46 protein-coding genes (2 of these 46 cut by a window edge) are annotated in these 57,671 nt (G+C 70.1%); 22 read left to right on the top strand and 24 right to left on the bottom strand.

Going from position 1 to position 57,671, the window contains the following annotated elements:
* The 3 genes in view from ACUYTF_RS00730 to ACUYTF_RS00720 are tightly spaced (at most 59 nt apart) and all read right to left on the bottom strand, a layout consistent with a single transcriptional unit that may run on beyond the window.
* Positions 1-474: the beginning of an amino acid permease gene (locus ACUYTF_RS00730; RefSeq protein ID WP_434141517.1), read on the bottom strand. Its footprint begins 963 nt before the window's first position; 474 of the gene's 1,437 nt are visible here — the first part of the coding sequence; the start codon lies at positions 472-474; the stop codon falls past the left edge of the window.
* 59 nt (positions 475-533) lie between these two features.
* Complete coding sequence (gene hutI / locus ACUYTF_RS00725; RefSeq protein WP_449279206.1) at positions 534-1,754, bottom strand: imidazolonepropionase; 1,221 nt, start codon at positions 1,752-1,754, stop codon at positions 534-536.
* Positions 1,755-1,763: 9 nt separating this feature from the next.
* Positions 1,764-3,491: a urocanate hydratase gene (locus ACUYTF_RS00720; protein WP_434141520.1), complete on the bottom strand. Its 1,728-nt coding sequence runs from the start codon at positions 3,489-3,491 to the stop codon at positions 1,764-1,766.
* A 196-nt stretch (positions 3,492-3,687) separates the two neighbouring features.
* Between ACUYTF_RS00720 and ACUYTF_RS00715 the strand changes: the two genes are divergently transcribed.
* The gene (locus ACUYTF_RS00715) at positions 3,688-5,979 is read left to right on the top strand and encodes a DEAD/DEAH box helicase (RefSeq protein WP_434141521.1); all 2,292 of its coding nucleotides are present in this window, start codon (positions 3,688-3,690) and stop codon (positions 5,977-5,979) included.
* A 178-nt stretch (positions 5,980-6,157) separates the two neighbouring features.
* Here the strand turns inward: ACUYTF_RS00715 and ACUYTF_RS00710 are convergent, their stop codons facing one another.
* The 4 genes from ACUYTF_RS00710 to ACUYTF_RS00695 all read right to left on the bottom strand — a co-directional run bounded on the left by ACUYTF_RS00710 (position 6,158) and on the right by ACUYTF_RS00695 (position 10,361).
* The gene (locus ACUYTF_RS00710; RefSeq protein WP_434141522.1) at positions 6,158-6,541 is read right to left on the bottom strand and encodes a DoxX family protein; all 384 of its coding nucleotides are present in this window, start codon (positions 6,539-6,541) and stop codon (positions 6,158-6,160) included.
* On the bottom strand, positions 6,538-7,236 hold the full coding sequence (locus ACUYTF_RS00705; protein ID WP_434141523.1) for a TetR family transcriptional regulator: 699 nt from the start codon (positions 7,234-7,236) through the stop codon (positions 6,538-6,540). Before ACUYTF_RS00705 ends, ACUYTF_RS00710 begins: the two co-directional genes overlap by 4 nt.
* 181 nt (positions 7,237-7,417) lie before the next feature.
* On the bottom strand, positions 7,418-8,746 hold the full coding sequence (gene chrA / locus ACUYTF_RS00700) for a chromate efflux transporter (protein WP_434141524.1): 1,329 nt from the start codon (positions 8,744-8,746) through the stop codon (positions 7,418-7,420).
* A 205-nt stretch (positions 8,747-8,951) separates the two neighbouring features.
* Positions 8,952-10,361, bottom strand: a complete 1,410-nt coding sequence (locus tag ACUYTF_RS00695) for an NAD-dependent succinate-semialdehyde dehydrogenase (protein ID WP_449279205.1) — start codon at positions 10,359-10,361, stop codon at positions 8,952-8,954.
* 168 nt (positions 10,362-10,529) lie between these two features.
* Between ACUYTF_RS00695 and ACUYTF_RS00690 the strand changes: the two genes are divergently transcribed.
* The gene (locus ACUYTF_RS00690) at positions 10,530-12,050 is read left to right on the top strand and encodes an amino acid permease (protein WP_434141526.1); all 1,521 of its coding nucleotides are present in this window, start codon (positions 10,530-10,532) and stop codon (positions 12,048-12,050) included.
* Between the two features lie 74 nt (positions 12,051-12,124).
* A complete protein-coding gene (locus tag ACUYTF_RS00685) occupies positions 12,125-13,471 on the top strand; it encodes an FAD-dependent oxidoreductase (protein WP_434141527.1) in 1,347 nt (448 codons plus the stop codon).
* On the opposite strand, the gene ACUYTF_RS00680 is transcribed toward ACUYTF_RS00685, so the two are convergent.
* From ACUYTF_RS00680 to ACUYTF_RS00670, 3 genes are all read right to left on the bottom strand, one after another.
* A complete protein-coding gene (locus tag ACUYTF_RS00680; protein WP_449279204.1) occupies positions 13,438-14,400 on the bottom strand; it encodes a DUF4349 domain-containing protein in 963 nt (320 codons plus the stop codon). The genes ACUYTF_RS00685 and ACUYTF_RS00680 overlap by 34 nt on opposite strands.
* Positions 14,401-14,500: 100 nt before the next feature.
* On the bottom strand, positions 14,501-15,724 hold the full coding sequence (locus tag ACUYTF_RS00675; RefSeq protein ID WP_434141529.1) for an MFS transporter: 1,224 nt from the start codon (positions 15,722-15,724) through the stop codon (positions 14,501-14,503).
* Between the two features lie 170 nt (positions 15,725-15,894).
* On the bottom strand, positions 15,895-17,448 hold the full coding sequence (locus ACUYTF_RS00670) for a DEAD/DEAH box helicase (protein ID WP_434141530.1): 1,554 nt from the start codon (positions 17,446-17,448) through the stop codon (positions 15,895-15,897).
* Between the two features lie 333 nt (positions 17,449-17,781).
* On the opposite strand from ACUYTF_RS00670, the gene ACUYTF_RS00665 reads away from it, so the two are divergent.
* The 5 genes from ACUYTF_RS00665 to ACUYTF_RS00645 all read left to right on the top strand — a co-directional run bounded on the left by ACUYTF_RS00665 (position 17,782) and on the right by ACUYTF_RS00645 (position 25,065).
* Complete coding sequence (locus tag ACUYTF_RS00665) at positions 17,782-19,107, top strand: AAA family ATPase (RefSeq protein WP_434141531.1); 1,326 nt, start codon at positions 17,782-17,784, stop codon at positions 19,105-19,107.
* A gap of 120 nt (positions 19,108-19,227) precedes the next feature.
* Positions 19,228-19,662, top strand: a complete 435-nt coding sequence (locus tag ACUYTF_RS00660) for a hypothetical protein (protein WP_434141532.1) — start codon at positions 19,228-19,230, stop codon at positions 19,660-19,662.
* A complete protein-coding gene (locus tag ACUYTF_RS00655) occupies positions 19,659-19,952 on the top strand; it encodes a transcriptional regulator (protein WP_434141533.1) in 294 nt (97 codons plus the stop codon). Before ACUYTF_RS00660 ends, ACUYTF_RS00655 begins: the two co-directional genes overlap by 4 nt.
* A gap of 100 nt (positions 19,953-20,052) precedes the next feature.
* Entirely contained in the window at positions 20,053-23,802 is a 3,750-nt protein-coding gene (locus tag ACUYTF_RS00650; protein WP_434141534.1) for a TM0106 family RecB-like putative nuclease, read from the top strand.
* 9 nt (positions 23,803-23,811) lie between these two features.
* Entirely contained in the window at positions 23,812-25,065 is a 1,254-nt protein-coding gene (locus ACUYTF_RS00645) for an aminotransferase class I/II-fold pyridoxal phosphate-dependent enzyme (protein WP_434141535.1), read from the top strand.
* A gap of 102 nt (positions 25,066-25,167) precedes the next feature.
* Here ACUYTF_RS00645 and ACUYTF_RS00640 read toward each other — a convergent pair whose 3' ends face one another.
* The 6 genes from ACUYTF_RS00640 to ACUYTF_RS00615 all read right to left on the bottom strand — a co-directional run bounded on the left by ACUYTF_RS00640 (position 25,168) and on the right by ACUYTF_RS00615 (position 30,433).
* Positions 25,168-26,409 (bottom strand): HEAT repeat domain-containing protein, encoded by a 1,242-nt coding sequence (locus tag ACUYTF_RS00640; RefSeq protein ID WP_434141536.1) that lies wholly within the window; start codon positions 26,407-26,409, stop codon positions 25,168-25,170.
* Between the two features lie 4 nt (positions 26,410-26,413).
* Positions 26,414-26,890 carry a hypothetical protein gene (locus ACUYTF_RS00635; protein ID WP_434141537.1) on the bottom strand — a complete coding sequence of 159 codons (477 nt, stop codon included), beginning with the start codon at positions 26,888-26,890 and terminating at the stop codon, positions 26,414-26,416.
* Positions 26,887-27,957, bottom strand: coding sequence for an FAD-dependent oxidoreductase (locus ACUYTF_RS00630; RefSeq protein WP_434141538.1), 1,071 nt, complete (start codon positions 27,955-27,957; stop codon positions 26,887-26,889). Before ACUYTF_RS00630 ends, ACUYTF_RS00635 begins: the two co-directional genes overlap by 4 nt.
* Positions 27,954-28,838: a hypothetical protein gene (locus ACUYTF_RS00625; protein ID WP_449279203.1), complete on the bottom strand. Its 885-nt coding sequence runs from the start codon at positions 28,836-28,838 to the stop codon at positions 27,954-27,956. The genes ACUYTF_RS00630 and ACUYTF_RS00625 overlap by 4 nt, the downstream gene beginning before the upstream one ends.
* Positions 28,839-28,951: 113 nt before the next feature.
* Positions 28,952-29,431, bottom strand: coding sequence for a hypothetical protein (locus ACUYTF_RS00620; RefSeq protein WP_434141540.1), 480 nt, complete (start codon positions 29,429-29,431; stop codon positions 28,952-28,954).
* A 6-nt stretch (positions 29,432-29,437) separates the two neighbouring features.
* On the bottom strand, positions 29,438-30,433 hold the full coding sequence (locus tag ACUYTF_RS00615; protein WP_449279202.1) for an alpha/beta fold hydrolase: 996 nt from the start codon (positions 30,431-30,433) through the stop codon (positions 29,438-29,440).
* Between ACUYTF_RS00615 and ACUYTF_RS00610 the strand changes: the two genes are divergently transcribed.
* Positions 30,393-30,992 carry a TetR/AcrR family transcriptional regulator gene (locus ACUYTF_RS00610; RefSeq protein WP_449279201.1) on the top strand — a complete coding sequence of 200 codons (600 nt, stop codon included), beginning with the start codon at positions 30,393-30,395 and terminating at the stop codon, positions 30,990-30,992. The genes ACUYTF_RS00615 and ACUYTF_RS00610 overlap by 41 nt on opposite strands.
* Positions 30,993-31,225: 233 nt before the next feature.
* Here the strand turns inward: ACUYTF_RS00610 and ACUYTF_RS00605 are convergent, their stop codons facing one another.
* From ACUYTF_RS00605 to ald, 6 genes are all read right to left on the bottom strand, one after another.
* Positions 31,226-32,335: a Zn-dependent alcohol dehydrogenase gene (locus ACUYTF_RS00605; RefSeq protein WP_434141543.1), complete on the bottom strand. Its 1,110-nt coding sequence runs from the start codon at positions 32,333-32,335 to the stop codon at positions 31,226-31,228.
* A 74-nt stretch (positions 32,336-32,409) separates the two neighbouring features.
* Entirely contained in the window at positions 32,410-32,988 is a 579-nt protein-coding gene (locus ACUYTF_RS00600) for a hypothetical protein (RefSeq protein ID WP_434141544.1), read from the bottom strand.
* Positions 32,985-34,433, bottom strand: a complete 1,449-nt coding sequence (locus ACUYTF_RS00595) for an amino acid permease (RefSeq protein ID WP_434141545.1) — start codon at positions 34,431-34,433, stop codon at positions 32,985-32,987. The genes ACUYTF_RS00600 and ACUYTF_RS00595 overlap by 4 nt, the downstream gene beginning before the upstream one ends.
* Before the next feature lie 170 nt (positions 34,434-34,603).
* Positions 34,604-36,214, bottom strand: coding sequence for a helix-turn-helix domain-containing protein (locus ACUYTF_RS00590; RefSeq protein WP_434141546.1), 1,611 nt, complete (start codon positions 36,212-36,214; stop codon positions 34,604-34,606).
* 12 nt (positions 36,215-36,226) lie between these two features.
* Positions 36,227-36,724, bottom strand: a complete 498-nt coding sequence (locus tag ACUYTF_RS00585; protein ID WP_434141547.1) for a hypothetical protein — start codon at positions 36,722-36,724, stop codon at positions 36,227-36,229.
* A 51-nt stretch (positions 36,725-36,775) separates the two neighbouring features.
* Positions 36,776-37,900, bottom strand: a complete 1,125-nt coding sequence (gene ald / locus ACUYTF_RS00580; protein WP_434141548.1) for an alanine dehydrogenase — start codon at positions 37,898-37,900, stop codon at positions 36,776-36,778.
* A gap of 199 nt (positions 37,901-38,099) precedes the next feature.
* On the opposite strand from ald, the gene ACUYTF_RS00575 reads away from it, so the two are divergent.
* From ACUYTF_RS00575 to alr, 3 genes are all read left to right on the top strand, one after another.
* The gene (locus ACUYTF_RS00575) at positions 38,100-38,591 is read left to right on the top strand and encodes an AsnC family transcriptional regulator (protein WP_434141549.1); all 492 of its coding nucleotides are present in this window, start codon (positions 38,100-38,102) and stop codon (positions 38,589-38,591) included.
* Between the two features lie 201 nt (positions 38,592-38,792).
* Complete coding sequence (locus ACUYTF_RS00570) at positions 38,793-40,292, top strand: amino acid carrier protein (RefSeq protein WP_434141550.1); 1,500 nt, start codon at positions 38,793-38,795, stop codon at positions 40,290-40,292.
* Between the two features lie 157 nt (positions 40,293-40,449).
* Positions 40,450-41,550: an alanine racemase gene (gene alr, locus ACUYTF_RS00565; protein WP_434141551.1), complete on the top strand. Its 1,101-nt coding sequence runs from the start codon at positions 40,450-40,452 to the stop codon at positions 41,548-41,550.
* A 34-nt stretch (positions 41,551-41,584) separates the two neighbouring features.
* Here the strand turns inward: alr and ACUYTF_RS00560 are convergent, their stop codons facing one another.
* Positions 41,585-43,315, bottom strand: a complete 1,731-nt coding sequence (locus ACUYTF_RS00560; RefSeq protein WP_434141552.1) for a cation:proton antiporter domain-containing protein — start codon at positions 43,313-43,315, stop codon at positions 41,585-41,587.
* A gap of 38 nt (positions 43,316-43,353) precedes the next feature.
* Positions 43,354-44,613: a DNA glycosylase AlkZ-like family protein gene (locus ACUYTF_RS00555; protein ID WP_434141553.1), complete on the bottom strand. Its 1,260-nt coding sequence runs from the start codon at positions 44,611-44,613 to the stop codon at positions 43,354-43,356.
* Between the two features lie 197 nt (positions 44,614-44,810).
* Here ACUYTF_RS00555 and ACUYTF_RS00550 point away from each other — a divergent pair, with 197 nt between their 5' ends.
* The 10 genes from ACUYTF_RS00550 to ACUYTF_RS00505 form a co-directional block, all read left to right on the top strand.
* Positions 44,811-46,682, top strand: coding sequence for an ABC transporter transmembrane domain-containing protein (locus ACUYTF_RS00550; protein WP_434141554.1), 1,872 nt, complete (start codon positions 44,811-44,813; stop codon positions 46,680-46,682).
* A gap of 87 nt (positions 46,683-46,769) precedes the next feature.
* On the top strand, positions 46,770-48,191 hold the full coding sequence (locus tag ACUYTF_RS00545; RefSeq protein WP_434141555.1) for a DUF2130 domain-containing protein: 1,422 nt from the start codon (positions 46,770-46,772) through the stop codon (positions 48,189-48,191).
* A 16-nt stretch (positions 48,192-48,207) separates the two neighbouring features.
* Positions 48,208-50,877 (top strand): DUF3516 domain-containing protein, encoded by a 2,670-nt coding sequence (locus ACUYTF_RS00540; protein WP_434141556.1) that lies wholly within the window; start codon positions 48,208-48,210, stop codon positions 50,875-50,877.
* Between the two features lie 45 nt (positions 50,878-50,922).
* Positions 50,923-51,054: a hypothetical protein gene (locus tag ACUYTF_RS00535; protein WP_434141557.1), complete on the top strand. Its 132-nt coding sequence runs from the start codon at positions 50,923-50,925 to the stop codon at positions 51,052-51,054.
* 76 nt (positions 51,055-51,130) lie between these two features.
* The gene (gene nhaA, locus ACUYTF_RS00530) at positions 51,131-52,489 is read left to right on the top strand and encodes a Na+/H+ antiporter NhaA (protein WP_434141558.1); all 1,359 of its coding nucleotides are present in this window, start codon (positions 51,131-51,133) and stop codon (positions 52,487-52,489) included.
* 9 nt (positions 52,490-52,498) lie between these two features.
* Positions 52,499-53,470, top strand: coding sequence for a Ppx/GppA phosphatase family protein (locus ACUYTF_RS00525; protein ID WP_434141559.1), 972 nt, complete (start codon positions 52,499-52,501; stop codon positions 53,468-53,470).
* Positions 53,471-53,686: 216 nt separating this feature from the next.
* The gene (locus ACUYTF_RS00520; RefSeq protein ID WP_434141560.1) at positions 53,687-54,757 is read left to right on the top strand and encodes a BMP family ABC transporter substrate-binding protein; all 1,071 of its coding nucleotides are present in this window, start codon (positions 53,687-53,689) and stop codon (positions 54,755-54,757) included.
* 81 nt (positions 54,758-54,838) lie between these two features.
* On the top strand, positions 54,839-56,353 hold the full coding sequence (locus tag ACUYTF_RS00515) for an ABC transporter ATP-binding protein (protein WP_449279200.1): 1,515 nt from the start codon (positions 54,839-54,841) through the stop codon (positions 56,351-56,353).
* Positions 56,350-57,642 (top strand): ABC transporter permease subunit, encoded by a 1,293-nt coding sequence (locus ACUYTF_RS00510; RefSeq protein ID WP_434141562.1) that lies wholly within the window; start codon positions 56,350-56,352, stop codon positions 57,640-57,642. Before ACUYTF_RS00515 ends, ACUYTF_RS00510 begins: the two co-directional genes overlap by 4 nt.
* A 2-nt stretch (positions 57,643-57,644) precedes the next feature.
* Positions 57,645-57,671, top strand: the beginning of a protein-coding gene (locus ACUYTF_RS00505; protein WP_434141563.1) for an ABC transporter permease subunit. Its footprint extends 1,275 nt past the window's final position; 27 of the gene's 1,302 nt are visible here — the first part of the coding sequence; it begins with the start codon at positions 57,645-57,647; the stop codon falls past the right edge of the window.

Raw genomic sequence — 57,671 nt, 5'->3', positions numbered from 1 at the left:
GAGCGCGAACCAGAACTCGAGCTCGCCGAACACCTTCACGCCGATCATGTTGATGGCGGCGATGAAGAACACGACCGCGAGCACCCACACCCACTGCGAGACCTCCGGGTACCAGAACCGCATGTAGACGCCGATCGCAGTCGCATCGAAGACCGCGACGAGAAACATCTCGAAGGCGAAGCTCCACCCGACGAGGAAGCCGGCGAAGGGATGGATGTAGCGCGATGCGTACTGCCCGAACGAGCCCGAGACGGGGTGGCGCACGACCATCTCGCCGAGTGCGCGCATGACCATGAAGACCGCGGCACCGCCGATGATGTAGGCGAGCAGCACGGCGGGGCCGGCGCTCTGGATGGCGCTCGACGAGCCCATGAAGAGGCCGGTGCCGATCGCGGATCCGAGGGCCATGAAGCGGATGTGCCGAGCGTTCAGCCCGCGCTTGAGCCCAGTCCCGGTGCGCTGCGACGACTCCATGTGCTCTCCTTGCTCGGTGCGGCGCGCCGCCCGGGGTGAGGCGAGATGGTGCGCCGCGCTCAGGCGACCCGTTCGCCCGCGCGCCAGACCGCCGCGGTGAGCGGCACGCCGGGGCGGTAGGCGAGGTGGGTGGCCGACGGGGCCTGCAACAGCTGCAGGTCGGCACGCGCGCCGGGGCGGATCGCACCGACCGCCGGCTGCGGGGCGCCGTGCGGGTCTCGCCAGCCGTCCTCGTGCATGCCGAGGGCGATGGCCCCTCCGAGCGTAGCGGCCCGTACCGCTTCTTGCACGCTGAGCCCCATCTGCAGCACGGCGGTCGCGACGCAGAAGCCCATCGAGCTCGTGTACGACGTGCCGGGGTTGCAGTTCGAGGCGATCGCCACGATGGCGCCCGCGTCGGTGAGGCGGCGGGCCGGCGCGAGCGGCATGCGGGTCGAGAGGTCGCAGGCCGGCAACACGGTTGCCACGGTGCCGCGCGCACCGCCCGCCCACGACGCGGCCAGCGCCTCGATGTCGGCGTCGTCGAGGAAGCCGACGTGGTCGACGCTCAGCGACCCGTGCTCGACCGCCAGCCGGGCGCCCGGCCCGTGCCCGAGCTGATTGCCGTGCACGCGGGTGGCGAGTCCCTTCGCGGCGGCGGCCTCGAGCACCCGAGTCGAGGCGGCGCCGTCGAAGGCGCCCGTCTCGCAGAACACGTCGACCGCGCTCACGTGCGGCGCGACCGCGTCGAGCATGGGGCCGCAGACCAGGTCGAGGTACGCGTCGGCGTCGGCCCCGGCGGGCACGAGATGCGCGCCGAGGAATGTGACGGCGTCGACTCGGCCCGCGGCGATGCGCGCGCTGCGCAGCTCGTGCTCGACGTCGAGGCCGTACCCCGTCTTCGTCTCCATCGTGGTCGTGCCGCCGCGCCGGGCCTCGTCGACGAGCCGAGCGAGGTTCGCGTCGAGTTCGTGGTCGCTCGCAGCGCGCGTCGCGTTCACGGTGACGTTGATGCCGCCCGCCGCATACGACTCGCCCGCAATGCGCGCCTCGAACTCGGCCGTGCGGTCTCCGGCGAACACCATGTGGGTGTGCGAATCGACCCACCCCGGCAGCAGCGCGCGCCCCGCGGCGTCGAAGCGCTCATCCGCCGCGGGTGCCTGCGCCGCCGGGCCCGCCCACGCGACGCGACCGTCCTCGACCACGACGGCGGCATCGGCGATGCGGCCGCCGATCCCTGCGCCGAGCGCCTCGTCGTTCGTGGTCAACTCGCCGATGCCGTCGATGAGAAGCGTTGCCATGCCGGGAACCTACCAGGCGCGCTCGGTGTTGCGGATGGTCGGCTCGAGGGGAACGCGCACGTTCCGCTCGCTCGCGACCTCGGCGGCGCGTTCGTAGCCCGCGTCGACGTGGCGGATGACGCCCATGCCGGGGTCGTTGGTGAGCAGGCGCTCGAGCTTCTGCGCGGCGAGCTCGGTGCCGTCGGCCACGGAGACCTGGCCGGCATGGATCGAGCGGCCGATGCCGACGCCGCCGCCGTGATGCAGCGACACCCAGGTCGCCCCCGACGAGGTCGCGGTGAGCGCGTTGAGCAGCGGCCAGTCCGCGATCGCGTCGGAACCGTCGGCCATGGCCTCGGTCTCGCGGTAGGGCGACGCGACGGAGCCCGAATCGAGGTGGTCGCGGCCGATCACGATCGGCGCGGAGACCTTGCCCTCGGCGACCAGCCGGTTGAAGAGCAGGCCGGCCCGGTGCCGTTCGCCGTAGCCGAGCCAGCAGATGCGCGCGGGCAGGCCCTCGTACTCGACGCGCTCCTCGGCCGCATCGAGCCATTTGTGCAGGTGGACGTTCTCGGGGAACAGCTCCTTGAGCGCCTCGTCGGTGACGCGGATGTCTTCGGGGTCGCCCGAGAGCGCGGCCCAGCGGAACGGGCCGAGCCCCTCGCAGAAGAGCGGGCGGATGTAGGCCGGCACGAAGCCTGGGAATGCGAAGGCGCGGTCGTAGCCGCCCGTGCGGGCCTCGTCGCGGATCGAGTTGCCGTAGTCGAACACCTCGGCGCCCGCGTCCTGGAACTCGACCATGGCCTTCACATGCGCGGCCATCGACGCCTGCGCATCCTTCGTGAACTGCTCGGGGTCGGCCTCGGCGCGGGCGAGGTGCTCATCGACCGAATAGCCGATCGGCAGGTACGACAGCGGGTCGTGCGCCGAGGTCTGGTCGGTCACGAGGTCGATCGCGATCTCGCCGGCGCGGTGGCGGCGCAGGATCTCGGGGAACACCTCGGCGGCGTTGCCGACGAGCCCGACCGACCAGCCCCGCTGCTCGTCCTTCGCCTGCCGCACCCGGGCGAGCGCGGCATCGAGGTCGTCGACGACCTCGTCGAGGTAGCGCTTGCCGGCGCGGCGCTCGAGGCGCGTGCGGTCGACGTCGACGATGAGGCAGGCGCCGTCGTTGAGGGTCACGGCGAGCGGCTGGGCGCCGCCCATGCCGCCGCAGCCGCCGGTGAGGGTGAGCGTGCCGGCGAGCGATCCCTTGCCCTCGACCGCCGCGATGCGGCCCTGACCGATGAGCTTGCGGCCGGCGGCAGCGAAGGTCTCGTAGGTGCCCTGGAGAATGCCCTGGGTGCCGATGTAGATCCACGAACCGGCCGTCATCTGGCCGTACATCATGAGCCCCTCGGCCTCGAGCCTGCGGAACTCGGGCCACGTCGCCCAGTCGCCCACGAGGTTCGAATTGGCGATGAGCACGCGAGGCGCCCACACGTTCGTGCGGAAGACGCCGACCGGCTTGCCCGACTGCACGAGCAGCGTCTCGTCGTCTTCGAGGTCGCGCAGCGTGTCGACGATCGCGTCGAACGCCTGCCACGAGCGCGCGGCGCGGCCGGTGCCGCCGTAGACGACGAGGTCGTCGGGGCGCTCGGCGACCTCGGGGTCGAGGTTGTTCATGAGCATGCGCAGCGGGGCTTCGGTCTGCCAGCTCTTCGCGGAGATCTCGGTGCCGCGCGGGGCGCGGACGGGGCGGGCGCCGGGGAGTGACATCGGGTGCCTTTCGGTCGGTGCCGCTCGAAACTCGAGCGGGCGGCGGATGCTGCTTCGACCATCTCATCGCGGGTCGGGGGAGCGGACAACGAAGTTCGGCCGGTCATTGTCCGGAATCCCGGACCGCGGGCGCGGGGCCAGTGAACAATCGGGGTGAGCCGGTCGTGGGGGCGGTAAAGCGGTGTAAGATGGTACGATGCCCTCTTCCGAGAACCTGGACCAGCCCGACGCCGAACACAATTCGGTCGTCGAGGACGCCGCCGCACCCGCCGAGACCCCCGCGCCCGCAGAAGCAGAGGTGACCGAAGAGGCCGCCGCCACCGACGCCGCGTCGCACGACACCGCCACCGGGGCCGCCGACCCCGCTGCGGCCCCCGAGGCCCCCGAGGCCGCCGCTCCCGCCGCTCCCGCCGCTCCCGCCGAGAAGGAGCGCGCGACCTTCGCCGACCTCGGCCTCGCCCCGAAGGTGCTGCGCGCCATCACCGACGTCGGGTACGAGCACCCGTCGGCGATCCAGGAGGCGACCATCCCCGTGCTGCTCGAGGGGCGCGACGTCGTCGGCCTCGCACAGACCGGCACCGGCAAGACCGCCGCGTTCGCGCTGCCGATCCTGTCGCGCATCGAGCCCGGCGCCGGCGTGCCCCAGGCCCTTGTGCTCGCGCCGACCCGCGAGCTCGCGCTGCAGGTCTGCGAGGCCTTCGAGAGCTACGCCGCGCACCTGCCGAGCGTGCACCTGCTGCCCGTCTACGGCGGCCAGGCCTACGGTCAGCAGCTCTCGGCGCTGCGCCGCGGCGTCGATATCGTCGTCGGCACCCCCGGTCGCATCATGGACCACCTGAACCGCGGCTCGCTCGACCTCAGCCAGATCAAGTACCTGGTGCTCGACGAGGCCGACGAGATGCTGAAGATGGGCTTCGCGGAGGATGTCGAGACCATCCTCGCCGACACCCCCGCCGAGAAGCAGGTCGCTCTGTTCTCCGCGACGATGCCGGCGCAGATCCGCCGCATCTCGCAGCAGCACCTGAACGACCCGCGCGAGATCAAGATCGCCGGCAAGACGCAGACCTCGTCGAACATCACCCAGCGCTACGTGGTGCTGTCGTACACGCAGAAGCTCGACGGCCTCACCCGCATTCTCGAGGTCGAGGACTTCGACGGCCTCATCGTCTTCACGCGCACCCGCGGCGACTCCGAGCAGGTCGCCGAGAAGCTGCGCGCCCGCGGCTATTCGGCCGCCGCGATCAACGGCGACATCCAGCAGGCGCAGCGCGAGCGCACCGTGCAGGCGCTGAAGGACGGCAAGCTCGACATCCTCGTCGCGACCGACGTGGCAGCGCGCGGCCTCGACGTCGAGCGCATCAGCCACGTCGTCAACTACGACCTGCCGATCGACACCGAGTCGTACGTGCACCGCATCGGCCGCACCGGCCGCGCCGGCCGCTCGGGCGACGCGATCAGCTTCGTCACGCCCCGCGAGCGCCGCCTGCTGAAGGCGATCGAGAAGGCCACGAAGCAGCCGCTCACCCAGATGCCGCTGCCCATGGTCGACGAGGTCAACGCGACACGCCTGTCGCGCTTCGACGACGCCATCACCGCCGCGCTCGCCGAGACCGCGCGCGTCGACCGCTTCCGCGACATCATCGACCACTACGTGCGCCACCACGACGTGCCCGAGGCCGACGTGGCCGCGGCGCTCGCCGTCGTCGCGCAGGGCGACACGCCGCTGCTGCTGTCCGAGGACGACGACCGCAAGTTCGAGCGCGACCGCAAGCAGGCCGCGAAGTTCCTCGAAGAGGCCCAGGGCGGCCGAGACCGCTCCGACAGGGATCGCCCGCGCGAGGATCGCGGCCCCCGCGAGCGCCGCGACGACCTGAAGATGTTCCGCATCGAGGTCGGCCGCCGCCACAACGTGAACCCGGGCCAGATCGTCGGCGCCATCGCGAACGAGGGCAACCTCAGCCGCGGCGACTTCGGCCGCATCCAGGTGCGCGACGACTTCTCGCTCGTCGAACTGCCCGCGAACCTGTCGGCCGAGACGCTCGCGGCGCTCTCCGATACCCGGATCAAGGGCAAGCCGATCGAGATCAGCGAGGACAACGGCCCCGCTCCGCGCGGCAAGGGCTGGGAGGATCGCCGCGGCGGCCGCGATCGCGATGATCGCGGCGGCTACCGCGGGGGCGACCGCGGTGACCGTGGCGGGTATGACCGCGGGAACCGTGGCGGCTACGACCGCGGGGGTCGAGGCGACCGGAACGATCGCGGGGACCGTGGCGGGTACGACCGCGGCGGGCGCGGCGGGTACGACCGGAACGACCGTGGCGGCTACGACCGGAACGACCGTGGCGACCGCGGCGGGTACGACCGCGGGGGACGCGGCGGCTACGACCGGAACGATCGGGGCGGCGATCGCGGCGGCCGCGGCTGGGAGGATCGCGGGCGCGATTCGGGCTCCGGTCGCGCTGATGGCAAGCGCAAGCCCCGCTGGTAGGTTCTCGCGGGCGGATCGAGCGAAGATCCGCCGCAGCGCCTGACAAAGGGTCGGGGGGGGGGGGGGGGGGGGGGAGCGATCTGGGGTCGGTGCGGCCACCGGACCCCAGATCGCGACCCTTTGTTCGCCGTGAGCGCCTGGGCGCACGAGGAATCGTGCGCCCAGGCGCTTCGCGCGTTCAGGCGGGGAGCACCGACCCGAGCAGCACCGCGACCGAGAGCGCGAGCATGCCGAGGCAGTTGACCCAGAACGCCTGGCCGAAGAAGCGGGCGCGGATGTGCGCGACCGCGGCGCACACGAAGTAGACGATCACGCCGACGTTCGCGGCGAAGGCGACGCCCGGAAGCCAGATGCCGACGATCAGCCCGGCCGCCGCCAGGGCCTTGATGACGATGAGCGCCCACCACCAGCCGCGCGGGAAGCGCACGCCGTCGAGGCAGTCGCGGATGAAGCGGGGAGGCCGCACCGACATCGCCGCATCGGCGAGCAGCGCGATCGCGAGTGCGACCGGCAACCACCAGATCGCGGGCAGCGGCGGCAGCGTGAGCACGGTCGGCGTCATCGTGCCTCCACCGCGCTTGCAGTCGCACCTCGAGCGCCGCCGTCGCGCCCAGCGCCCGAGCACCGGCAACAGGCGGCGAACGCGCGCCGCAGCTCCTGCTCGATCTCACGGACATCGACGGCTCCGGTCGCCGAGGCACTGAAGAGCACCCCGACGTAGGCGTAGTACAGGGACGCTGCTCGAGACGGTGCGTCCGCGCTCGCGGCGCAGCCGCGCGGCGACGCGATGGCCGCGGCGAAATCCTGCCGCAGCCGGTCGGCGAGCTCGGTGAAGAGCGTCGAGCGGTGCGTGCCCGATACGAGGATCGCCGCGTAGCGCCGTGCGAGGTCGGCATGCACGGCGAAGAGCTCGACGAACGGTCGTGCGAGGGCCGCGAGTCGGTCGACGCAGGTCCCGGTCGCGGCGCTGCGCTCGGTTGCAGTGCTGCGGTCTGCCGCCGCTGCGTCGGTCGTCGTCGGAGCCGCGCCCTCGTACCATGATCCCGCGTGCAGCGCCGCGATCTGCGCGTCGAAGACCTCGATGAGCAGCGCGTTCTTGTCGCCCACCGCCATGACGGTACCAGTGCTGACCCCTGCCGCTTCGGCGATGCCGCGCACCGTGGTCGCGGCGTAGCCTCGCTCGACGAAGCGCTGCCGCGCCGCCGCGATGACGCGCCGCCGGGTGGCGAGTCTGTGCTGCTCGCGAGTGGTGATCATGGGCGACCCCTTTCGTCCGGTCCCTGCCGCGCCCGGAACAGCGCAGTCAGTTCGCTGAACGTGTTCAATGAACGCGTTCAGCATATCATGTGAGCGGTTCGGGGCGCGGCGCGGCGGGGCTACCGACGTCGAGGGGTTCGGCGGGTTCGGCGGACCGACGGGCTGCGCGACGCCGACCGGCCTAGCAGAAGCCCCGCAGGGCGGCGAGCAGCACGCCGCCCGCGGCACCGGCGAGCACTGCGACCCAGGGCGGCAGCTTCCAGACGACGAGCAGCGCGAAGCAGACGAGGGCGAGCGCGAAAGCGCCGGTGCTCCCTCCGATGCCTGCCGGGCCTGTCGGGCCGGCCGCGCCGCCGTGGTCCGTTGAGCCCAGCACGGCGGTCGTGAACACCGGAGAGTAGAGCGCCGCGGCGAGCACGCCCACCACAGCGGCATTCGCCCCGCGCATGAACCCCCGCACCGCATGTCGCTCGCGCAGCGCCTCCCAGAACGGTAGCACCCCGATGAGCAGCAGGAGCCCGGGCAGGAAGATCGCGGTGAGCGCGATCGCGGCACCGGAGTGGCCTCCCGGGCCGACCGTCGAGTCCGCGCCCAGAAATGCAGCGAACGAGAACAACGGGCCGGGCATCGCCTGCGCGGCGCCGTATCCGGCGATGAAGTCGGCGGCCGGCACCCAGCCGGGTGCGACGACCGAGGCCTCGAGGAGCGGCAGCACGACGTGGCCGCCGCCGAACACCAGTGCGCCAGCAGTGGCGAAGGCATCGAACAGTGCGAGGCCGCCGGCGGCGTCGGAACGCGCCCCGCCGGTCGCGTGCACGACGACCGGGAGCAGAGCCAGCAGGCATGCGAAGAGCACCAGGCAGACGATGCCCGTCGCCCTGCGCGGTGCGGCCGGACGCACCGGCCCCGACGGCCGCGCGGGCGCCTCGGCCGGAAGCCCCCTGCGGCCGAGTGCGAGCCCGGTGACCCCGCCGAACGCGATCGCCGCGACCTGGCCGAGCGACCCGGGCAGCAGCAGCACCAGCACCGCGGCGCAGACCGCGATCGATGCGCGGGACCGGTCGGGGGCCAGCGTGCGAGCCATGCCGATCACGGCCTGCGCCACGACCGCGACGGCGACGATCTGCAGCCCCGAGATGAGGCCGGCGCCGATCGGGCCGTCGATGCGGGCGGCGCCGAACGCGAACACCACCATGAGCGCCGCCGACGGCAGAGTGAACGCCGCGAACGCCGCGAGGGCGCCGAGTAGCCCGGCCCGGCGCAGCCCGATCGCGAACCCGACCTGACTCGATGCGGGCCCGGGCAGGAACTGGCAGAGCGCGACGAGATCGGCGTACTCCTCGTCGCTCATCCAAGCGCGCCGCTCGACGAACTCGGTGCGGAAGTAGCCGAGGTGCGCGATCGGGCCGCCGAACGAGGTCGCCCCGAGCTTCAGGAAGACGCGGAGCACCTCCCGCGCCGAATGCCGCGCAGACGGTGCGCCGTCAGGGGGCGTCGCGGGCTCGGGCATGCCGGGAGCATACCGGGGCCGGGTGAACGCCCGGTGGCGCAGGCGGCCTCGCGCCCGGGCCGGGTGCCGCGCAACCGGGCTCGGGCGCCGCGCGGGTCACCGGGCTCGGGCGCCGTGCCGGGACGACAATGGGTCGCAAATCGGGGTGGAATCGACCAGAGAACCCCGATTTGCGACCCATTGTCAGCGCATCAGCGCGAGAAGATCAGCCCGCGAAGCGGAACAGCTTCTTGTTCGCGAACTCGAGCATGCCGACGCGGCCGAGCTCGCGGCCGTAGCCCGACTTCTTGACGCCGCCGAAGGGCACGTCGGCGCCCTCGAGGCCCGCGGCGCCGATGAAGACCATACCCACCTCGAGCTGATCGCCGACGCGCTCGGCGCGCTCCAGGTCGTCGCAGATGATGACCGAGCCGAGGCCGTAGGGCGACGAGTTCGCGAGTTCGACGGCCTCCTCATCGCTCGACACGCGGTAGAGCTGGGCGACGGGGCCGAAGAGTTCCTGGCTGTAGGCCTCCATCGCGGGCGTGATGTTCGCGAGCACGGTCGGGGTGAAGACGTTGCCCTCGGGCTCGGCGCTGCCGACGAGCACCTCGGCGCCCTGGTCGATGGCGCCGCGCACCTGGCCGGTGAGCGTCTTCGTAGCGGCGGCCGACGAGAGCGGGCCGAAGTCGCTGCCGTAGCTCTGGCCGCCGATAGCGGCGACGAACTTCTCGCGGAAGGCGTCGAAGAGCGAGTCGATGACGACGATGCGCTTCGAACCGTTGCAGGCCTGGCCCGAGTTCTCCATGCGGCCGCCCACGGCGTGCGCGACCGCATGGTCGAGGTCGGCGGTGTCGAGCACGAGGAAGACGTCAGAGCCGCCGAGCTCGAGCACGCACTTCTTGAGCGCGCGGCCGGCCTGCTCGGCGACGATCGCTCCGGCGCGCTCCGAGCCGGTGAGCGAGACGCCCTGGATGCGGTCATCGGCGATGATGCCGGAGATCTGCTCGTGGGTCGCGAACACGTTGACGTAGGCGCCCTCGGGGAAGCCGGCGTCCTTGAACAGCTGCTCGAGCGCGAGCGCCGACTCGGGGCACTGCGCCGCGTGCTTCAGCACGATCGTGTTGCCGAGGATGAGGTTCGGCACGGCGAAGCGGGCGACCTGGTAGTAGGGGTAGTTCCACGGCATGATGCCGAGGATCACGCCGGTGCCCTGGAAGCGGAAGAAGGTCTTCAGGCCGTCTTCGACCTCGAGCACCTCGTCGGCGAGCCACTCCTCGGCGTTGTCGGCGAAGGCCGCGGCGATCGCGCCCGAGAACTCGGCCTCGCCGACGGACTGGTCGAGCGGCTTGCCCATCTCGCGGTTGATGATGGCGCCGAGTTCGTCCTTGCGCTCGTCGAAGAGTTCGGCCGCGCGCTTCGCGAGCGCCGCGCGCTCGGCGACGGTCGTCTTCCGTGACCAATCGCGGTAGGCGCTCTGCGCCGACGTCAGCGCGTTCTCGATATCCGCCGCGGTCGCGTCGGGGTATTCGGCGACGGTCTGCCCGGTGGCGGGGTCGATGACTGCGAATGTACCCATGTTCGGATCACTCCTCCATAAGGATGCTGGTGGGCTCGGGTGCCGCAAGTCTCGCACATTTGCTCGAGGCGCGCTACGCGGTCGAAAATGAGGATCCCGGAGGATCGATGATCCCTGCAGAACTGTTTTCGAAGAATCTTGTGCCGTATGCTTCGGAATGAGTCGAATCGATGGAAAACTCTTCTCAGCTTTCGCCCCGGCGCGAATTGCTGCACAATTGGCGCTATGTCGAAGAAGACCCTCAGTAACGCCACTGAAACAGGGCACATCCACGTCGGCAAGGGCCTGAGCGCAGGCACCCTCGGCGTCGTCGGCTCCACCGTCATCGGCCTCGCGTCGACTGCTCCGCTCTATTCGCTCGCGGCGACGCTCGGCTACGTCATCCTCGCGGTGGGCTCCCAGGCACCGCTCGTATTCGTGGTCGCCTGCGTGCCCATGATCTTCGCGGCCTTCGCCTATCAGGAGCTGAACCGCGATATGCCCGACTGCGGCACCACCTTCGTGTGGGGCGCGAAAGCGTTCGGCCCCGTCACGGGCTGGATCGGCGGCTGGGCCGTGGCGGTATCGGCCATCATGGTGCTGTCGAACGTCGGCGAGATCACCGGCAAGTACTTCTGGCTGCTGCTCGGCAACCAGGAGTTCGCCGACAATCGCGTCATCGTCGTGAGCACTTCGGTCGTGTTCATGGCCATCATGACCGTCATCAGCACGATCGGCGTGCAGATGGGCGAGCGGCTGCAGATGGTGCTCATGACCGTGCAGATCGTCGCCATGGTGCTGTTCGCGGGGCTCGCGATCGGGCATGCCGTGAACGGCACCTCCGAGGGCTCGATCGCCTTCGACTGGCAGTGGTTCAACCCGGCGGGGCTCACCTCGTGGTCGGGGTTCATCGAGGCCGTGCTGCTCGCCCTCTTCATCTACTGGGGCTGGGACACCTGCCTCGCGCTGAACGAGGAGACGAAGAACCCGCGTAAGACTCCGGGTCGCGCGGCGCTGTCGAGCATCGTCGTGCTCATCGTGCTCTACGTCGGCACCTCGATCGCGGTCATGATGTTCTCGGGCTTCGGCGACACCGGCTTCGGGCTCACGAACCCCGAGAGCATCGACGATGTGTTCTCGGTGCTGAGCGGGGCGCTGTTCGGGCCGTGGGGCTGGTTCCTCATCCTCGGCGTGATGATCTCGGCGGCCTCGTCGACGCAGACGACGATTCTGCCGACCGCGCGCGGCACCCTCTCCATGGCGGTCTACCGCGCGCTGCCTGCGAAGTTCGCCGAGCTGCACCCCCGCTTCAAGACCCCGTGGTTCTCGACCACGCTCATGGGCGTCGCTGCCATCGTCTACTACGTCGGCATGTCGATCATCTCGGAGGACGTGCTCGCCGATTCGCTCACCTCGATGGGGCTCGCGGTCGCGCTGTACTACGCGATCACCTCCTTCGCCTGCGTCTGGTATTTCAAGGACACGCTGCGCGAGAACGCCCGCAACCTGTGGATGCGCGGCATCCTCCCCGCGCTCGGCGGCCTCATGCTGAGCTACGCCTTCGTGCAGTCGGCGATCGATATGATCAGCGTCGACTACAGCTACACGGTGCTGCTCGGCATCGGCGGCGCCTTCGTCATCGGCGTCGGCGCGATCCTGCTCGGCTTCGTGCTCATGGGCATCTGGTGGCTGCGGCCGAACTCGAAGCCGTTCTTCCGCCGCGAGAGCCTGAACCGCGACACGCCGGTGCTCGTTCCCGACGAGTGAGCCGGCCAGGGATCGCCGAGCGCGATGAGCAGCCGCCCCGAACGGCGGCATGACGAGTGAAGAGCGGAGAGACGATGGAACACTTCGATTCGATAGTGGTGGGAGCCGGCATCGCGGGGCTCACCGCGGCCGGGCTCCTGGCGCGCGCCGGGCAGCGCGTGCTCGTGCTCGAGGCGCGCGACCGCGTGGGCGGCCGCGTGCACACCGAGCGCGAGGGCGGTCGCGTCACCGACATGGGCGCGTCGTGGATCCACGGCATCGACGACTGCCCCCTCTTCGACGTCGCGGCCGGTTTCGGTCTGCCGATGACGGAGTTCACGATGGGCAGCTACCAGCCCGACGGGCGCCCGCTCGCGTACTACCGGCCCGACGGCGCGCGCCTGACCGACGAGGCGGCGGAGGCCTTCGCGGCGGATATCCATGAGACCGATGCCCGCCTCGAGGCGATCATCGCCGCGGCGGAGCCCGGCGCCTCGTACGGCGACGTCGTCGATGCGGTGCTCGACGAGCTGCGCGCGGGCGGCTGGGAGGCCGAACGCGCCGCGCGCGTGCGCGAGTACCTGCGGCACCGCAGCGAGGAGCAGGTCGGCGCCGATGCGACGATTCTCGGGGCGCACGGCCTCGACGACGACGTCATCGACGGCGACGAGGTCGTCTTCCCGCGCGGCTACGACGAGCTCGCGACCCGCCTCGCCGCGGGCCTCGACGTGCGGCTCGAGCACGAGGTGTCGCGCATCGTTTGGTCGGAGGCCGGAGCGGTCGTGGCCGCCTCGGGCGACGAGTTCGCGGCCGACCGCGTCATCGTCACCGTGCCCGTCGGCGTGCTCAAGAGCGGAGCGCTGGCCTTCGAGCCCGAGCTGCCGCAGCCCGTCGCGGGCGCGCTCGCGGGCTTCGAGATGAACGCCTTCGAGAAGGTCTTCCTGCGGTTCCCGCGCAAGTTCTGGGACGACGGCGTCTACGGCGTGCGCCGGCAGGGCGCTGCGGGCGACTGGTGGCACTCGTGGTACGACCTCAGCGGGCCGAGCGGGGAACCCACGCTGCTCACCTTCGCCGCGGGGGAGTGCGCCCGCACCATCCGCGACTGGAGCGACGAGCGCATCGTCGCCTCGGTCATGGAGGGGCTGCGCGGCATCTACGGCGATGCCGTCGTCGAGCCCGTGCACGCGCGCATCACGCGCTGGCAGCACGACCCCTACACGCGCGGCTCGTACTCGTACATGACCGTCGACGCGGTCGGCGCCGACCACGAACTGCTCGCGACGCCCCTCGGCGGCGGCGTGCTGCACATCGCGGGCGAGGCGACCTCGGGCGACGACTCGGCGACGGTCACCGGCGCGATGCACACGGGGCATCGTGCCGCCGAGCGCGTCGCCGGCCGCCCGCTCGCCTACGCGTCGCTGCTCGAGCCGCTCGCCGGCTGACCGGGCTCGGCCTGCCTCGGAGCAGCCCGGCCGGGTGCCGCCTGCTCGGGTGATGCCTGCGCCGCGCGCCGCGCGCGGCCGCGTCGGCGGGTGCGGCGTACGATCAGCACGACGACGAGCGCGATGATGCCGCCCACGACGAGCCACGGCAGCAGTACGCCGAGCAGCACGAGGGCGCCCGAGCCGGCGGCGCCGAGCGACGAGAAGCCGGCGAGGAGGCCTTCCCAGAAGTTCGCGGGGCCGCCGCCGGGCAGCGTGCTCGGGCTCGTGAGCGACACCGTGATCGTCGATTCGGCGACCTGGCCCTCGAGTGCCTGCAGCTGGGCCTTGAGCCCGTCGAGCTCCTGCTGGCGCTGGGACAGCATCGATTCGGCCTCGAGCAGTTCGGTCGTCGAGGCGGCGTTCGCCATGAGGCCCTGCAGTCGCTCGACCGACGTCTCGAGGGCGCCGACGCGAGCGTCGAGATCGGCGTGCTCGGCCGTGACGTCGACGGCCGACCGGTTCTCGGATTCGACGGTGCCGATCTCGCCGAGCGCTGCGAAGGCAGCGTCGAGCTCGTCGGCCGGGACGCGCAGCGTGAGGTTCGCGGTGGAGCGGTCGCCCGTGCCCGACACCGACATCGATTCGACCGATCCGCCGAACTTCGCGGCGACCCGAGCGGCCTCGTCTGCCGCGGCGGTGGGGTCTTTGACCGAGAGCCTGATGTCGCCGGTCTGAATGATCGACTTCTCGGCGCCCGGCGTCTCCGCCGAACCGCCCGGCGCCGAATCCTCCATGGACCGAGCCGCGTCCGAGCTGACGAAGTCGCTCGAGGCCGCGAGATCGGGGACGCTGCCGCCGGTGCCGCCGGAGCATGCTGCGAGCGGCAGGAGCAGCAGACCGCCGGCGGTCAGGGCGGTCAGGGCACGGGTTCTCGTAATGGAGGCCATGCACCCCACCATAGGGTGGCCGTGCTCAGCGGCACGGGGAGGCGCCTGCCGAAACCCTGGACGCGACCGGATCGTTACGATGCCTGTCGAACGCACCGCCCTACGGCAGCGGGAGGGTGACGGTGCCCGTCTCGGGAGGCGCCTCGATGCTGCGGCCGCGCAGATCGGGGATCCAGCGGAGCGTCGCCACCGAGCAGATGAGGCCTGCGAGCAGCAGCCCGCTCGACACGAGCAGCGCGCCGTGCGCACCCGAGGCGTCGATGGCGATACCCGCGAGCGCCGAACCGGAGGCGACGCCGACGAGCTGGCCGGTGCCGATCCAGCCGAACGCCTCGGCCGTCTCCGAGAACTTGATGGAGACCGCGATGATGCTCGAGATCGCGGCGAATGCGGGCGCCGTGCCGAGGCCGCCGATGAACAGCATGACGCTCAGCCACCACATGTCGAGCATGACGAGGCAGGCGGCGATGCCGACGAGCACGACGAAGAGGCGCAGCGCGAGCGACCAGGGGCGCATCTCGCGGTGCCCGAAAAGCAGACCGCCGACGAGCGAACCGCCCGCGAAGAGAGCGAGCACGATGCCCGAACGGATATCGCCGTGCCCCTGGCCGGGGCCCGCGAAGGCCGCGACGACGCCGGCCTCGAGCGACGCGAACGACGCGACCATGAAGAAGCCGACGACGGTGGTGATGACGACGGTCGGGTGGCGCAGTACCGCGCCGAAGCCGCGCTTCGGGCGGGCGAGCCGCACGGCGCCCAGGGCAGGGCTCACGATGAACCAGGCGCCGCCGACCAGCATGAAGCCGGCCGCGACGCACAGTCCGACGGTCGTGCCGAACTGCGACGACACGAAGACCGCGATGACGGGGCCGGCGACCCAGATGATCTCCTGCGCCGCCGCGTCGAGCGAGTACAGAGCCGACAGCTGCGTGGCGGGCACGAGCTTCGGGTAGATCGTGCGCACTGCCGGCGTGACCGGGGGAGTGGCGAGGCCGACGAACACCGCGATGACGGCGACGACGGGGAGCGGCAGGTGTACGACGGCGACCGTGATGAGCAGCGCCGCGCACACGATCGAGGTGACGGTGAGCACCGGGCGCATGCCCCAGCGGCCCATGAACCTGCTGCTCAGCGGGCCCGATACCGCCTGGCCCGCGCTCTGCGCCGCGAGCACGATACCGGCCGAGGTGTAGTCGCCGTAGGCGTTCTGGATGTGCAGCAGCAGAATGATCGAGAGCATGCCGAACGGGAACCTCGCGAAGACCTGCGAGAGAACGATACGGAAGACGCCGGGGTTGCGCCCCAGATCACGATAGATGCCCACCGATCGAGTATAGGTGCGAAATGCGCGCGAAAACAGTGGTTCGAGCACTCATTCCGTCACAAGATTTCGGCCGAGGGGGTGGAGATACGACGAATGGAGACGCGACGAGCGGAAACAGGACGAGCCCCGCACCCCGAGGCGATCGGGGTGCGGGGCTCGTCGAGGACGTGTCAGCTGTTGGTGGAGTAGACCGTGCCGCCGCCCGTGGCGCGGCCGCGACCGCCCGTGCGACGGCGGCCGCTGCCCGGCTGACCCTGCGTGCGGGGCTGCTGGGATCCCTGTCGATTCTGCTCCTGCCGGCCCTGGCCGGCGTTCTGGCCGCCCTGCGAACCGCCCTGACCGCTGATGCTCTGGCCGGCGCCGCCACCGCTGCGCCCGCGCCCGCCGCGCGAGCGCTTGCGCTTGGCGTTGGCGCCCTGCGACTTGCCCTCGCCCGCGGGGGCGTGCCCGGCGGCGCGCTGCTGCGCGACCTGGGCCGCGGCACGCTTGCGCTCGGTCTCCCGGGGGTCGACGCGCGGCGCGACTTCGCCGATGAGCGCGAGCACCTCGGGGGCGATCTGCGCGGCCATCGGGTTGACCTGCTGCGGGGTCACGCGGATCTTCGCGGCGCGCATGATCTGGCGCATCTCGCCGCGCTGCTCGGGCAGCACGAGCGTGACCACGTCGCCCTCGTTGCCGGCGCGGGCGGTGCGGCCCGAACGGTGCAGGTAGGCCTTGTGCTCGACCGGCGGGTCGATGTGCACGACGAGCTCGACGCCGTCGACGTGCACGCCGCGGGCGGCGACGTCGGTTGCGACGAGCACCTTCGCCTCGCCCGAGACGAACTCGGCGAGGTTGCGGTCGCGTGCGTTCTGCGACAGGTTGCCCTGCAGCTCGACCGCGGGGATGCCGCGGGCGGTGAGCTGCTTCGCGAGCTTCTTCGCCTGGTGCTTCATGCGGGTGAAGAAGATGCGGCGAGCCGTGCCCGAGGCGAGGGCCTCGATGAGGGCGTCCTTCTGATCTTTGCCCGCGATCTCGAAGACGTGGTGCGTGAGCTGCGGCACGGGCGACTCGGCGGCGTCGACCGAGTGCAGGATCGGATCGTGCAGGTACTTCTTCACGATGTTGTCGACCCCGTTGTCGAGGGTCGCCGAGAAGAGCAGGCGCTGGCCGTGCTTCGGGGTCTTGTTCATGATGCGCGTGACGACGGGCAGGAAGCCCATATCGGCCATGTGGTCGGCCTCGTCGAGCACCGTGATCTCGACACCGTCGAGGCTGACGACGCCCTGGCGCATGAGATCGTCGAGCCGACCGGGAGCGGCGACGACGATGTCGACTCCGGCTTCGAGGGCGGCCTCCTGGCGGCGCTGCGGGATGCCGCCGAAAATGGTGGTGACCTTGACGCCGATCGGGTCGGCGAGCATTTTCACGGTCTCGGCGATCTGGGTGACGAGCTCGCGGGTGGGGGCGAGCACGATGGCGCGCGGGCGGTTCGGTCGGCGCTTCCTCGCCGCGTCCTGCGCGTCGCTCGCGAGGTTCGCGACGAGGGGGATGCCGAAGGCGATGGTCTTGCCCGAGCCGGTGCGGCCGCGGCCGAGCACGTCGCGGCCGGCGAGGGTGTCGGCGAGGGTGTCGCGCTGGATCGGGAAGGCGGTCTCCTTGCCGTTCTTCTCGAGGGCGTGCGCGATGGCTTCGGGTACGCCGAGGTCGCGGAACGACGGGGCGGGAGTGGTCTGTTCGGTCACGGGGACCTTTCTGGCTGAGCAGCGCGGCGCGCGCGGGCCCGTGCTCCCGGCAGGGATCGGGCGGCGCGGTCGTGCGTCGCTGCGGTTCGGCGGGTGCAGCGCGGGGCCGCGCGCACCGTTCGCCGCGGAAAGTCTCGGGGCCTGGGGCCTCGGCTCGGGCCTGTCGAACGGCCCGGTATGCATGAAGATCAGCGACGATGGGGCCGATATCGGATCGGCCCGTGCGCACCAGTCTACCGTGCGATTTCACCAGTGCGGAAGAAGTGCCGAACTTCGCGGAAGGATCTGCACGATTCCGCCCGGTACGGGGCGGTCGCCTGGCATGATCGAGCCATGGCACGCATCACGATCCGAGAATTCCATGACGACGACCTCGACGCCGTCGTCCGGCTGTGGTGGGAGGCGCAGGCCTCCGACGAGCAGCCCGTGTACTCGCTCGCCGAGGTGACCGCCTCGTGCCGCGAGGATCACGCCGTCGTCGCCGTGCGCGACGAGATCGTGGTCGCCGCCGCGGTCGGTCGAGCGGCGCACGCCCAGGGGTGGGTCGTGTTCTTCCGGGCATCGGAGGATGCGCGCTCCGAGAACGTATCGGGCGCGCTGCTCGACGCGCTCGAGCGCAAGATGGCGCCCCTCGGGCTGTCGACGCTGTCGGTGCTGATGCCCGAGGGCAGTCGCCTCGACATGCTGACGTCGAACGGGTTCCGCGTGCGCTCGGATCTGCGCTTCCTCGAACGGCAGATGCCCGTGCAGCGGCGCGAGCTCGAACTGCTCAAGGAGGTCGGCGGCCGCATTCTGCCGCGCCACCTCTGGGGCAATGTCGCGGGTATGCGGCACGAGAAGCAGCTGCTCGAGGAGCGTCTGGTGGCTCCCCTCGCGCAGCCCGATCTCGCCGATCGCTACGGTGTCGTGCCGCCCCGGGCGGTGATGCTCTTCGGCCCGCCCGGTACCGGTAAGACGACGTTCGCGAAGGCGGTCGCCTCGCGGCTCGAATGGCCGTTCGTCGAGGTGTTCCCGTCGCGCCTGGGCGACGGCATGAGCAGTATGGCGTCGTCGCTGCGCAGCACTTTCGAGCAGATCGACGAGCTCGAGCACGGCGTCGTGTTCATCGACGAGGTGGAGGAGATCGCGTCGCGCCGCAGCGACCCGCCGACGCCGACGCAGGGCGTCACGAACGAGCTGCTGAAGATCGTCGCCGACTTCCGCAGCCGCGAGGGCATGCTGCTGATCTGCGCGACCAACTTCGTGCGCGCGCTCGACGCCGCGTTCCTGCGGCACGGCCGCTTCGACTACGTGCTGCCGATCGGCCTGCCCGACGACGAGGCGCGCGGCGCGATCTGGCGCCGGTACGTGCCGCAGGCGATCGCGGGCGAGATCGACTTCGCGGCGCTCGTCGAGCGCAGCGCGGGGCTCACCCCGGCCGATATCGAGTACGCCGCTCGACGGGCGTCGCAGGAGGCGCTGGCGCGGGCGCTGCGCTCGGGCGGCGGCACGGGCAGCGACGACGGCGAGGGGGCGGCCGCGGGCCCGGGCGCCGGCGAGCCCGGGGCCGACCTCACGACGGGTGACTACCTCGCCGCGCTCTCGGTCACCCGTGCGACGGTATCGGACGAGCAGCAGTCCCTGTTCCTCGAAGACATCGAGGAGCTCGCGCGGCTCTGAGCGCGGGGCGATCCCTGGCGGCCATGGGCCCAGAGCGGAAAGTTCGTGCAACCACTTGCACACTTGCCAAGTGGTAACTATTCTTGCAACTACTATCCGAACTGCGAAAGGGATTGCATCATGAACACCGAGATCACCCGCGAGGAAGCGGCCGCCGCGCTCGCGAAGACCGACCTGCTCGCCGCGAACATGCGCCGCGACCTCACGGCGATGCGCGTCGCGATGGCGGCCTTCGGCATCGGCAGTGCGGGAGCGATGCTCATCATGGGGCTCGTCGGCATGGGCGGGCAGCCCGGCGCCCTCGTCGCCGGCGTCGTGCTGCTCATCGCGGCGATGATCCCGGTGCAGATCGTCGGCGTGCGCGCCAAGGCCCGCGTCTCGAAGTTCGCCCGCCGCTACCTCATCGCCATCCTCGTCTGGGGCGTCGTCTACGCGGCCGGCATGATCGTCGGCGGCTTCGTCTTCCCGCTCGTGCCCGCGTTCTGGATTCCGGCGGCCGTCGTCAGCGCCCTGCCCGGCCTCTGGTTCGCCGCGACCGCCCGGGACGCGCGATGAACCACCCGCGCAGCGCGCTCGACAAGGAGCTGCTCGCGCCGCTCAGGCTCTCGATCGCGGCTGCGCTCTCGCGGGTCGGCGAAGCCGACTTCGGCAGCGTGCGCGATGCGATCGAGACGAACGACGCCGAGCTGTCGCGCCAGATCACCCGGCTGCAGGCCGCCGGCTACCTGACGATCGACAAGCGCAGCAGCGGCCGCTACGGCAAGACCTGGCTGGCGCTCACCGATGCGGGGCGCGAAGCGCTCGCGGGGCATGTCGACGCCCTGCGCAGGATCACCGGCGAGTGAGCCGCGCTTTCGGGAGGGCACGGCCCCGGCCCGTTGTCGGCGGCATCCGATAGCTTCATGAGCGACGCCGGGGTCGGCCCGGCAGGCGGAAGGAGACGGCATGTTCGTGCAGCAGCGCAGCGAGGGCGGCCAGCGCCTGGTCACCAGCGCGAGCGACCTGACGGCGGCGAGCGCCTGCGAGTTCGCGTTTCTGCGCCGCGTCGACGCGAGGCTCGGCCGCGACATCGAAGTGCCGCCCGACGACGACCCGATGCTCGCCCGTGCGGGCCGGCTGGGCGACGCGCACGAAGAGCGCACGCTCCAGGACTACCGGCGGCGCTTCGGCCAGGGATCGGCGGGGGAGCCGGGCGGGGTCGTCGAGATCCCGCGGCCCGACTCCATGCACGAGGCCGACCTCGTCGCCGTCGCCGAATCGACCGTGCGGGCGCTCGCCGGGCGGGCCGATCTCGTCTTCCAGGCGACCTTCTTCGACCCCGCGCAGCGCGCTGCGGGCGACCCGGGCTCGGAAGGCGCAGGCGGTGCGGGCGAGCTCGAGATCGGCTTCATCGGTTTCGCCGACTTCCTCGCGCACACGGGCGACGGCGCCTACGAGGTGCAGGATACGAAGCTCGCGCGCCGCGCGAAGGTGACCGCGCTGATGCAGCTCGCCGCCTACGCCGAGCAGCTCGAGCGCATCGGCATCCCCGTGCGCGACGAGGCCGTGCTCATCCTCGGCGACGGCGCGCACTCCCGGCACCGCATCGCCGACATCGCTCCCGTCTTCCGCGCCCGCCGCGAACGGCTCCACCGCATCCTGCTCGACCGCGCCGCCGCCACCGGCCCCGACGGGGCGCGCGAGACGGCCGCGGCGATCGCGTGGGGCGCGCCCGGCATCGCCGCCTGCGGCCGCTGCGAGGTCTGCGAACCCGAGATCGTGCGCACCCGAGACCCGCTGCTCATCGCCGGCATCCGCGCCGCGCAGCGCGACGCGCTCGTCGCGGCCGGCGTCGGCACGATCGACCGCGTCGCCGAACTCGCACGGCTCGTACCGGGCGACGGCGGCCCGGAGATCGCCGGCATCACCGCGCAGGCGCTCGCACGCCTTGCCCGGCAGGCCGCGGCCCAGATCGGCGCGGTACCGGGGGAGGCGCCGCCCTTCCGCGTCACCGACCCGGCACCGCTCGCGGCGATCCCTGCCCCCGATGACGGCGACATCTTCTTCGACTTCGAAGGAGACCCCATGTACCGCGAGCCCGGCCCCGACGGGTCGGCGCGGTGGGGCATCGACTACCTCTTCGGCTGGGTCGACCGTGCCGGCGAGTTCTCGGCGCTCTGGGCGCACGATCTCGTCGCCGAGCGCGAGGCCCTCATCGCGTTCATCGCGTACGTCGCGGCGCGCCGCCGCGCGCACCCCGGCATGCGCATCTACCACTACGCCGCCTACGAGCGCACCCACCTGCTGAGCCTCGCCGCCCGCCACGGGGTCTGCGAGGCCGAAGTCGACGAGCTGCTGCGCGAGCACGTGCTGGTCGACCTCTACCCGATCGCGCGCCGCGCGCTCACCGTCGGCTCGCGCTCGTACTCCATCAAGAAGCTCGAACCGCTCTACATGGGCGCGGAGCTGCGCGACGAGGCGGGCGTCACCAACGCCGCGCAATCGGTGACCGAGTACGCCGAGGCCGTCGAGCAGCTGGCCTCGGACGACCCCGCCGCGCGTGCCGCGGGGCAGCGGCGCCTCGACGACATCGCCGACTACAACCGCTACGACTGCGTCTCGACGCTCAGGCTGCGCGACTGGCTGCTCGGCCTCGCCGACGAGCACGGCATCGCACCGTTCCCGGCGGCGTCCGCGGACGACGCCGCGCAGCCTCCCCTCGAACTCAGCCCCGTCGCCGCACGCCTCGCCGTGCACGCCGACGCCTGGGGCCCCGGCCCCGAGCGCTCCGCGATCGCGCTCGCCGGCAGCGCCATCGACTACCACCAGCGCGAGCAGAAGTCGTTCTGGTGGGAGCACTTCGCGAGACTCGTCGACCCCATCGACGACTGGGCCGACACCCGAGACGTGCTCGTCGTCGACTCCGCCCGCAGCCGGGTGGGCGAGGACTGGTTCGTGCCGCCGCGCGCCCGGGCCGAGCGACGCCGCCTCGAGCTCCGCGGGGCGCTCGCCCCCGGCAGCGGCCTGCGCGCGGGCAGCGACGCGTTCCTGCTCTACGAGCACCCGGCGCCCTTCCCGCAACCGGGCGCCGCCCCCGGAGCCCGCGGAGCGAAACAGGTGAAGATCATCGACGGGGCCCCGGCCCCGTCAGACGCAGGCTCCGGTGACGATGCCCGCGAGACGCTCGTCATCGTCGAGGAGATGATCGGAGGCGCAGCGCAGTACCGCGAGCTGCCGGTCGCGCTGGTGCCCGGCCCGCCGCCGCGGGCCGGCGCGCAGAAGGGCGCGATCGAGGAGTGGGGCGCCCATCTCTCGGAGGCGCTCGACCGCGGCGAGTTCCCCCGCGACCCCGTCGTCGACCTCGTGCTGCGCGAGACGCCGCGGGTGCGGGCCGGCGCCGGGGCCGGGCTCGTGCGCCCCGAATCGGAGGAGGCGCTCGCCGCCGGGGGCGGCGACCCCGAGGCGCGCACCATCGGAGCCGTCGTCGAGAGCCTGCGCCGACTCGACCGCAGCACGCTCGCGGTGCAGGGCCCGCCCGGCACCGGCAAGACCTATCTCGCCGCGCACGTGATCGCGCGGCTCGTCGCCGACCACGGCTGGCGCATCGGCGTCGTCGCCCAGTCGCACCGCGTCGTCGAGAACGTGCTCGACGCCGTGGTCGGCACGGGCCTCGCGCCCGGCCTCGTCGGCAAGGTGCCGCAGGGCGGCAGGCTCTCCGATGACGACCCGAGGCCGCCGTACACGGTGCTGCAGCCGAACCGGCACCGCGCCTTCGCCGAGGGGCACCGCGACGCCGGGCGCGGCTGCGTGATCGGCGGTACGGCCTGGGACTTCAGCAACGAGACCCGCTTCGGGCGCCGCAGCCTCGACCTCCTCGTCGTCGACGAGGCCGGGCAGTTCTCGCTCGCCCCGACCATCGCCGCATCCGTCGCGGCCGAGCGGCTGCTGCTGCTCGGCGACCCGCAGCAGCTGCCCCAGGTGTCGCAGGGGTCGCACCCCGAGCCCGTCGACTCCTCGGCGCTCGGCTGGCTGCTCGGTGCGCACGAGACCATGCCCGCCGAGCTCGGCTACTTCCTCGCCGAGACCCGGCGCATGCGGCCCGAGCTCGCCGGCATCGTCTCCGAGCTCGCCTACGACGGGCGCCTGCACGCCCACCCTGCGGCGTCGCAGCGCGAGGCGGTCGGCGTGGGTGCCGCGGGGCTGCACTGGCATCCGGTGCGGCATTCGGGCAATGCGACGGCCTCGAACGAGGAGGCCAGCGCCGTCGCGCGCATCGCGCACGACATGCTGCGGGGAGCACTGCGCGCGAGGGGTGCGCCCGAACGCCGGCTCGACGAACGCGACGTCATCGTCGTCGCGGCCTACAACGCGCAGGTCGGGCTGATCGCGGAGGCGCTCGCCGAGGCAGGCCTGCCCGGCGTGCGCGTCGGCACCGTCGATAAATTCCAGGGCCAGGAGGCCGTCATCGCGATCGTCAGCCTCGCCGCGTCGAGCGCCGACGATATTCCGCGGGGCGTCGAGTTCCTGCTCATGCGCAACCGCTTGAACGTCGCGATCAGCCGCGCGCAGTGGGCGGCGCACCTCGTCTCGTCGACCCGGCTGGGCGACGGCCTGCCGAGCTCGGCCGAGGGCGTCGCGGCGCTCTCGGGGTACCTCCGCCTGCTCGAACGGGCCGAACGGGCCGAACCGGCCGAGCAGGCCGTGTCGGCGGGATAGCCTGGAGGCATGGTGACACCCCGAGGCCCGTTCAAGACTCCGCCGTCCAGACGGCTCCCGCCGCGCGAGGCACCCGCGACCGCGCACGCGCCGCTGGCGCTGCCCGCGTCGGAGCGTTCGCGCATCCCCGCGTTCGAGGTCATGCGCATCACCGATGAGATCGCGAAACGCCGAGCCGCGGGCCACGATGTGGTCTCGCTCTGCGCCGGCGAACCGAGCGCCCGCCCCGTCCCGGGCACCATCCGCCCCGCCGGATACACGGGCCCGCTCGGTACGACGCCGCTGCGCGAAGCCATCGCCGGGCACTACCGCGCCTGGTACGGCATCGAGGTCGACCCTGCCCGCGTCGCCATCACCACCGGCTCATCGGGCGCCTTCCAGCTCGTCTTCCTCGCCGCCTTCGACCCGGGCGACCGGGTCGCGCTCGCGAGCCCCGGGTACCCCGCCTACCGCAACATCCTCACGGCGCTCGGCGTCGACGTCGTCGAGATCCAGACCGGTCCCGAGACCCGCTACCAGCCGACACCCGAGCTGCTCGACGCGGCCGTCGCCGCGGGCGGACCGCTCGCCGGTCTCATCATCGCGTCGCCCGCGAACCCGACCGGCACCATGCTCAGCCGCACTGAGCTGCAGGCGCTCGACGCGTGGTGCCGCCGCGGCCGCACGCGCCTCATCAGCGACGAGATCTACCACGGCATCACGTTCCCCGAGACGGGCGATGCCGATAGGCGTGGCATCTCGGCGCTCGAGCTCGACCCCGACGCCATCGTCATCAACTCGTTCTCGAAGTACTGGGGCATGACCGGGTGGCGACTCGGTTGGGCCATCCTGCCGGAAGACCTCATCGCCCCGTTCGAAGCGCTCGCTTCGAATTTCGCGCTCTCGCCGCCGGCCCCGGCGCAGGAGCTCGCCCTCACCGCCTTCAGCGACGAGAGCTACGCCGAACGCGACGCGATCGTCGCCGGTTTCGCCCGGGCCCGCGCCCTCATCCTCGAGGCCGAACCGCAGCTCGAGTGGGGCGTCGCCGCGCCATCGGACGGCGCGTTCTACTACTACTCCGAGCTCGGCGAGGCGCTGCTCGAACGCTACGGCGACTCGGTGTCGTACGCCCGGGCACTGCTCGAAGCCGCCGACGTCGCCCTCGTGCCCGGCGTCGACTTCGACCCCGCGCAGGGGCATCGGGCCGTGCGCCTGTCGTACGCGGCGGGGGAGCCGGCGGTCGCCGAGGCGCTCGACCGCATCATCCGCTTCCAGCGCAGTTGACGCTGAGCGGGCCGCGGCGCATTCGCCGACCGGACCGCTCAGCGATTCAGCGGGCTGCATGCTGGAGTTCCTTACCGAAGGTGGGGACCGACCGGTCTCAGCTCATGCTTCCGGCTCCGACTCGGTCTCCGGCACCGCGAGCAGCGCGAGGGTCCGCTGCGCTTCGTAGACGGCCGCGTCGAACCCGATCTCCGGGTCGGTCATGATGCGCTCGGTGGCGATGGCGTGCGTACGCACCTGCAGATCTGCGTGAGTCTGCAGACGGCCGACGACCGGCAGCGCGGCTTCTCCGAGGGCCGCGAATGCGCGACTCAGGCTCAGCTGCACCTCGCGGTCGCCCCGGGCGAACTGCGATGACAGCTCCTCGGCCAACGCCGCTTCGCGTCCGTCGGGTACGAGCCCTGCGGCGGTGCGCCACGCCGTGCGCGCCACCTCGTCGTCGCTGTCGCGCAGCAGCTCCGAGGTGATCGCGGGCCAGGTGCTCGGCGCTCCGATCTTCGACAGCGTGTGGAGCGCCTGGCTCCGCGCCTGCGCGGCCTCGGAGTGCAGTTCCGGGAGCACCCGATCGAGCACCGCCGCCTGATCGTGGCGGATCAACGCCCAGGTGAGCATGTCGCGCACGTAGAAGTCCGGTTCGACTGCGCAGCGCTCGACGAGGACGTCGATGTAGTCGGGCGACGGTTTCGTGCCGGCAGTGAGCGCGGCCTGCAGACGCCCCGAAGACGTCGGTGCGTCGAGCGCGGCCCGAAGCCGTGCTGCCGGGTCATCGTTCTGTTTCATCTGGGTCATGGTAACAACCTGTGTTCCCTTCCTACAGGCTGGTCGCGGTGAGGAGTCTACGAGACGGGGCGCCGAGGCTCTCCGCCGGGAATAGCTGCGAGCCACGACGAGGAGCAAGGGCCCCCAGGCGAGCATCGGGGCGTAGGCTGCAGTGATCTGGGCGGCCTGCGGGCGTTCGCGGATCGGGCGCAGGTCGCCTCCGGGTTCACCGACGATCTGCAGATCCGGTCTGGCAGAGGCCGCTGTGAAGTAGTTGTAGATGTAGATGGCGGCGATGGTCATGACGATCACCGCTCCTGCGACAGCGAACCTCGTGACGATCCGTGAGGAGAGCTCGCGCCCGCCGACGATCGGGACGCGAGACGGAATTCGCTCGCCCCATGGGCGCACGAGTCCTACGGAGAGGAATGCGACTGCCAAAGGACCCGCGGAGAGGATGACGAAGTACCACCAGTTCTCCGGCTCTTCGCCGATGACTCGCAGCCGCCAGATGGCGGAAGGCAGCACGGTCAGCGGGATCAGCCAGGCCATGCCGACGATCCAACGATTCGGCTGGGCATACATGGTTCTACGCTCCCTGCTCTTCGCGTGATCGCTCTGCTCCACAGTGCGGGCTGCGAGATCTCCAGATCGCGACGGCCAGGAGGAGCACGGAGAGACCCCATAGCAAGCAGAAGGTGCCGAAGGGCCACCCTCCGCGATCCTCGAGAATGCTTCCGGCGACCGTGAAGACGCCCAACGCGGCCAGTGCTGCTCCGAGCACGGCGAGGGGAGGAGCGAACGCGACCGGGTGCCACCGCTGGGTCACCGGGAGGAACGGCAGGAGGACAGCGCACAACATGAGAGCGCCGACGCCTGCGTTCGCCCATTGCGCGAGCGAGATCTGCGCCGCGTTCGCGTATTGGAGCGTCTCTGCAGCGGTGACATGCGGGCCGCCGTGGATGCCGAGCTTCCCGGCGAAGGCGAAGTCCGCCTTCGCCACGATGTAGAGGGCGGTGAAGCCGGCCGACACCAGTGCCGGGATGCGAATCGTCATCGGAGTCATGGATTCTCCCTTCTGCGGTCTCGGCCTCGGTGGAGCACCCCGCGCGCAGCGCGCATCGTGGTGATGGTTCCGCGGATGACCAGTTCCTTTCCGAGGCCCCCGAGCCATGATGCGAGCGCGAATCGCCGCAGGCGATCGCGGCCGGTGACGAGCTGGACCCGGCCCGTGAACCGTCCGAGGTCGATGCAACGGATGATGTAGTCGTGCTGGAAGGGCGGCGGCGTTCGCAGGCCTTCGACTGCAGTGATGACGTCTGCGGCGTGCGCGCCCATCGGCAGCGCGGTCGCGCACGACATGCGCAGGTGACTCGCATCAGGGCCGGCGACGCATATCGCATCCCCGGCACCGATGATGCGCGGATGATTCGCGACCTGCAGCGTCGGTGTGACGACCAAACGTCCTCGGTCATCGGTCGGAAGCCCCGAAGATGCGGCGAGAGGCGGAGTCTGCAGACCGGTGCAGTCGACGAGAAGCTCGTCCGGGGGGTTCGGCGCGTCCCGCTCGGAGAAGACGAGAGGGATCCCGAGCCTGTCGAGGCGTCGTTGCTGCGCCCGGTGATAGGCGTCCTCAGGCCAGGCGGTGCGAGAGGCCAGCGTCACGTCGCGGCCTGCCGTTGCCAGGGCGGCCGCGGTCTCCACTCCCGTGAGCCCGGCTCCGAGCACCCGGACAGGGGCGTAGGGGCGCCGGGCGAGCGTGTCGGAGAGCCGGGCCGCGGCGTGTTCGTTGGCGACACTGTGCCGCTGCCTATGGTCTCTTCGGTGACCCGAGCCGACGGTTACGATGAGCCAGTCGAAGTCGATCTCTTCTCCTGATGCCAGAACGACGAGGTTGTCGTCCGCGTCGATCCGATCCGCGGTCGAGGTGATCGTCTTGATCTCATGGTGCAGCACTCGGTCCATGGGGATCCGGGCATGCGGCCGGTGGTTCGCCGCGACACGATGGAGTCTCACCCGTTCGACGAAATGCGGAACGGGGTTGACGATGGTGACGTCGAACCCTCTGCGGGCGAGCTTGTTCGCAGCGACGACTCCTGCGTATCCTGCTCCGAGTACGAGTGCTCGGGTCATGTTGATACCTCCTGAGTATGGTCGTGCTGAGTGCGATCGGGCGATGGCCGGCGACGGGGATTCTGCGTACTTCTCGACCAGAACGCCCAGGCGGCGACAGTCAGGGCGGCGCCGAATCCGGCGAAGGCCGTCACTCCGATCCATGCCACCAGCAGCGCGTCTTGCGGTGCGGGGAAGTCTCCGGCGGGGATGGCGAGAACACCGGCGGAGACGAGGGCGGTGTAGCCGATGCCGATGAGGCCGTAGGGCAGGAGCGTCCCTGCCCCGACGGCCGACGGGACCAGCAGCAGCCACCGAGGAATGACTCGGCTCCACGGCAGGACGAGCATCCACAAGAGCAGGGCGCCGGCGCACGAGAAGAGCACTGTCGGATCCAGCCCGAGGTGTTGCAAACGGAGCCAGACATCCGAGGCTCCATTGCTCGCAGAAATGCGCGCGACATCTTCCCCGGACCGTCCGGCGAATGAGCCGCCAGTCGCCCAGAGCGTCTTCATCCACGCATACGGAAGAAGTGCGATCGTTCCGAAGACAGCTGCGATCCGGGCGGTGTACGGGTTCGCTGCCGACAGTGAGAGGCCTCGAGCTGGGAATCGCCTTGCCGTGAACATCGTGAGCAGGACGGCGCCGACCGCGGAGAATGCACGCGCAACGAGCGTCCACAGATCTTCTGGAAGCTGCCCGGAGACGATCATCAGCAGATCCTGCAGCAACCCCCACGTCGACAAGACCGCGACCCCTGTCAGGATCCACAGCCAGCTTCTCTTGCCGAATCTGCGGCGCGATATCACCGTCCCGGCAGCCGTGATGCCGAGCACCGGCCCGATGATGGTCTGCAGCCAGGAGACCGCGTCCGGCTTCGTGTCATCCTGCGCGATGAGCACGGCGGTGAAACGGGCGAGCTGGAGGGTTGCATACACCGACCCCCAGACCGCTACTCCGACAGCCGCGCCCCGGTACGGGTGAGTCGGGGGAGCGCTGTTCGCATGCTGGTCCCTCATGATGGAATCACTCCTCGGGCGATTGTTCTGAGCAGTCGCTTCAGCAGGATCCGGTGCATGCCGGTACCGAAGACGGCCAGCCGGTATAGCGCGCCCTGAAGCCCGGCGAACGTTGCATGCGAGCGGATCCGCACTGTCACCCGGTCGTCGACGTCCGCGTCGACCAGGATCACCATGGCGTATTCCGAGAGCAGATGGCGGCCCGACAGCACCAGGGCTCGTGGGCGGTCGATGTGCGAGACGGCGAAGCCCGGCACTGCCGACCCTTGTTCTGGGAATCGACCATCGGCGAAACGGGGGCGAGCTCGGACGGCGCTCGCATAGGCCCGTGCGGCGCCGTTGTCGAACCCGCCCACACAGGCGAGCAGGCTCGCCCAGACGGCGGCCGGCGGTGCCGCCGCACCGGTTCGGTGTTCATCCAACAGCGGCAGCTCCGTGTGCGCCGAGCTGTTCCGGGATCCGCGCATCGCCGTCATCGTCGTTCACCTGTTCGCGCCGATCAGTGCGGCGATGTCGTTCGCGATCCGCTCCGGCTGTTCACCGTTCACCGCGTGCGAGGCTCCCTCGTAGACGTGCACGATGGCATTCGGGAAGCTCCGTCGCGCAGTCGCCGCAGCCTGCCGAGCGTCATGGATCGCCGAGTCGCCGCCGATGATCACCAGCGTCGGTACGGTGATCCTGCGCAGCTCCGCTTCGGGGATCAGCTTCAGCTGCGGCAGCCGTAGGATGAAGTGCTTCATGCCCGCCTCGATCATCTCGGCCACGGGAAGATCTGCCACGGGTGCACCGCCCGCCATGTAGGAGTTGAACCCGTCGCGCCACGACTTCGGGAACCAGCGCACCGTGGCAGGTAACGAATGCATGATCATCCGAACCGGGAGGTTCGCGAGTGTGAGCGCTGCATCGATGAGGGTGAGCGTGGCGACCTTGCCCGCGTCATGCAGCACGAGGTTCGCCGCGCTCCATCCGCCGAAGGAGATGCCGGCGAGGTGGAAGGCTTCCTCGGGAAGCGCCTGCATCGTCTGGGCGAGCCACGTCGCCTGGTCCGCGGCGTCGGTGATCGGACGATCTTGAACGCTCATGCCCGGTTCGCCCAGCAGATCCACGGCGTAGACGTCTCCCAGCTCGAGCAGCGAGGGCATGTTGTCCGCCCAGATGGGAGTGCCGGATGATTTTCCGGGCAATAGGAGCAGAGGATGCGGGCCGGAGCCCGCGCCGGCGAAGCGGTAGCAGCGGACCGAGCCGAAATCGGTGCGGATATCGAGTGTTTCAGCGGGCTGGGGCAGGCTCGCGAATGCACGTGCATACGCGTCCATGTATCGTGCCCGCCCCTGGGGGGAGTCCCAGCGACCGAGGAGTTTCGCTGCGTCGTCGATTGTTCTCATCTTGAGCCCTAACCATTGGTAAGTGTTCTCACCATAGGTTAGGATCGGAGGCATGGCAACCCAGAAGATCGCAGGGCGCGGTGAATCCTTCACCGAGCAGGCTCGGCGCGCGCAGCTCATCGGCATCACCCGGAACCTGATCGCCGAACGCGGCCACCGGGGCACTTCTCTGCAGAGCATCGCCGATGCCGCCGGTATCACCAAGGCAGCCGTGCTTTACTACTTCCCCACGAAGGCCGCCGTGATCGAGGCCGCGTACGGCGAAGTCGTCGCCGCCCTCGCGCGCGACGTCGGAGCGGCCGTCGAGGCAGCGGCTCTGGGGCATGAGCCCGCGGCGTACATCCGCGCCATGGTGCATCATCTGCACGAGCACCCGCAGCACACCCGCATCTTCGCCGAGGCCGTATTGCACGACGAGCGGCCTCACAGCAGAAAAGAACGTTGGCAGCCGCTGGCGGCACTCATCGAGACGGCTGCGGGCCAAGACGCGGTAGACGCTCGTGATGCCCGCGCGACCGCGATCATCATCGGCGGCGCCATCGACGGCATCATCGCCGAGCAGCTCGACGACCCCGATTTCGATTCCGGGCATGCGGCAGAAGTGCTCATAGCGATGCTGCCGGGGGCGTCGAACGCGGCGACCGAATCCTAGGAGTCACCGCCCGTCGGTATGCGATCCTCCGTGGATCTGGGATTTCGCCCGGGTTACGGGCATTCCTTCGGCAGAAGACATTTGGAAGAGGAACCCTGGCGCGGTGGGGAGACACCTGCGGGGGACAGATCCAGGGGAGAATCCGAAGCGAGGCGAGCCCGCCCCGATGAACGGCGAAGGCCGTGCGGAGGACGATGATCTCTTCCTCCGCACGGCCTGCACTCGGGGGAGCGTCAGTACTCGATGACGCTGCGGATGCCGCGACCCTGGCGCATCTCGGCGAACGCCTCGTTCACCTCGTCGAGCGCGATGCGATCGGTGACCATCGAGTCGAGGTCGACGAGGCCCTCCATGTAGAGATCGACGATCTTCGGGAAGTCGATCGACTGGCGGCTCGAGCCGTAGTTCGAACCGATGAGCTTCTTCTCCTGGTCGCTCATCACGAACGGGTCGATCGAGATCTTCACGCCGTCGGCGACCTGGCCGACGACGACCGCGGTGCCGCCGCGGCGCACGGCCTCGTAGCAGGCCTCGATCGTGAAGGGCAGTCCGATCGCCTCGAAGGCGTAGTCGACGCCGCGACCGTCGGTGAGCTGCTGCACGGTCTCGAGCAGGTCGACCTCGCGGCTGTTGATCGTGTGTGTCGCGCCGAACTTGCGGCCGAGCTCGAGCTTGTCCTCGCTGACATCGGCGAGAATGATCTGCTTCGCACCCGCGAGGCGTGCGCCCTGCACGACGTTCAGGCCGACGCCGCCGCCGCCGACGACGAGCACGGTCGAGCCGGGCTCGACCTTCGCCGTGTTGACGACCGCTCCGATGCCGGTGGTCACGGCGCAGCCGACGAGGGCGGCCTGCGCGAGCGGGGCGTCCTTGCGGATCTTGATGGCGGCCGAGGCCGGCACCATGGCGTGGTCGCCGAAGGAGCCGACGGCGAGGAAGCTCTTGACGTCGTCATCGCCGTCGCGCAGACGGGTCTTGCCGTCGAAGAACACGTGGTTGTACGCGGTCTCGTTGGCGAGCTGGCAGAGCACGGGGTTGCCCGAGACGCAGAACTCGCACCTCTGGCACGACGGGGTCCACGAGAGGATCACGTGGTCGTCGACCTCGAGATCGTCGACCTCGCTGCCGACGGCGATCACGACTCCGGCGCCCTCGTGCCCGAGCACGAGCGGTGCCGGGGTGGCCCAGTCGCCGTCGAGCGCGTGCAGATCCGAGTGGCAGACGCCCGAGGCGGCCATCTTGACGAGCACCTCGCGGGGGCCGGGCTGGTCGGAGATCTGGAGATCGCGGAGCTCGAGGGGCTGTTCGGCGCCGACGAAGACGGCGGCTTTCACGTTGACCATGGAGTGTCCTTTCAGAGGGTGGATGGCAGGCGGGGGAGCAGGCCCGGGGGATCCGAGCCCGATCGGTTCGCGCGTCAGGCGGCGACGGCCGCCTCGGCGATGCGGGGGCTGCGGAAGCTGCGGATGAGCGCGAGGATGCGCTCGACCTCCCCTGCGGGGAAGGCAGTGGCCTTGAAGACGGGCGGGATGAGCACCCAGACGAACGAGCCGCCCATCGGCACGATGCTCAGTGTGCGGCCGTCGACGGCGGAGGCGATCAGATCGATCTCGCGCAGTTGCCCGCCGACTTCGCGGTTGACCGCGTTCAGGCGCGGGCCGGGAGCGGGGCGGGTCGCCTGGCCGACCTTCTTCGGTACGTACCGTACCGCGCCCTTCTCGCGGAATGAGAGTTCGATGCCGCTGGGCACCCGAGTGTCCGCAGGCAGCGTCGCCATGATCCGCAGGTTGTACACCCGCGAGAAGATGTAGTTGCCGGGGTCGTACGACAGCGTCAGGGTGATGCCGTCGGCTGTGCGCACCGTGGCGGTGGTCTGGTCGGCGGCCGTCACCTCGCCGAACTGGGCCGCGGTGTGCTGCAGCGCGGCCCGGGCGCGGTTGACGATCGGGCCCTCGCCCGCGAGTGCGTCGCGGCGGGGCCGTTTCCCGGACTTCACTTCGTCTCCTCCGTCTCGAGTGCGCCCTCCGCTTCGAGCGCGTCGTCGTACTCGTGCTCGAGACCCTCCGAACGCACGACGATGTTCGTCTGCGTCTCGGTGAGATCGGTCGGGGCGAAGAGCGGCAGGCGGTTCATCTTCAGCCAGATGATCGCGAAGATCGCGATGGCGGCGATGACGATGCCGGCGCTGCCCCAGATCACGAGGCGCTGCGACATCTCGGGCACGATGAAGACGATGAGGTAGGTGCACGAGGCGATGCCGAGAATCTGCGGCAGCGGGTAGAGCGGCGTCTTGAAGGGGCGATGCGCCTGCGGGTAGCGGCGACGCAGCACGACGACGTCGACCTGGGCGATGATGTAGCTCAGCAGCCAGGTGGTGCAGGCGATGCTGATGAGGTTCAGGATCATCTCGATGCCGCCGTCGGAGAAGGTCGAGTACAGCAGCACCGAGGCCATGCAGCCGGCGGTGACGAGCATGCCGGTCCAGGGGACGCGGCTGCGGGGGCTCACCTTCGAGAGCCACTTCGGCAGCAGGCCCTCGTTCGACAGGCCGTACAGCATTCGCGGGATGGCGGCGAGGTACGAGTTGCCGGTCGAGAACGAGGCGAGGATGGTGACGACGGTCATGATGAGGCCGCCGGTGGCGCCGAAGATCGCGGTCGCGCCGACGACGTGCGGGATCGACGAGGTCGCCATCTCGGCGAGGTCGGCGTAACGGGTGGCGCCCCAGCCGAAGAGCACGTCGACGAGGAAGATGGTGCAGACGCCGATGACCATGGCGAGGGGGATGTTCTTCCAGGGCTTCTTGACCTCTTCGGCGAGGGGAGCGACGAACTCCATGCCGATGTAGAGCCAGATGGCGACGGCGCCCATCGAGGCGAGCGTGCCCCAATCGGTCGCGAGGAAGTCGTTCTCGACAGGGGTGCCGGTCGCGAAGCCGGTGATGCCCGCGAGGCCCATCACGGCGAGGATGCCCATCATGCCGAACACGACAGGGATCTGGAAGCGCGCGAAGATGTCGACGCCCGAGATGTTCAGGGTCAGCAGGATGGCGAGCAGGATGAAGGAGAAGAGCGGCGCTGGGAAGCCGGTGAGCGATTCGAAGGAGTCGCCGGCCACGAGCAGCTGCGTGCCGCCGTCGGCGGAGACGAGCACGAGGTAGCCGCCGAGCACTGCGATGATCGCCATGAGGCGGCCGAGCGCGGGCAGCGTGTACTCTCCGACCATGCCGCCGCCCGGCAGCATCGATGCGAGCTCGCCGTACGAGATGGCCACCATGACGATGATGATGAGGCCGATGAATGCCGGGATAGCGAAGGCGAGCCCGCCCGTGCCGAAGCCGTTGCCGAGAGAGACCATGGCGGTCCCGGAAACGACGAGTCCGGTGGAGGCCGCGTAGGCGGCGCCGAACCCGAGGCTCCTCTTGAGCTTGGTTCTGGACATGTCTCAGCTCCTTTGCTGTGTGCTGTGTCGTGAACGAACGTCCAGCAGACAGCTTGCTCCCTCCGTGCACGTTCCGCATTCGACACAGTGGTGATCTGGAGGAGAATGCTGGCCGGTCTGCCATTGGATCGTGCGAGGTTTCGACATCAGTCTGTCGAAATCAAATTCGACTACTGGACGTTCTGCTCCGAAGGCTGGAAATAGCGCAGGGCGAGCGTGAGCTCGGCGCGCACCTGGTAGTCGTCGAGATCGCTCGAGGTGATGTTCGCGATCTGCTCGAGCCGGTTCGCGAGCGTGTGCCGGTGGATGCCGAGTTCGCGGGCGGCCGGTTGCTGTCGGCCGTGCTGCTCGAGCCAGACGCGGAGGGTGCGCAGCAGCTCCGCGCCGCCTGCGGCGTCGGTGGCCTCGAGCGGGCCGAGCAGGCGCCGGGCGACGTGCGAGGCGTCCGACGCGTCGATCAGGTCGGTCACGCCCTCCCGCCAGATGTCGGGGAAGCCCGTGACGCCCGCATCGCCGCGTCGCAACCCGAACTCGGCAGCCTTCTTGGCTTCCTCGAGCGCGAGCGGCAGCCCCTCCCACACGTCGCAGTGCGAGCGTCCGATGACGAGCCCGAACGGAGCGAGCCGGTCGATGAACGCGTCGGCGTCGGCCTCGTTCACGAGGATGGCGGTGTCGCTGCGGTACTGCGCGAAGAAGAACGGCTCTTCACCCTCGAGGCGCAGCTTGTCGAGCGCGGGCAGCAGGCGCGAAGCGTCGAAGTGCTGGGGGATGCCGATCAGCGCGACGAGCGGCGGCTGCGGGAGCGGCCCCCACACGCTCTGCACGATGTGCCGGGTGACGTCGATGCTGCCCGAGAGCAGCAGCTGCAGCAGCGCCTCGCGCAGTGTGCGCTGCAGCGCCTCGAGGGTCTGGTTCTGCGCGAGCGAGACGCTCACGAGGGCGAGCACGCTCGAGAGCACGTTGCGCGACACGTCGTCGAAGCCGCGGCTGAGGGTGAGCGCCAGTACGCCGGTCGGGTAGTCGGCGCCGCCGAGGGTCTGCAGCACGACCTCGATCTCGGGGGTGGCCTGCAACGATACGAAGCGCTGCCCGTTCTCGAGGGTCTGCTGCACGATCGGGGTGAGCTCGGCCTCGGGCAGGAGGCGCCCGTCGGGCGACTCGATCAGCGTGAGGGGGCGGCCGAGCGGGTCGTAGAGCGCGACGCCGCAGCCGAGCTGGCGGGCGGTCTCGCGCAGCGTCGCCGTGAGGCCGTCCTTGCGCGTGGCGGCGTTCGCGATGGCCTTCTGGGCCCGCAGCGATCGGGTGTACCGCTCGGTCTGGTCGCGCTGCAGCACGCGTGCCGCCTCCTGCAGCAGATCCATGAACGAGATCTCGTACGGCACGTCGAAGAGGATGAGCCCGTGGCGGTGGCAGGCGAGCGCGAGCTCGTGCGGAATGCCTCGGTGCACGACATCGCTGCCGAAGCCGATGCCCTTGACGCCGTAGGCGGCGACGAGGGCCGCGTAGTCGTCGTAGATGCGCGCGAGGCGCTCGGGGTCGATGCGTACCTCGGGGATGGAGGCATCGGCCGATTCGGTGATGGGGAACTGCCAGCCGAGCGTCAGGATGACCTCGGCCGGGCCGAGGAACGGGGTCGGGTCGATGAGGTCGGTGGCGTGCAGCCACTCGAACTCCTCGTCGAACGCTCCCTCGCCGCCCGCGCCGTCGCTCTCGTCGCCCGCGACGACGAGGCGCAGATGCAGCGAGGGGTTCTGGAGCAGTCTGCGCAGGCTGAGCGACATCGCGGGGAGGGGTCAGGCGCCGAGGCGGATGGGGGTGCTCTCGGCGACGCCGATGCGCTGCTGCAGGGCGGCCGGCACGACGAGCACGGGCAGTTCGGTATCGACGCCGAGCTCTGCGAGCGCCTCGAGCTCGGCCCCGCCGAGATCGACGACGAGCGCGGTGATGGAGTCGACGAGCGGGCCCTCGAGGCCGGCGACCGCGCGGCTGAGCGCCGACCGCAGGGCGCGGGCGAGGTCAGCGGTCTCCGCGCCCGTGAGCGCCACCGCTGCCGTGGAGTAGGCGACGCCGTCGCCCGAGAGCGCCTCGGCGATGATGCGGGTCCCGGATGACTGCGCAGTCTCCGCCGCTTCGGACGCGTCGCGCGCTGCGTCCTCGAGTCGCGCCCGCACTTCGAGGACGCTGCTCGACCCTCCCGACGAGGTCGTGAAGGGGAGCGGAACGGCCGAAGGAGCGCCACCGTGATCGTGATGATCGGGTGACGCTCCTCCGAAAGTGAACTTCAAATCCATGAGGTTCAGCCTACTCCCCGCATCGGCCTCGCCGGGCGGGGAGGGACGGGGTTACGCGCTGGCGAGCACGTCCTCCAGCGACTTCGAGGCGAGGTCGGGGAACGCGACGGCGACGCCGTGGTTCGCGATGACGCCGTCGTGCGCGTTCAGGCCCTTGGCGAGCGACGCGTCGTCGTTCAGCGCCTTCTCCCAGCCCTTGTCGGCCAGTGCGACCGCGTAGGGGAGGGTGGCGTTGGTGAGCGCAGCGGTCGAGGTCTCGGGGACCGCGCCGGGCATGTTCGCCACGCAGTAGTAGATCGAGTTGTGCACCGGGAAGGTGGGGTCGTCGTGCGTGGTTGCGTGCGAGTTCTCGAAGCAGCCGCCCTGGTCGATCGCGATATCGACCAGCACCGAGCCGGTCTTCATCTGGGCGACCATCTCGTCGGTGACCAGCTTCGGCGCCTTCTCGCCCGGGATCAGGACCGAGCCGATGACGAGATCGGCTTCCTTGAGCGCCTCGGTGATGTTGTGGGCGTTCGAGGTGCGGGTCTGGATCCGACCGTTGAACTCGTCCTCGAGCTGCTTCAGGCGGGGGAGAGCGATGTCGATGACGGTGACCTCTGCGCCCATGCCGTAGGCGATGCGTGCGGCCTGCTCGCCGGCAGCGCCGCCGCCGATGACGACGACCTTGCCGCGACGGGTCGCGGTGACGCCGCCGAGCAGGATGCCGCGGCCGCCGTTGGCCTTCATGAGCGAGTAGGCGCCGACCTGCACCGAGAGGCGGCCCGCGACCTCGGACATGGGGGCGAGCAGCGGCAGCGCGCGGTTGGGCAGCTGCACGGTCTCGTAGGCGATGGCGGTGGTGCCCGACTCGAGCACGGCCTCGGTGAGCTGCTTGTCGGCGGCGAGGTGCAGGTAGGTGAAGAGGACCTGGCCCTTGCGCAGCTTCGCGTACTCCGAGGGGATGGGCTCCTTGACCTTGAGGATCATGTCGGCCTCGGCCCAGACGCCGTCGGCGCCGTCGACGATCCGGGCGCCGGCAGCGGCGTACTCCTCATCGGTGATGGCCGAGCCCAGGCCCGCGCCCGACTGCACGAGCACCTCGTGGCCGCGGCGGGTCAGCTCGAAGACGCCGGCTTCGGTGATGGCGACACGGTTCTCGTTGTTCTTGATCTCGGTAGGAATGCCGACGCGCATGTTTGCTCCTCTTGTGGCGGTGGAGTGATTCGGGGAGGATCACTGTGATAGCCCGTATCGCGCGGTGACACGAGGGCCGCGACCTCGACAAGGGCAATGCACTGATTGTGCAGTATATTCGTCGGTTTTCAATAAGTCATGAATGCTATTCGGAAAATTGGCGCTATTCTTGTCCGAAATACCGCAATAAAGGATAAGAGTGACTGAAACTTCGAAGAATCTGCGCGCCGATTCCGACCTGGACGCGATCGATCGGAAGATCGTCGAGGAGCTGCAGGCGAACGGCCGCATCACGAACGCCGAGCTCGCCGATCGCGTCGGCGTCGCCGCATCGACCTGCATCGCGCGCGTGCGCAGCCTCGTCAGCCGCCGCATCATCACCGGCTTCACCGCCAGTGTCGATCCGCGGGCGATGGGGCTCGAGCTGCAGGTGCTCGTCAGCGTCACCGTGCGTTCGGGCGCGCGCCAGCGCATCTCCGAGCTGAGCGAAGAGCTGCGATCCCTGCCCGAAGTGATGCAGCTCTTCTTCCTCGGCGGAGTCGAGGATTTCATCATTCACCTGGGCGCCCGCGACTCCGACCACGTGCGCGAGTTCGTGACCGAGCACCTGTCGGCGCACCCCGCGGTCTCGTCGACGCGCACCAGTCTCGTCTTCAGCCATCATCAGAATCCTGTGCGGTCATTCGCCTGATTTCGGGCACCGGATGCGTTTGGGTCCGGTCCAGAGTCGTTCTCTCCAGTATTTCCTGCTGAATTTTGTCTGAGAGTCTCACCGTTGCACAGCCGTTACCAAGCTGCGCATATACTTCCTCAGTGTGGTGCGCGAGCGCCTAAGTAATTTTCATGTCCAGCACGTCGCAAAGTGGCGAAAGCAGAATAGGAAACCTTCTCCATGGACTTCCAGGGATTTCTCGACTGGTTGAGCGGAATTATTTGGGGGCCCTTCGTCCTCATCCCGCTCCTCTTCCTGACCGGTCTCTACCTGACCATCCGCCTCGGCGGGCTTCAGTTCTTCCGCCTCGGCGCGGCGATCAACCTCGGCATCATCCGCCGTCGTGACCCGGGCTCCAAGGGCGATATCTCGCAGTTCCAGGCGCTGACCACCGCCCTCGCCGCGACGGTCGGCACCGGCAACATCGTCGGCGTCGCGACCGCGATCGGCATCGGCGGCCCCGGCGCGCTGTTCTGGATGTGGGTCACCGGCGTGCTCGGCATGGCCTCGAAGTACTCCGAGGCGTTCCTCGCGGTGCGCTACCGCACCGTCGACGCCAAGGGCGAGCGCAACGGCGGCCCCCAGTACTACCTGGAGAAGGGCATCAAGGGCCCGGTCGGCAAGATCCTCGGCTGGTCGTTCACCATCTTCACCGTGTTCGCCTGCTTCGGCATCGGCAACATGACCCAGTCGAACGCCATCGCGGCGAACGTCGAGAACAGCTTCAACGTGCCGATGTGGATCACCGGCGCCGTCGTCGCCGTGCTCACCGCGATCGTGCTCATCGGCGGCATCAAGTCGATCGGTAAGGTCACCTCGGCGTTCGTGCCGATCATGATCGTCTTCTACGTCGGCGCAGCGCTCTACATCCTGTTCGCGAACATCGTCGACGTGCCCGCCGCCTTCGCGCTGATCTTCACCGACGCGTTCACCGGCACCGCCGCCACCGGCGGCTTCCTCGGCTCGGTCTTCATCATCGCCGTGCAGTACGGCTTCGCCCGTGGCATCTTCTCGAACGAGTCGGGCATGGGCTCGGCCGCGATCGCCGCCGCCGCAGCGCAGACCAGCCACCCCGTGCGCCAGGGCCTCGTCTCGATGACGCAGACCTTCATCGACACCATCATCGTCGTCACCATGACCGGCCTCGTGATCATCACGACCGGCACCTGGAACAGCATCGATGCCGAAACCGGCGAACAGGTGTCGCCGGCGCTGATGACGAGCGAGGCGTTCTCGCACGGCCTCCCGGGGCAGTGGGGCCATTGGGTCGTGACGCTCGGCCTCATCTTCTTCGCCTACTCGACGCTGCTCGGCTGGTCGTACTACGGCGAGCGCGCGCTCGAGCGCATCTTCGGCCGCCCCTCGGTCATCCCGTTCCGCGTCGTGTGGGCCATCGTCGCCTTCGTCGGCGCGACCACGCAGCTCAGCCTCGTGTGGTCGTTCTCGGACGTGATGAACGGCCTGATGGCGCTGCCGAACCTCATCGGCCTGCTCATCCTCTCGGGCCTCATCGCCCGCGAGACCAAGGCGTACCTCAAGTTCGACCCGAAGCTGCGCGCTACCGAGCCCGAGATCCGCGCCGCCCTCAAGGACGAGCCCGGCTACCAGGAGTGGCTGACGCAGGAGGACGACATCGACGTCCAGATCGACGAGCACCAGAAGAAGAAGCAGGCCCGCTAGACCGTCGGCTTCATCGCGACTGAGGGTCGGGGCGGCATCGCCGCTCCGGCCCTCCGCCGTTTCCGCGCGCTGATCGCTGCATCGACAGGGATCGGCGTAACCTGAACCTTGCCCCGCGCCGCAGCGCGCACTCGACCTTTCGGAGGTACTCCGCACCATGACCGCTCTCTTCCGCGAAGCGCGCATCGACCCCGTCGCGATCTCGCAGAACATCGCGCATGCCGTGCAGCTCACCGGCACCGAGGTGATCGGCGTGGTGAAGGCGAACGGCTACGGGCACGGTGCCGCGACGGTCGCGCGGGCGGCGCTCGAAGGCGGGGCGCGGCGCATCGGCGTCGCCGACCTCGGCGAGGCGTTCGCGCTGCGCGAGGCCGGCATCGAGGCGCCGCTCATCGCCTGGCTGCACGGGCCGGGCACCGACTTCTCGCAGGCGGTGGAGCAGGGCATCGAGCTCGGCGTCTCGTCGGCCGCGCAGCTCGCCGCCGCGGCCGCTGCATCGCGCCCGGGGGCGCCCGCCCGTGTGCACCTGAAGCTCGACACGGGGCTTTCGCGGGGCGGTCTCGCCCCCGAGGAGTGGGACTTCGTCTTCGCCGAGGCCGCCCGCCTCGAGGCCGCGGGAGAGGTGCGCGTCGCGGGCATGTTCAGTCATCTCGCGAACACGACACCCGCATCGAATCGCGAGGCGCTCGACGTCTACCTCGGGGCCGTCGACCTCGCAGCATCCCTCGGCGTCGTGCCCGAGACGCGCCACCTCGCCGCGACGCACGGCACCTTCGAACTGCCGGAGGCGCGCCTCGACGCCGTGCGCTTCGGCATCGGAACGTACGGGCTCTCGCCGTTCGACGGGGTGACGTCGGCCGAACTCGGGCTGCGCCCGGCGATGACGCTGCGCGCCGCCGTGGTGAAGACGCGCAGGGTCGCCGCGGGCGCAGGCGTCTCGTACGACCACACCTACCGCGCCGAGCGCGAGACGACTCTCGCCCTGGTGCCGCTCGGTTACGCCGACGGTATTCCGCGCCAGGCCTCGGGCGCCGGCCCGGTGCTGCTGAACGGCCGCCGCTACCGCGTCGCGGGCCGCATCGCCATGGATCAGTTCGTGCTCGACGTCGGCGACGACCGGGTCGCCGAGGGCGACGTCGCGACGCTCTTCGGCGACCCCGCGAGCGGTGCGCCCTCGGCGACCGACTGGGCCGACGCCGCGGGCACCATCAACTACGAGATCGTGACGCGCATCGGCGCCCGCGTGCCGCGCACCTGAGCGCGGGTTCGGGGGCGGCCCCGGTGCGCGGCGCTCAGTGGATGCCCGAGAGGCGCGTCTCGTGCACGTCGAGCGCGAGCTCGGCCTGGCGCAGCGCGCTCGAACTGTAGCGCCCGATCGCGCGCTCCTCGAGCAGGGCGTCGCGCTGGGCGTCGAGCACGTAGCGGGCGACGCGCAGATACGCCTGCGCCGGCGTCTCCTCCTCGAGCCCCGCGATCGCGCCCGTCTCGGGCAGCGACACCGCGAGCGGTGCGAGCGCACCCCGCGAGCTCGCCCGCACCCGTTCGATCACACGGTCGGAGGGCACGGCGAAATCGGCCTCGTCGTGCGGCGGGTTCGTGAGGAGGTCGTCGAGGGCGATGTTGCCCGCTTCGATGAGGTCGCTGCTGAGCGACGCGAGCTCGAGGCCGTCGTCGTCGGTGCCCGCGCCGCCCGGCCACAGCTTCTTGATGACCGTCGGCAGTGTGAGGCCGTGCAGCAGCAGGGTGATGACGGCGACGAAGAACGCGATGAGGATGAGCTGGGGGCGCAGCGGCACTTCGGTCGGGATCGACTGCGCGGCCGCCAGCGTGACGACGCCCCGCATGCCGCTCCACGAGAGCACGGCACCGTCGCGCCAGCCGAGCCGCTGGTCGCGCTCGTGGGCGAGGTCGGCGCGCGAGCGCTGGGCGAGGCGGTCGAGGCGCTCGACCCGCGCCGGGTCGGCATCGTCAGCGTCGCGCAGTCGGCGCGAGATCTTCATGAAGCCGGCGCTGCGCAGCTGGTAGCGGCCGAGGTTGCGGCGCATCGAGAAGAGCAGCGGCACGAGGAAGAGGGCGCGGATGGCGATCAGCATCACGACGACGCCGATCGCGATGAGCGGCAGATGCCCGAGCTGCAGGTCGTTACCGCTGACGGCGTCGACGAGAGTGTGCAGTTCGAGGCCCATGATCAGGAAGACGCCGTTCTCGATGACGAACTGCAGAGTGCGCCAGTTGAGGCGCTCGTTCATGCGCGCGGTCGCGCTGAAGCGGCTCGCCGAGTGGTGGCCCGTGTAGAGGCCGGTGACGACGACGGCGAGCACGCCCGAGGCGCCGATCTCTTCGGCGGGGAGGAAGGCCACGAACGGCACCACGAACGAGATGACGGTGTCGTGCACGGGGTTCGTGAGCTTCGAACGCACCCACACCGTTGCGATGCCGATGAGGTAGCCGATGATGATGGCGGCGGTGACCGAGAATGCGAAGGTGCCGGCCGCGCTCCAGAATGCGAATCCGCCGGCGACGGCGGCGAGGGCGGTCTTCAGCAGCACGAGCGAGGTCGCGTCGTTGACGAGGCTCTCGCCCTCCAGGATGGCGACGAGCCGTTCGGGCATGCCGAGGCGCTTGCCGATGGAGGTCGCGGCGACCGCGTCGGTCGGGCTGACGACGGCGCCGAGCGCGACCGCGACGGGGAAGGGGATGGTCGGCACGGCGAGGTGCAGCAGGCCGCCGATCGCGAGGGCCGAGAGCAGCACCAGCACGACCGAGAGGCCCGCGATCGGCTGGATGTTGCGGCGGAAGTCGACGAGCGGCGTGTTGACGGAGGCGGCGTAGAGCAGCGGCGGCAGCACCCCGAGCAGGATGATCTCGGGGTCGACGCGGATGTCGGGCACGATCGGGATGTAACCGATGCCGATGCCGATGACGACGAGCAGCAACGGTGCGGCGATGCCGATGCGGGCACCGAAGATCGAGGTGCCGACGAGCAGCACGATCGCGATGACGGCGAGCAGTCCCAGTTCCATGGGAACAGATTACGGGCAGCGCCCGCTCGCCGCGCCGGTTACGCGTCTGCGACGGGCATGATTTCGACGGGCGGGGCTTCGGCGCCGTGGAAGGAGGCCCAATCCGAGACGGGCACGGCGAGCGATGCGGGGTCGAGGGGCGGTGCCGCGGCGGCGGTGCCCGCTGCAGGGATCGCCGTGATCTCGAGCGCCGCGCGCTTGCCGGCGCCGCGCTTCCACGTGCCGACGGTGCGCCCGCCCCGCACCACCGTCGCGAGGAACATGCCGTTGCGGCCCGGCACGATGCGATCGAGCTGCCCGGCGCCGAGCTGCGGGGTGCGCTCGGCGTAGCCGAGCAGATGCTCGTCGAACGCCGGCAGCAGCAGGGTTTCGGCGGTGAACCCGGCACCGGCACCGGCACCGGCAGAGGCCGCCTCGGCGGACCGGAGCGCGTCGAGCTTCTCGAGCGCCTCCGGCGCCGCCCACAGCGCCGCTGCCGCGCCGCTCGCGTTCTCCCGATGCACCGGGGCGAGCCTGCCGGCCTCGGCCGCGAGCTCCATCCCGCGGCGCGCGTCGCGCACGGGCAGCCCCGCCCACCAGGCCAGATCCTTCGCATGCACGGGGCCTCGTGCCGCGGCGTAGCGGCCTGCGAGCTCGGCGAGGGCGTCGTCGCCGTCGAGCTCGCGGGGCGCGGCGATCCAGTCGCGCGCGAGCACGAGGCGGGGCTCGCCGGTCTCGCCCGGAGGCCCGAAGACCGCGATGCCGTTCTGGCACAGCCACCAGATGACGTGGTAGCGCCAGTTGCTCGGCCACTCGATGCCGGCCTCCGTCCACACGCTCGACAGGCTGTCGCGGTCGTGCGAGGCGCCGCCCGCGAGCGCCTGCTGCGAGACGTCGACGAGCCGGTCGAGGTCGGCGTCGCTCATGCCGAGGTATTCGCGACGCTTCGGCGCCCCGGCGAGCACGCGCGCGTTCGTGGCCCGCTGCATCCACCTGATGTCCTCCGCCGCGACGACGTGCACCGTGCCGCGCATGGGCCACGAGCGCACGATGAGCCCCGTCGCGTACGCCGCGCGCACGTCCGCGATCGTCGACCCGGGGGTGCGCACGCCGAGCGCCCATTGCGCGGCCCGCCAATCCTGACCCTGCACGGCGAGCATGCGCCGCGCGGTCGCGGCGATGCGTTCGGAGCCGGACGATGATCCCTGCAGGGACGGGACCGCGTCAGCGGCATCTGCCCCGCGAGCGTTCAGCCCGAGGGAGCGCATGCGCAGGCGCAGCAGTTCGTCATCGGTCACGGCGGTGGCGCTCGCGGTCATGAGCACAGTGTACGAGCAGCCGCCGTCATCGCGCCGGGCGGCCCGCGACCCGTCGACGGCGCTGCGAGCGAACAGACGCCGGGTGCGCACTCGGGCGGCGTATCATGGCTAACGCTCGCAGGCGCAGCGAGGGTCGGCCGAACAGCCCGCGCACGCCCGCGCGCCCGCGCCCCGATCGCCCCCTCCGGAAGGCCGCCGTGTCCTCACTGCTGCGCATCATGCGCTTCACCCGATCGCTCACCCCCTATTACGTCGGCATCGCGGCCGCCGCGATCGTCGTGACGCTCGCGAGCCTGACCGTGCCGTTCATCACCGGCCGCGCGACCGACGTCATCGTGAGCGCCGTGTCGGCGACGGCGCAGGGCGGCAGCGCGGCCGGCGGCACGATCCGCACCGTGGTGCTGCTCGCCGTCGGGCTGCTCGCCGCGAGCCTCACCTCGACCCTGCTCAGCAACGTGGGCGGCTACTGGGGCGACGTCATGAGCGCGAAGATGCGCACGATCCTCTCCTCGCGGTACTACGAGCAGCTGCTGTCGCTGCCGCAGCGCTACTACGACAACGAGCTCACCGGCACGATCGTCGCCCGCCTGAATCGATCGATCAACGAGATCACGAACTTCATGAAGACGTTCTCGAACCTGTTCGTGACGATGTTCATGACGACCATCGCGGTGCTCGCGATCAGCGCCTGGTACTACTGGCCGCTCGCCGTGCTGCTCGCCATCGCCTACCCCGTGTACCTGTGGCTCACGGCGCTCACCAGTCGCAAGTGGCAGGTGCTCGAGGGGCGGAAGAACGACCACGTCGACATCGCCTCGGGCCGTTTCGCCGAAGTCGTCGGGCAGATGCGCGTCGTGAAGTCGTTCGTGCGCGAGCGCAGCGAGCTCGAGGAGTTCGACCGGCACTTCGACGCCACCGTCGGACTCACCGCCCAGCAGTCGCGGCACTGGCACGCGATGGATGCGCTGCGCCGCGGCGTGCTCAACGTCATCTTCTTCGCGCTCTACATCATCATCTTCGTGCGCACCGTCACCGGCCATTTCACGGTCGGCGACATGGTCATGCTCATCCAGCTCATGGCGCTCGCCCGGCAGCCGGTCGAGAGTCTGAGCTGGGTCGTCGACTCGACGCAGCGCGCCGTCGCCGGGTCGAAATCGTACTTCGAGGTCATGGAGCTCGACCCCGCCGAGGTCAAGGGGCGGGGCGGCGGGGCGCTGCCGCAGCCGCTCGAGACGGGCGCCGGTGTCGGTGCCGGTGACGACGACGGCATCGCAGCCGCCGCCGAGGCCGACGGCACGGGGGCCGACGACGTCGTGCGCTTCACCGAGGTGCGCTTCGGCTACGACGACGACCCCGACGTGCTGTCGGGGCTGTCGTTCACGGTGCGGCGCGGCGAGCGCATCGCGTTCGTGGGGGAATCGGGCGGCGGCAAGACGACCATCATGAACCTGCTCATGGGCCTGTACACGACCCGTTCGGGCGCGATCGAGATCGCGGGGGCGGGCGAGGGCGTCGAGGAGCTCAGACGCGGCATCGGCGTCGTCTTCCAGGATCCGTCGCTGTTCTCGGGCACGATCGCCGAGAACATCTCGTACGGCCGCCCCGACGCGACGCGCGAGGAGATCGAGACGGTCGCCGAGCGCGCGGCCGTGTCGCAGTTCGTCGCGCGCTTCCCCGACGGCTACGACACCCTCATCGGCGAGCGCGGCATCAAGCTCTCGGGCGGCCAGAAGCAGCGCATCGCGGTCGCGCGGGCGATGCTCAAGGACGCGCCGATCATCGTGCTCGACGAGGCGACCAGCGCGCTCGACACGAAGTCGGAGCGGCTCGTGCAGGCCGGCCTCGACGACCTCATGCAGGGCCGCACGAGCTTCATCATCGCGCACCGGCTGTCGACCATCGCCGAGGTCGACCGCATCATCACCCTGCGCGAGGGCCGCATCGACGAGATCGGGTCGCCGGCCGAGCTCGCGCGCTCGGGCGGCATCTACGCCGAGCTGCTCGCGCTGCAGCATTCGGCGTCGAAGGCCGACCGCAAGCGCATGAGGCGCTTCGACCTCGTCGGGTAGCCGCGCGCGGTCCGTCCCGCGATGTCCGCGGTCTGTGCCACTGTTGAGGGGTATCGCCCGCCCGGCAATTCTCGAATGGAGCTCCCGATGCACGAGATCAAGTGCCCGCACTGCGGCAAGGCGTTCACCGTCGATGAGGCGGGCTACGCCGACATCCTGAAGCAGGTGCGCGACCGCGACTTCGAACAGCAGCTGCACGAACGCCTCGCCCTCGCCGAGACCGACAAGCAGAACGCCCTCGAGCTCGCCCGCGCCACCGCGGCCGGCGAACTGCAGCAGGCCGCCGCTGCGAAGGAGGCGCAGATCCAGGAGCTGCGGGCGCAGATCGACGCGGGCGCGACCGCGCAGAAGCTCGCCGTTGCAGAGGCGCTCGCCGCAGTCGAGAAGCAGCGCGATGAGCTCGCGACCGAGCTCGCCCGGACGAAGCGCGACGGCGAGGCCGCGAGCGAGCTCGCACAGGCGCGGCTCGCGGCCGAGGTGCAGCGCGCGGAGGCCGAGAAGGACGCGGAGATCCAGCGCCTCAAGGCGCAGGTCGAGGCGGGGCAGACGGCGCAGAAGCTCGCGGTGACCGAGGCGGTGGGCGCGCTCGAGAAGCAGCGCGACGAACTGAAGAGCGGCCTCGACCGGGCGGCGCTGGAGAAGGAGCTCGCGGAGCGGGCGCTGAAGGAGCGCTACGAGGCGCAGCTCGGCGACCGCGACGAGCAGATCGAGCGACTGCGCGACATGAAGGCGCGCCTGTCGACGAAGATGATCGGCGAGACCCTCGAGCTGCACTGCGAGAACACCTTCAATCGCTACCGCGCCATGGCCTTTCCGAACGCCTACTTCGAGAAGGACAACGACGCGCGCACGGGCAGCAAGGGCGACTACATATTCCGCGACTTCGACGACGCGGGCATCGAGCTCGTCTCGATCATGTTCGAGATGAAGAACGAGGCCGACACGACGGCGACGAAGAAGAAGAACGAAGACTTCTTCAAAGAGCTCGATAAGGATCGCACCGAGAAGGGCTGCGAGTACGCCGTGCTCGTGTCGCTGCTCGAACCCGACAGCGAGGTCTACAACGACGGCATCGTCGACGTGTCGCACCGCTACCCGAAGATGTACGTCGTGCGACCGCAGTTCTTCATGCCGCTCATCACCCTGCTGCGCAACGGTTCGCTGAATGCGCTCAAGTACAAGGCCGAGCTCGAGCAGGTCAAAGCGCAGAACATCGACATCACGCAGTTCGAGGAGCACCTCGACAAGTTCAAGGACGCGTTCGGTCGCAACTACGACCTCGCCTCGCGGCAGTTCCAGGAGGCGATCGACCGCATCGACAAGTCGATACTCGAGATGCAGCGGGTGAAGGAGAACCTGCTGAAGTCCGAGAACAACCTGCGCCTCGCCAACGACAAGGCGCAGGGCGTTACGATCAAGAAGCTCACCCGCGGCAATCCGACGATGCAGGCGAAGTTCGCCGAGGTCGACGCGGCGGCACGGCTTTCCGCCGCACCCGAAGACGCCTAGGAGGGCGAACGCCGACATGAACCTGGGATCGATACTCGCGGCCCGCCGCTTCGACGAGCCGGAGGACGCCTACGCGGCGTTCGAGGAGTGGGCGCTCGAGGAGAAGGGCCTGCGCCTGTACCCGGCGCAGGAGGAGGCGATCCTCGGCATGACGCTCGGCTCGAACGTCATCCTCGCCACCCCGACCGGCACCGGCAAGTCGCTCGTCGCGATGGGGGCGCACTTCATCGCCCTCGCCGAGGGGCGGCGCACCGTCTACACCGCGCCCATCAAGGCCCTCGTGAGCGAGAAGTTCTTCGATCTCGTGGGCGTGTTCGGCGCCGAGAACGTCGGCATGGTGACGGGCGACAGTTCGATCAACTCCGATGCGCCGATCCTCTGCTGCACCGCCGAGATCCTCGCGAACCTCGCCATCCGCGACAAGAACGTCGACAATCCCGACGCGGGCGGCATCACCCAGGTCGTCATGGACGAGTTCCACTACTACGCCGATCCCGACCGCGGCTGGGCCTGGCAGGTGCCGCTGCTGCTCATGCACGACGCGCAGTTCCTGCTAATGTCGGCGACGCTCGGCGACGTCACCGAGCTCGCCGCAGACCTCGGCGACGCGACCGGACGCGACACCGCGCTCGTCACCGGCGTCGAGCGCCCGGTGCCGCTGAGCTTCGCCTATGCGGTCGCCTCGGCACACGAGGTCGTGGAAGAGCTCATCGCCGACCGCGAGACCCCCGCCTACCTCGTGCACTTCAACCAGTCGCACGCGGTCGAGCAGGCGCAGGCCCTGTCAAGCATCAAAGTCGTCGACCGCGCAGGGCGCGACGCGATCGCCGCCGCCATCGGCGACTTCCGCTTCTCGACCGGCTTCGGGCAGACCCTGTCGCGCCTCGTACGATCGGGCATCGGCGTGCACCATGCAGGCATGCTGCCGCGCTACCGCCGCCTCGTCGAGCAGCTCGCCCAGCGGGGCCTGCTCAAGATCATCTGCGGCACCGACACCCTCGGCGTCGGCATCAACGTGCCCATCCGCACCGTCGTCATCACCGCGCTCACCAAGTTCGACGGCGAGAAGATGCGGCGGCTCTCCGCCCGCGAGTTCCACCAGATCGCGGGCCGCGCCGGCCGCGCCGGCTACGACACCGAGGGCGACGTCATCGCGCTCGCCCCCGAGCACGAGGTCGAGAACGCGAAGATGAGCGCGAAGGCCCAGGCGAAGGCGGCGGCCGGCAAGAAGGTCGGCAAGGGGCCGAAGAAGAAGTCGGCGCCGCAGGGCTTCGTCGCCTGGAGCGAGCAGACCCTCGACAAGCTCGTCGCCTCCGAGCCCGAACCGCTCGTGAGCCGCATGCGCGTCACCCATTCGATGGTGCTCGGAGTCATCGGCCGCGGCGAGGAGTGGGAGGGCGAGGCCCTCAACACCATGCAGATGCTCATCTTCGACAGCCACGAGCCGAAGGCGCGCCAGTTCGCCCACGCCCGCACGGCGCTCGAGATCTTCCGCACCCTCAGGAACGGCGGCATCGTCGAAGCGCACGAGCGCGTCGACGAGCGCAGCGGACGCACCGAGAAACTCTTGCGCCTCACCGTCGAACTGCAGGCGAACTTCGCCCTGAACCAGCCGCTGTCGCCGTTCGCGCTCGCCGCGATCGAACTGCTCGACCCCGAATCCGAGCACTACGCGCTCGACGTGATCTCGGTCATCGAGGCGACGCTCGAAGACCCGCGTGCGATCGTGCGCGCCCAGGAGCATCGGGCGCGCGGCGAGGCCGTCGCCGAGATGAAGGCCGAGGGCATCGAGTACGACGAGCGCATGGAACGGCTCGAGGCGATCACCCATCCGCAGCCGCTGAAAGAGCTGCTCGACGAGGCCTTCCGCGCCTACACGAAAGAGGTGCCGTGGGCGCGCGACTACGAGCTGCGCCCCAAATCGGTCGTGCGCGACATGGTCGAGCGCGCCTTCGGGTTCCGCGACATCGTGTCCTTCTACCAGCTCGGCCGGGCCGAGGGCGGCGTGCTGCGCTACCTCTCCGACGCGTACCGCGCCCTCGAGCGCACCATTCCCGAGCAGGCGAAGACCCCCGAACTCGAAGAACTCATCGACTGGCTCGGGGAGCTCGTGCGCCAGGTCGATTCGAGCCTCGTCGACGAATGGGCAGCCACGCTTGAACTCGAGAACGGAGTCCTCGACGCGGGGCTGTTGCCGCACACGGCGGCACTCGCAAACCCGGAGGCGGCGGCCGAGCACGCGGCGGCGCTGCACCCCGAGGGCGACGCCGCGATGCTCGCCCCGCCCACCCGGTCGGTGCTGCAGAACGAGCGCGCCTTCACCGTCATGGTGCGCAACGCGCTCTTCCGGCGCGTGCAGGCGGCGGCGTTCGAGCGCTACGCCGAGCTCGCCGAGCTCGACGGCCCGCACGGCTTCGGCGGCGACGCCTGGCGCGACGCGCTCGACGGCTACTTCACCGAGTACGACGCGATCGGCGTCGACGCCGATGCGCGGTCGGCAGCCCTGCTCGAGCTCGACCGCGGCGACGAGGCGCGCGCGGCGGGGGAGTGGCGCTTCCGCCAGGTGCTGCTCGACCCGGCGGGCGACCGGGACTGGGGCATCGAGGGCGCGATCGACCTCGCCGAATCGGAGCTCGCGGGGGAGCCCGCCGTGCGCGTGCGGCGGGTCGGCCCGCTGCACGACTGACCGCTCCCGACCCCGCGCGAACGCCGACTGCTAGGCTGAATCGCGATGACTCCGAGCTCGTTCCCCCCGGTCTTCGCACCGGCCCCGTGGCTGCTGCCGCACCCCGGCACGAACGGGTACGTCTCGTCATGGGGCGCCATGCTCTCGGGAACGGCTCCCACGCGGGTCGCAGCCTGACCCCGCCCGGCAGCGCCGCTCGCGCGCTCCCCGGCCGGGAATCCCGACCGACTGCGCACCACGAACGGACGATCCCGTGACCCCGTCACCCGCACCCCGCACCACCTTCCCCCACTACGGCACCTTCGCCGAGGCGCGACGCATCGCGGCGCTGCTGCGCAAGGAGACCGTCGGCGGTATCCTGCTCGTCGCCGCCGCGCTCATCGCGATCGTATGGGCGAACTCACCCGCCTCCGATGCCTACTTCGCGCTGCGCGATCTCGAGATCGGGGTCGAGCCCTGGCATCTGCGCCTGAGCCTCGGGGCCTGGGCCGCCGACGGGCTGCTCGCCATCTTCTTCTTCCTCGTCGGCATCGAGCTTAAGAAGGAGTTCGTCGCGGGCGATCTGCGGAAGTTCCGCACCGCGATCCTGCCGATCGCCGCCGCGGCGGGCGGGGTCGTCGTGCCCGCGCTCATCTACACCGCGATCGTGTGGCCGCACCCCGAACTGCGGCACGGCTGGGCTATCCCGACCGCCACCGACATCGCCTTCGCGGTCGCGGTGCTCGCGATCATCGGCTCCCACCTGCCCACCCCGCTGCGCATCTTCCTGCTCACCCTGGCCGTGGTCGACGACCTGCTCGCGATCAGCATCATCGCGGTCTTCTACACCGACCGCATCGAGGCGGTACCGCTCGCGCTCTCGTTCGCCGCGATCGCCGTCTACGGCCTCATCGCGCAGACCGGACGCCGCTTCTTCGCCCGGTACCCGGTCGCGGCCTGGCTGATCCTGCTGCCGATCGGCGCGGTCGCGTGGGCGCTGATGCACGCCTCGGGCATCCATGCCACCATCGCGGGAGTGCTGCTCGGCTTCACCATTCCCGTGCTGCACCGCAGGGCCGACCGGGGCGAGCCCGGGCCCGGGCTCGCCGAGGAGTTCGAACACCGGTTCCGGCCGCTGTCGGCCGGCTTCGCGGTGCCCGTGTTCGCGTTCTTCGCCGCCGGCGTCTCCGTCGGCGGCTGGTCGGGCGTGCAGACGGCGCTGACACATCCGGTCACCTATGCGATCGTCGCGGCACTCGTACTTGGCAAGCCCCTCGGCATCGTCACGACCACCTGGCTCATGACGAAGGCGACCGGCAGCCGCCTCGACCCCGCCCTGCGCTGGATCGACATGGTCGGGGTCGGGCTGCTCGCCGGGATCGGGTTCACGGTGTCGCTGCTCGTCGCCGAGCTCGGGTTCCCGAACGGCGCCATCGAGCACGACTACGCCAAGGTCGCGATCCTCGCCGCTTCGCTCATCGCGGCCGCCCTGGCCTCCATCCTGCTCGGGGTGCGCAACCACCAGTACGGCCGCATCAGGCACCGCGACCGGGCCGATCTCGACGGCGACGGCATTCCCGACGCGTACCAGCGCGAGTCGGGGCCCGCCGACCCCGGGGCCCCGACCCCTTAGACTGCTCCCATGCGCCTCGGAGTCATCGACGTCGGTTCGAACACCGTCCACCTGCTCATCGTGGATGCCCACCCGGGCGCGAGCCCGGCGCCGTACCATTCGCAGCGCTCGGTGCTGCGGCTCATGCGCTACCTCGACGCCGATGGCGCCATCACCGAAGCGGGCGTGCAGCGCATTCTCCAGGCCGTCAGCGAGTCGGTGCGCACGGTGCGCGAGATCGGCGTCGACGACATGATCGCGACGGCGACCAGTGCCATCCGCGAGGCCGCGAACGGCGAAGAGGTGCTGGCCCGCATCGAGCGCGAGGCGGGCGTGAAGCTCGACGTGCTCTCGGGCGAGGACGAGGCGCGCATCACCATGCTCGCGGTGCGCCGCTGGCTCGGCTGGTCGGCCGGCGAGATCCTGCTCTTCGACATCGGCGGCGGCTCGTTCGAGATCGCCCAGGGCGCCGACGAATACCCCGACGTGCAGGTGTCGCTGCCGCTCGGCGCGGGCCGCTCGACCATCAACTACCTGGCTGAGGATCCGCCGTCGCGCGAGGCGGTCTCGCGCCTGCGCGCGCATTCCCGCGCCGAGTTCACGCGCGTGCGCGACGAGCTCTTCAGCGACCGGCCGCAACCGAAGCGCGTCGTCGGCACGTCGAAGACGATCCGATCCCTGGCGAGGCTCATCGGCGGCCCGGCAGATGCGGTGACGGGCGATCTCGCTCAGCTGCAGTACGTCGGCCTGCGCGAGTGGGAGCCCGCGCTGCGCGACATGCCCGGGTCGGTGCGCGAGTACCTGCCCGGCATCACCCCCGAGCGCGGCTACCAGATCATGGCGGGCGCCGTCGTGCTGCGCACCGCGATGAAGGTGTTCGGCGTCGACACGCTCACCATCTCGCCGTGGGCCCTGCGCGAGGGGATCGTGCTGCGCTACATCGACGCGCTCGACGGCCGCGGGGCCGACCCGGTCGACCACGCGGAAGCCCGCGCCGAGTAGCCGCCGAGCCCGGTGCGAAGCCTCCGCCGAGCGCCCGCACCGGCCCGGCCCGTTGTCGGGACCCGACCGCCCGCGCGCGCGAATACCCGCGGCCGCATGTGCGGTTCGTAACCATTTGGTATCTGCTCTGGCGACCCCGATGCGATCTCCGGTAGGAATAGGCGGAATGGTTCTGATTTCGTCTGTCTCGGCGGGCGATCGACTGGGAGGCATGAATTGTCTAAAACTCACGTGAAGAAGTTGATCGGCAGCGTCGCCGTCGCCGGCCTGCTGCTCGGGCTCGCGGGCTGCGGCCAGTCGGGCGAAGCCGGGTTCAAGCCGTGCATGGTCTCCGACGAGGGCGGGTTCGACGACAAGTCGTTCAACCAGCTCGGATTCGAGGGCCTCCAGAAGGCCGCAGACGAGCTCGGCGTCGAGATCGCCAAGTCCGAATCGAAGAGCGCGAGCGATTACGAGGCGAACCTCGACGGCCTCGTCTCCGAGGGCTGCACCTTCATCGTCTCGGTCGGCTTCATGCTGAGCCAGCCGACCGTCGACTCGGCCCTCGCGAACCCCGACATCGACTACGCCATCATCGACGATTGGGCCGACAACGACGGCGACGGCGAGACCGACGCGCCGAACGTGAAGCCGCTCGTGTTCGACACCGCCCAGGCGGCGTTCCTCGGCGGCTACGCAGCGGCCTCGTACTCGACCACCGGCACCGTCGGCACCTTCGGCGGCGCCAAGATTCCGCCGGTGACGATCTTCATGGACGGCTTCGCCGACGGCGTCGCCTACTACAACGAGCAGAACGGCACCGACGTCAAGGTCATCGGCTGGGACGTGACCGGCCAGGAGGGCCAGTTCACGAACGAGTTCGCCGCCAACGACACCGCGAAGCAGATGGCGCAGGGCCTCCTCGACCAGGATGCCGACGTGCTGCTGCCGGTCGGCGGCCCGATCTACCAGTCGGCCGCAGAGGCCATCCGCGACTCCGGCGGCACTGCGGCCCTCATGGGCGTCGACGCCGACGTGTTCGAGACCGACCCGTCGGTCGCCGACATGCTGCTCGCATCGATCATGAAGGGCATGGACGTCGCCGTGTACGACGCCGTCATGGAGGCGTCCGAAGACAAGTTCTCGACCGATCCCTTCGTCGGCACGCTCGAGAACGACGGCGTATCGCTCTCGGGCTTCCACGACTTCGAGTCGAAGGTGAAGCCCGACCTGCAGGCGCAGCTCGACGAGATCCGCGCCGGCATCATCGACGGTTCGATCAAGGTGGAGTCGCCCTCGTCGCCGTAAGACGACACCAGTTCACCCCCGAGCACCGTACCTCCAATGCGCGAGGTGCGGTGCTCGGGCGATACGGATAGGTTGGTCCACATGACGCTCGAACTGCGAGGGATCACGAAGCGCTTCGGCTCCTTCACCGCGAACGACCGCATCGATCTCGAGGTGCGTCCCGGCGAGATCCATGCGCTCCTCGGCGAGAACGGCGCCGGCAAGTCGACGCTGATGAACGTGCTCTACGGCCTGTACCAGGCCGAGGAGGGCGAGATCGTCATCGACGGCGAGGTGCAGAGGTTCAAGGGGCCGGGCGATGCCATGGCGGCGGGCATCGGCATGGTGCACCAGCACTTTATGCTCGTGCCGGTGTTCAGCGTCGCCGAGAACGTCATGCTCGGGCACGAGGACACGAAGTTCGCGGGCGCCCTCGACCTCGCGAAGGCGCGCGCCCATGTCGAGAGCGTCGCCCAGCGCTTCGGGTTCCACGTCGACCCGAACGCGATCGTGCAAGACCTGCCGGTCGGGGTGCAGCAGCGCGTCGAGATCATCAAGGCGCTCTCGCGCGACGCCCGCATCCTGATCTTCGACGAGCCGACCGCGGTGCTCACGCCGCAGGAGACCGACGAACTCATGGCGATCATGCGCCAGCTGCGCGACGAGGGCACCGCGATCGTGTTCATCACGCACAAGCTGCGCGAAGTGCGCGAGGTCGCCGACCGCATCACCGTCATCAGGCACGGCAAGGTCGTCGCCGAGGCGAACCCCGATTCCAGCAACGCCGAGCTCGCCTCGCTCATGGTCGGCCGCGCGGTCGAGCTGACGGTGCAGAAGGAGCAGCCGAAGCTCGGCGAGGGCGGGCTCCTCGTCGAGGATCTCGTCATCGCCGACGAGCACGGCGTCGTCGCCGTCGACCGCGTCAGCTTCGCGGTGCGCCCGGGCGAGATCCTCGCCGTCGCGGGCGTGCAGGGCAACGGCCAGACCGAGCTCACCGAGGCGCTCGTCGGACTGCACGACGTCGACCAGGGCAGCATCACGCTCGACGGGCGCAGCGTGATCGGCCGATCGGTGAAGCAGATCATCGATTCGGGCGTCGGCTTCGTGCCCGAGGATCGCATCGAGGACGGGCTCGTCGGCACCTTCACGGTCGCCGAGAACATGATGCTCAACCGCACGGGCGACCCGGCCTTCGTGACGGCGGGCACGGTGCGCCGCGGCGCGCTGCGCGAGTTCGCCGAGTCGAAGATCGAGGAGTACGACATCCGCACCCAGGGCCCCGACGCGCTCGCGGGCCGCCTCTCGGGCGGCAACCAGCAGAAAGTCGTCATCGCGCGCGAGCTCAGCCGCGAACTGAAGCTGCTCGTCGCGTCGCAGCCGACGCGCGGCGTCGACGTCGGCTCGATCGAGTTCATCCACAAGCAGATCGTCGCGGCGCGCGACACGGGGGTGCCGGTGGTGCTCGTGTCGACCGAGCTCGACGAGGTGTCGGCCCTCGCCGACCGCATCGCGGTCATGTACAAGGGCGCCATCATCGGCATCGTGCCGGGCGACGCGTCGCGCGAGACGCTCGGCCTCATGATGGCCGGCGAGATGCCGGAAGGGGCAGCGGCATGACGAATCCCGACCTCGGAGCCGACGGCCTCGCCGTCGCCGCGCAGACCGGGGGTGCGCAGCCGGAGCTCACACCCGAGACCGGTGCGCAGTCGACCCCGGAGGCGCCGCGGCAGAACCGGGTACTGCAAGAGATCTTCACGAGCTCGATCACGACGACCGTGCTCGCGGTCGTGCTGTCGATGATCATCGGCGGCGTGCTCATGGCCTTCACCGACCCGCAGGTGCAGCAGGCCGCGGGCGACGTCATCAGCCGTCCCTTCGACTTCCTCGCGGCCGTCTGGCAGTCGGTGGCGGGCGGCTACGCGGCCCTCTTCCGCGGCGCCGTCTTCAATTACCAGGCGCCGGGCCTCATCCGCGCGATCAAGCCCCTCACCGACACCCTCAACTTCGCGACCCCGCTCATCGCCGCGGGCCTCGGCGTCGGCCTCGCGTTCCGCGTCGGCCTCTTCAACATCGGCGGTCGCGGCCAGATGCTCATGGGCATCATCGCCGCCGCGTTCGTCGGCATGACGGTGCAGGCGCCGCTCATCATCCATCTGCCGCTCACCATCGTCGCCGGTATGGTCGGCGGCGCGATCTGGGGCGGCATCGTCGGCTATCTGAAGGCGCGCACCGGGGCGCACGAGGTGATCCTCACGATCATGCTCAACTTCATCGCGTTCTACTTCATCTCGTGGCTGCTGTCGACGCCGGGTATGCTCATGCGACCGGGCGGCAACCAGCCGATCTCGGCCGAGACGCCGGTCACCGCGCAGTTCCCGCTGATCTTCCCGGCGCCGCTGTCGGTCAACTGGGGCTTCGTCGTCGCCGTGCTCGCGACCGCGTTCGTATGGTGGCTGATGGAGCGCTCGGCGCTCGGCTTCCGCATGCGCGCCGTCGGCGAGAACCCGCACGCGGCGCGCGCCGCGGGCATCAACGTCGGCCGCATCGTCTTCATCGCGATGGCGTTCGCCGGTGCGCTCGCGGGCCTTGCGGGCGTCAACCAGATATCGGGCACGATCACCTCGGGCTTCGCGAGCCACATCGATGCGGGCATCGGCTTCGACGCGATCACGGTCGCGCTGCTCGGCCGCAGCCGCGCCTGGGGCGTGCTCGCGGCCGGCCTGCTGTTCGGCGCGCTGAAGGCGGGCAGCTTCACGATGCAGATCTCTCAGGACATCCCGGTCGACATCGTGCTCGTCGTGCAGGCGCTCATCGTGCTCTTCATCGCGGCACCGCCGCTGGTGCGCGCGATCTTCGGGCTCGGGCGCTTCGACCGCGCGCAGGCGCTGCAGGCGAAGGGGGCATGAGCATGAGCGACATCACCGTGCAGCAGCGC

The sequence above is a fragment of the Leucobacter sp. GX0328 genome (genome assembly GCF_053567315.1).
This window is presented reverse-complemented; position numbering and strand designations above follow the sequence as displayed.

Excerpts from the sequence above, each read along its gene's own strand:
- ACUYTF_RS00715 (WP_434141521.1), top strand. The coding sequence starts at position 3,688 with ATGCCCTCTTCCGAGAACCTGGACCAGCCCGACGCCGAACACAATTCG.
- ACUYTF_RS00710 (WP_434141522.1), bottom strand. The coding sequence starts at position 6,541 with ATGACGCCGACCGTGCTCACGCTGCCGCCGCTGCCCGCGATCTGGTGG.
- ACUYTF_RS00685 (WP_434141527.1), top strand. The coding sequence starts at position 12,125 with ATGGAACACTTCGATTCGATAGTGGTGGGAGCCGGCATCGCGGGGCTC.
- ACUYTF_RS00555 (WP_434141553.1), bottom strand. The coding sequence starts at position 44,613 with ATGACCGCGAGCGCCACCGCCGTGACCGATGACGAACTGCTGCGCCTG.
- ACUYTF_RS00545 (WP_434141555.1), top strand. The coding sequence starts at position 46,770 with ATGCACGAGATCAAGTGCCCGCACTGCGGCAAGGCGTTCACCGTCGAT.
- ACUYTF_RS00640 (WP_434141536.1), bottom strand. The coding sequence starts at position 26,409 with ATGTATGCCCAGCCGAATCGTTGGATCGTCGGCATGGCCTGGCTGATC.
- ACUYTF_RS00535 (WP_434141557.1), top strand. The coding sequence starts at position 50,923 with ATGACTCCGAGCTCGTTCCCCCCGGTCTTCGCACCGGCCCCGTGGCTG.
- chrA (WP_434141524.1), bottom strand. The coding sequence starts at position 8,746 with ATGCCCGAGCCCGCGACGCCCCCTGACGGCGCACCGTCTGCGCGGCAT.
- alr (WP_434141551.1), top strand. The coding sequence starts at position 40,450 with ATGACCGCTCTCTTCCGCGAAGCGCGCATCGACCCCGTCGCGATCTCG.
- ACUYTF_RS00525 (WP_434141559.1), top strand. The coding sequence starts at position 52,499 with ATGCGCCTCGGAGTCATCGACGTCGGTTCGAACACCGTCCACCTGCTC.
- ACUYTF_RS00570 (WP_434141550.1), top strand. The coding sequence starts at position 38,793 with ATGGACTTCCAGGGATTTCTCGACTGGTTGAGCGGAATTATTTGGGGG.
- ACUYTF_RS00610 (WP_449279201.1), top strand. The coding sequence starts at position 30,393 with ATGGCAACCCAGAAGATCGCAGGGCGCGGTGAATCCTTCACCGAGCAG.
- ACUYTF_RS00515 (WP_449279200.1), top strand. The coding sequence starts at position 54,839 with ATGACGCTCGAACTGCGAGGGATCACGAAGCGCTTCGGCTCCTTCACC.
- ACUYTF_RS00540 (WP_434141556.1), top strand. The coding sequence starts at position 48,208 with ATGAACCTGGGATCGATACTCGCGGCCCGCCGCTTCGACGAGCCGGAG.
- ACUYTF_RS00590 (WP_434141546.1), bottom strand. The coding sequence starts at position 36,214 with ATGTCGCTCAGCCTGCGCAGACTGCTCCAGAACCCCTCGCTGCATCTG.
- ACUYTF_RS00650 (WP_434141534.1), top strand. The coding sequence starts at position 20,053 with ATGTTCGTGCAGCAGCGCAGCGAGGGCGGCCAGCGCCTGGTCACCAGC.
- ACUYTF_RS00585 (WP_434141547.1), bottom strand. The coding sequence starts at position 36,724 with ATGGATTTGAAGTTCACTTTCGGAGGAGCGTCACCCGATCATCACGAT.
- ACUYTF_RS00595 (WP_434141545.1), bottom strand. The coding sequence starts at position 34,433 with ATGTCCAGAACCAAGCTCAAGAGGAGCCTCGGGTTCGGCGCCGCCTAC.
- ACUYTF_RS00635 (WP_434141537.1), bottom strand. The coding sequence starts at position 26,890 with ATGACTCCGATGACGATTCGCATCCCGGCACTGGTGTCGGCCGGCTTC.
- ACUYTF_RS00510 (WP_434141562.1), top strand. The coding sequence starts at position 56,350 with ATGACGAATCCCGACCTCGGAGCCGACGGCCTCGCCGTCGCCGCGCAG.
- ACUYTF_RS00655 (WP_434141533.1), top strand. The coding sequence starts at position 19,659 with ATGAACCACCCGCGCAGCGCGCTCGACAAGGAGCTGCTCGCGCCGCTC.
- ACUYTF_RS00630 (WP_434141538.1), bottom strand. The coding sequence starts at position 27,957 with ATGACCCGAGCACTCGTACTCGGAGCAGGATACGCAGGAGTCGTCGCT.
- ACUYTF_RS00665 (WP_434141531.1), top strand. The coding sequence starts at position 17,782 with ATGGCACGCATCACGATCCGAGAATTCCATGACGACGACCTCGACGCC.
- ACUYTF_RS00705 (WP_434141523.1), bottom strand. The coding sequence starts at position 7,236 with ATGATCACCACTCGCGAGCAGCACAGACTCGCCACCCGGCGGCGCGTC.
- ald (WP_434141548.1), bottom strand. The coding sequence starts at position 37,900 with ATGCGCGTCGGCATTCCTACCGAGATCAAGAACAACGAGAACCGTGTC.
- ACUYTF_RS00560 (WP_434141552.1), bottom strand. The coding sequence starts at position 43,315 with ATGGAACTGGGACTGCTCGCCGTCATCGCGATCGTGCTGCTCGTCGGC.
- ACUYTF_RS00620 (WP_434141540.1), bottom strand. The coding sequence starts at position 29,431 with ATGACGGCGATGCGCGGATCCCGGAACAGCTCGGCGCACACGGAGCTG.
- ACUYTF_RS00660 (WP_434141532.1), top strand. The coding sequence starts at position 19,228 with ATGAACACCGAGATCACCCGCGAGGAAGCGGCCGCCGCGCTCGCGAAG.
- ACUYTF_RS00645 (WP_434141535.1), top strand. The coding sequence starts at position 23,812 with ATGGTGACACCCCGAGGCCCGTTCAAGACTCCGCCGTCCAGACGGCTC.
- ACUYTF_RS00680 (WP_449279204.1), bottom strand. The coding sequence starts at position 14,400 with ATGGCCTCCATTACGAGAACCCGTGCCCTGACCGCCCTGACCGCCGGC.
- ACUYTF_RS00720 (WP_434141520.1), bottom strand. The coding sequence starts at position 3,491 with ATGTCACTCCCCGGCGCCCGCCCCGTCCGCGCCCCGCGCGGCACCGAG.
- hutI (WP_449279206.1), bottom strand. The coding sequence starts at position 1,754 with ATGGCAACGCTTCTCATCGACGGCATCGGCGAGTTGACCACGAACGAC.
- ACUYTF_RS00690 (WP_434141526.1), top strand. The coding sequence starts at position 10,530 with ATGTCGAAGAAGACCCTCAGTAACGCCACTGAAACAGGGCACATCCAC.
- ACUYTF_RS00605 (WP_434141543.1), bottom strand. The coding sequence starts at position 32,335 with ATGGTCAACGTGAAAGCCGCCGTCTTCGTCGGCGCCGAACAGCCCCTC.